The following is a 57,671-nucleotide window of genomic DNA, read 5'->3' on the forward strand; positions in this document are numbered from 1 at the left end:
CGTTGATGTATTAAGGTTCAATACCCGTTTTTCAACGTAAGGTGTTTTTATTTGTCTCATTTTCTTAGGTCAGTGCGAACAATCGCCGGTTGGCTTCTTCGCGTATATATATACTTTTTAATGACTTGTCATAAATGTGCGCTGCACAGGCACCTGCTAAATTATTTTAAAGGGAAATGAAGGATTTCAACTCTTATTAACGAAAGAAGTAAAGAAAGTAGAAATATAAGTTTGGATTGATATGCAATCACAAGGCAGGTTGAAGGAATGAAAAAATTGAAGTTGGCAAAGTTCATGAAGGACGATTTCGAGAAGTATTTCAACTTAGTATCCGATGAATCCGTCATGGCACAAATCACGGAGCGGGCAATTCCATTGGATGAAGCGGAAGGGAACTATCAAAAACTGCTAGAACGCAACGGCAAACACGAGTTGTTTGGCTCCTACAAAGTGATTGACAAGGATTATATAGGGCTTGGACATATTACCGTAAATGAAGATAATCCGGATGAAGCAGAAATCGGATACATGCTACTGCCAGCCTACTGGAACAAAGGATATGGCACCCTCATTGCAGCTGAACTAATTGAATTGGCAAAGCAGACAAATGTAAGCCGCCTCACAGCTATTATCGACCCGGAAAATATCCCATCAAGAAAAATCCTTCTCAAGTATGGATTTACATCGGAAAAGGTCTGTGAAATCGGAGGGTTGCCTGGAGAAATTTTGAGCAAATCCCTGTAAGCAAGATGAAAATAGGAGGCTATACAATTGGCGAATGAAGTGATATTTCGTATAGCGACAGAACAAGATTTGGAACGAATCGTGGAAATGCTAGCGGATGATAAGCTAGGCGCTACACGGGAACAATTCGTACTGCCATTACCGGATGTGTACCATGAAGCGTTTCGGGCGATTGATGCAGATCCCAACAACGAACTAGTCGTTGCCTGTCTCGGAGATGAAGTCGTCGGCGTCCAACAAATCACCTTCACCCCGCACTTGACCCGTCAAGGTGGATGGCGTGCAACGATAGAGGGGGTAAGGACCTGTTCAACTGTACGAGGAAAAGGAATCGGAACAGAGCTCATCAACTGGGCAATCCAACGAGCCGAACAGCGTGGCTGCCACCTCGTTCAGCTCACGACCGATAAAACACGGGAGGACGCCATCCGCTTTTACGAACGGTTAGGATTTCAGGCTACCCATGAAGGAATGAAGATGAAGTTGAATTGAAAAATGCCTATGACCAAGCCGAGGACAAGGGTTTGGTCATAGGCATTTTATTGATCAATTAACCATCTCACAGCCTTTGCAATAATGCCAATTAGATGAACATATAAAGTAAATATGTCTAAAGATAACCATGTCTATAAAAATAAAATAGCGGGTAGAGAATATATATAATTGGGAGGTTACTAAAATTGAAAAATCATATTATTGGCGTATACGACAATGAACAACAAGTGGTCGAAGTTGTAGAGGATTTAAAAAAGAAAGGCTATACAACTGAAGAAATTTCAGTCATTGCTAAAAACACAAAAGAGCTGCCTGAAATCGCAGAGGAAATAAAGCCCTCGACGAGAGACGGAGCCATCGCAGGAGCCGCAACGGGAGGAGCGATTGGCTTAGCGGGAGTAATCGCAGGGTTATCCACAATATTGATTCCCGGATTTGGCGCCGTGTTGGCAGCAGGCCCTATCCTGACAACAATTGGAGGGGCAGTCATAGGTGCCAACTCGGGTGCTGGTGGATTCAAGCATGCGCTTATGGAAGTGGGAGTTACAGATGAGGAAGCGGAACGCTATGCGAAAGATGCTGAGGAAGGTAAAATCCTAGTGTTTGTCCATCCGAGAGAGTGATGGCGGATTGGAGTTAAATAAATGAAAATACCAGCCATATCTTTGGCTGGTTTTCCTTATGCTGTTATTGTGAAGATATTCGCGTACTTGGTCTGAAGCTTAAAAAGATCCTATTTAATAGAATCAATAAAAAGCCCAAAATCACATAGATAAATAAATAAGCAGTTATGAATAAGGCAACATTTGAATAGCTGCCAACACCTACTGGAATTTCTCCATGAGGATTCAAAAAGAAGTAAGGATAAAAACCATCAATCAATCCACGCAGCAACGAAACAACAGAATAAAGCAAAGGGAAGACCATCCAATAAAAGATATGCTTATAGCTATACTTTTTCTTCGTTTCAAAAACGATCCAATTCGTAAAAACAAAAATTGGCAGTAAGTAATGAAGTGTAAAGTTCGTGATGATCCGAATCCCAGCATATTCACCGCCACTTGCAAGAAGGAAATGATACGTAGCAATGACGATAAACATGTAAATAACCGAGCAATTCTTCAAGAATTCCAATACGGGACTCAATGACTTTCTCGATATCATGGCGAACACGCTCAGTAAAAATGTTGCGGATACAATAAGGTTTGATTGGATTGTAAATTTTGTCATAGAGATCCAAGGAGCAGGAGAATAAACGATATGTAAGACAATGCTGACGAAACCTATGACAGAGATGATCATATGGAAAATCAACTTTGTTTTGACCGTCTTTTCTGTTTCAATCAATTCGCCCACCACCGAAGATTTTACAGTTCACCCTAATTATACTACTATTCCGTTAATAATTCAAAGATTGGAGGGGCAGTTATAGGAGCCAACTCGGGTGCTGGTGGATTCAAGCATGCGCTTATGGAAGTGGGCGTCACAGATGATGAAGCGGAACGTTATGCGTTTTTATATACCAATAAAAAGAAGTAACCACCCTTCGCTATGGCCTAGTAGATAGGGTGATTACCTCTTGTAACACTTTTATCTCGCTACTGGTCAACCGCTCTTCTTGCGGTATGTTAGTTGCGTTATGTGGCTGGATGTTCGCGCATCCGGTCTTTTCTTATTATATGTTTAGTTTACCACAAACACTTGGAAGTTATATGAATATTGAGTTAACTAAATAAAACAGTGAACTATAGAAATATGTATAATGAAACAAAGTCCAAAACCGGAAAGGATAATCACAATGACCCGGAATTCGTTAAACGCAAGAGAACGACTCCTCGAAGTGATCTGCATCTTAGAAGCATTTTCCGACGAAGATGAAATGCTGTCAATTCATGACATACATAGCCGTTTCCCCGAGGATTTGCAAGTGGGTATCGGGGCTGTGCGGGATGATGTGACTGCGCTCGAAGATTCAATCGTATTCCCGGTGACAGCAGTCCAAGAGAAAATTGGACTGCCGAAACACTATTATTATGACGGCAGGCCATTTGAAATCCACGAACTTCGCCTACTCATGGATGCGATCAGTGCCGCAAAATTCATTTCCAAACAGGAAACAGACCGGCTCCTTATGAAAATCCGCAAGCTGACTAGCAGAAGATTGGCGAAGCAATTGACGAATGAGTTGCATATAGCAGAACCGTCAGCAAAAGAGGCAGGCGAAATTGTAGCGACGGTCCAGCTCTTGCATGAAGCCATCCATGTCAAACGAGTCGTCGCTTTTCAATACGGCCGTTACGGAACAGACCTTACATTCAATTTGAGCAATGAAGGACAGGACTATCTCGTCGAACCGCTTGCCCTCGTCTGGAACAATGATCGCTATTATCTCGTTGCGCATTTCAAGCGGGAAGATGAAATAAGGCAATACCGACTCGACCGTATGCGGAATGTCCGTATGCAGGAAGAGCAGTTCGTCCCCGACCCTTATTTCAATCTTCACGAGTACACAAGCAAGATGTTCCATATGTTTGGCGGCGAAATGATTTCATTGGAAGCGAAGTTCGCCAATCCGCTCATCAACATTGTCATCGACCGTTTCGGAGTGGATGCCAATATACAAGACCAGCAGGACGGAACCTTTCTATTGAAGGCGCAAGTTGCAATGAGTGAAGGCCTCCTCCGTTGGCTCTTCCGGTGGGGCGGCGACGTCAAAGTCATCCATCCTGCAGAACTCGTATTGAGAATGAAAGAAGAAGCCAAAAAAGTATACGAACAATATGAGTAACCTTTGTGGATATCCGCAAAGGTTATTTTTTTCGGGAACTTACAATGAAAAAGTACACAAACAAGGAGGGTTTCAAATGAAAAAAATAATGATGATGTGCAGCATGTTCATGATCGTTCTACTAGCAGCCTGCGGGGATATCGATGAAAAAAATAGCCGTGAAGTGAAGTCCAATAGTGACGTGGCGGCGGATGTGGAGGATGATGCAACTGAAGTGGCAGAAGAAGAGGTCGAAGAGAAAGAAAAGCCAATAGGAACGCGCTCTAACCCATTGCCTTTTGGAGATACGATTACGGTGAAAGAGAACATCTACGATGACAGCTTCAATTCGTATGATTCACTTGTCGAGATCACCCTGCTTGAAACAATCCGCGGCGAAGAAGCATGGGCGATCATTGAAAAAGAAAATATGTTCAATGAACCAGCAGCAGAAGGCTTCGAATACGCAATGGTGAAAGTGAAAGGGTTCCTAAAAGAATCCGAAACGGAAGACGATAGCCTGTTCTTCTCCAGCATGAATTTCAACTTCGTATCGAATGATGGGGAAGTCTATGATTGGGCGAGCGCTGTCATTCCAAACGAATTATCAAAGGAACTTTACAATGGCGGCACAGCGGAAGGGTATATTATGAATCAAGTGAAAGTTGAAGATGACTTCAAGATTTCATATGATTCAAGCGAAGGATCGCCGGTGTTCTTTTTAGTACAGTAAATAAATGGAGATGAAAATAATGAAGAAAAAACTGTTGGCATTCCTGTTGTTGTCTTTACTCATCTTAGCGGCTTGTTCATCGAAGGACGAAGCTAACGAAAAAGAGAATAACAATAAGCAAGAAAATCAGAAGACCGAAGAAACAAGCGGAGCAGTAGCAGTTGATAAAGGGCTACTGAACGTAGAAGTAACAATCCCAGCTTCCTTCATGGAAGGCGAAGACATCGACACCGTCGTAGCTGAAGCAAAAGAAGACGGCATCAAAGACGTCAAGAAAAACGACGACGGATCCGTCACATACAAAATGACAAAAGCGAAGCATAAAGAAATGATGGAAGAAATGAAAGCAAACGTTACGGAGTATGTGGATGAACTGATCAATGATGAAGACTTTGCTTCCATCAAGGACATCGATCACAACAAAGACTTTTCCAAGTTCACACTAGAAGTCGACAAGGAAGCGTTTGAAAACAGCTTTGATGGATTCGCAGCACTTGGCCTTGCAATGTCCGGGATGTTTTATCAGTTGTTTGAAGGTGTGGATGAAGGGAAGTTGAATGTGTCGATTGATACGGTGGATCAGAGTACTGGGGAGGTTTTTGGTACGGTTGATTATCCGGAGGCGTTTGAGGATATGGAGTGATGATTATCGGAAAATAATTCAGGATTTCGAAGTCTCACCTGTGTTCTATTTTGTTTAGCAATAAATCGGAAATTTTATGCATGATTCATTATAGACATACCATGGAATATGCTAAAATAAAGGTAAGACACTGAACAAGGAGGGCTTTACAAATGAAATGGGAAGAAGTTCGTAAATTATACCCAAATCAATACGTAAAACTTAATATCCTTGACTTTCATGTAGAAGACGACAAAAAAATCGTGACAGATGTAGCATTAATAAATGTCATTGAAAACCCTAAAACGGCTACGAAAGAATTGCTTCGAGCAAAAGGTAATACGCTTGTTTATCATACAGGCACTGAAAAAATTATGATTGAATTAAGAAATCCGACCGGCTTAAGAGGATTGAGACTATGAAGCTGGAAGTTGTAAACCGGTTACTTGAGGTAGAGATGATTATTTCTTACAAAGGGAAGACCAAAATATTGGACAGGCTTGTTGTTGACACGGGAGTAGCTCATACATTGATCTTCAGATATTGTTGAAGATCTAGGTATTTTCTTTGAGAATGGAGACCCCTTAGTGAGCTCCTATGGTATTGGTGGTGAAGAATATTCGTTTCGGAAGCCTGTGGATCTCATAAAACTTGGTTCTCATGAAATAAAAGAGATAAAATTAGATTTTGGTGACCTGCATGAGTGGGGGATAAATGGCCTCCTAGGTCTTGATTTCTTAATGAACGGTCAATTTATTATTAATTTGAAGAACTTGGAGATTAATCAAAGCGAATAATGAATAGTGAGAAGCCAATCATGCTACTTTGATTGGCTTCCTCTTCTATTAACCGGTCAGTTATGAGAAATGTAAATCATCACATAGTTTAGTAGCAGGAGGATAGACATGATAACAGTGAGAAAATTTTTGGAAACATTTATTTGCAAAGCGGGGGAATCTATCCATCCAGTTGGCAATCAGGAATGGGAAATTCAAAAATGGACGGCGCGCACGTTTAAGACGCTGGGCAATGTACTAGCATCCACCGAATATGATATGTTTCCGGCTAAGGAACTTGTCCAACTAGGTTTGAAACCAAAATCACGCAGAACCAAATTGCCTATATCAGATGAATTACAAAGTGAAGCTTTACAGAAAGGTTGGCTCATTCAGGAAATCCGTTTCAAACCTGATGGGAGAACGCCGGCGTCTATTGATTATCGTATGGGGCCAGGGTTGTATGAGTATGAAAGACGGAAAATCGAAGAAGATTTAGAAGCCGATCGACTGCTTACACAAAAATTACTTAGTGAAATTAACGCATCACGGGATAGATTACCGCAAAATTTAATGCAAGAGATGGAGCGATTTGCCCTTGAAGAAGTCGATAGCGAAGGTTGGGGCAAAGAGCGTATCTATAAGTTCACCCATTTCTTAATTGCCTTCCTTCAATTGAAAAAGCAGCAAAATCGAATGGAATATAAAGAAATCGGAGCCACCTATTATAGAAGAATCGGAGGCTCGAAAGAATTCGATACTTATAAAGAAGCATTTATCGCACGTATTGAAAAATGGATTGAGGCGCCGATTAGTGAAGTCGGAATCGTAAGTACAGGTTCAATTGTGCCGATTTTCTTCACGGGGAACGTTACAGGAGAATTCTCCACGTATTCCATCGGTGTTGTGCATGCTACAACGGATATTGCAGTCTCCGCCGAAGAGTTTCGGACAACTGCCAACGTCATTTGGCTCGTTGAAAACAGAGCGATTCTGACGAGAATGGCAACAGAACTCACGTTTTTGTGGGAAACTTCTTCAATTGTATTAGGGATAGATGGACAAGTTCGAGGGGCACATAGGAAGATGATTCAACAATTGTGTAGAAATTCATCCATCGAGCAAATCATAATCTGGGTCGATTACGATGCTGCTGGCATTGTCATCGCAAGGGAATTAGCTAGTATCGTGGATGGAATGAAAGTCCATTTTGTAGGCACTGATGGAAAGGTGTTTGGCGATCATGAAGAATATTCTGCTTGGGTGAAGAGCAGCAATGAAGCAGAACAGGAAATGACATTAGGAGGACCAGCTGAGTGGAAATTAGTAATCAACCAATAATCTCAATTTTCCAAGCGGATCATCAACAACCCGAAATGGCTCGAGCTATGCGGGATATTATCTCGTTAGCTGGAGTGATGAAAGATCTTTCAGGTGAAGCGGTGTTCGATACGCCGTTAGAAATGCTTCGTTTCTTACGTATTATTGAATTGATTCACGAAGAAGCTTATGGCCTTTCGGGTCCAATCGATAATACGGAAACATTATATTATCGCTATCTAGACAGGTTTAATGACGTAGATCCGCCATCTAAGACACGAGTCGCCCAAATCATCAATATCCTTTCTACGAATAACTGGGTTAGTAAACAATCCAACCATATTAAAATGATGAGTGTAGGTAAGAGGATGATGCATGCATTGACGCGGTTGGCCAATGATTCGCTTGCATATTATTTAGAAGACGATATTGGCCGCTCTTTATTCCAAGCAAGACGTGATGCCGAAATTAGTGAAGCCTATGATGATAAAGGCATTTCAGGAGGAAATGTCATTGCTAGCATGATCCGCAATGTGAGAGATGCCATCGACTTGTTGAAGGAGCGGGAGTTGGAGCTTCTGGCTGAGCGCAATGCGTTACCTCAATTGCGGTTGATTCACACGTTAATGGAAGATCTGGATCAAAAGTTAGATGACCGTCTTAAGCAATTCGAAACGATTGAAGACAGCCTTGTGCTGAGTCATCTGATGCAAAGTGGTACAGCAGCTATGACGGAAGGGACAAGTCTCTCAATTGGCATGATCAATAAATATCTGCAATTCATGAATGTTCAGCAAACACCCCTCAAGACAACCATTTCGCCAGAAAGAGTGCGGATGTTCATAACGAAGATGTACAATCCCCCTCTAGAATCAGAAATCCCGAATGCCCATCAGTTATTCAGTTTTATGGATCAAGGTCAGTATGAAGGGGAGGAGCTAGATGGAATTTGGGTACCTGTCAAATATGCAAGTCCTTTAGCACCTGCTGAAATTGAACGAGGGATAGAGTTTCTTGAAAACTATGAGCCGGCAGTCTCGGAAATAGTCGAAGAACCTGTAATTGAGTTCAAGGAAGAACTAGTAGATAGGGAGTCCATTGAAAAATTGGTGGAGGACGCTAGTTGGCTGATGACGAAAGCAGCGGTTGACACTGAGAAAATCGAAACATATTTAGAGGAGAAGGGGAAAGCAGGTTTGGAAGAAGCCATCATTGAAACGGGTTCTGATTCATGGGGAGATGCAATTCGACAACTTTTGGGCATTGCAGCACTTGAGGCTAATAAAAGAGTAAAGATGGATGCCAAGCAAGACGTAATTGAATTTGAGAAGGAATGGAAGTGGATTGAAGATGACGACCGAAAATTCAACATCCAAAAACGATAATAATGAAGACCTTTCACTAAACAGTCTCCAAACGCTACGTAGTGTGTTGACCTCTCGAGAGGAACAAGCATTTATGTCCATTCTATTTTCTTCAAGTGCAACGATCCGGGCGAATAATTTTGGTCTCTCCCGTAAAGAAGTGGAAAAATTATTGGAAGTTACTCGGAATGATGCGTACTTTTTTTCTTTCCTCTCACGTGTTAATCAGGCAGTCGGAAGATATTATCGCCTTATTTACGATGAAGAAAGGGATCAAGTAGTGGTTATGCTTCGAGTTCCGGCAAGATCAGCGCGCCATACCTTGTCGGAGGAATCGTTGGCCGTGTTACTGTTCATGTTTTATCAGCAAGAAGTATTAAAACATGAATTTACGTTACTCACCCAATTATTAGAGGCATTTGGACATGAGGTGAAAAAAGGCAGTAGGCGTATCCAGTTGGCGATAGATACATTACGGAAAATCGGAGCCGTCGAACCCCACCAATTGTCCGAACAGGAAGAAGCCTATCGTTTAACGGTAATTGGCGTAAATATGTTTTCGGATTCGTTTCTGCATCGAATGGTGGAATTCAGTCATTCAAGCCAGTTATCGAAGGAAGACGTTATGAAATTCTTTAACAGATATAATTTGTATGAAGGGGAGGGGTTCCTTTGATCCCATGGCGTTTGCAATTTACGGGGATCCGGGATTACGGCTCGGAGGAAATGTTGTTAGACCAAGCAAATGAACACATTTTAATAACTGGACCAAATGGGGCAGGGAAATCCACCATTTCGTTTTGCATGGGAGCTGTTTTACGCTCCAGTAAAGTGGATATTGAAGGGTTGAAATCTCAGAATCTCCGTACGGATGAGACATGGAGAGCGGCAATTCATCTATTATTTAAAAACGAAGGGATCTCTCGAGTGGATGCTCCTCCTTTCATCGAATTTCGTTTACTTATTGAACAGGCCCCGAATGAGCTTCTAAAGCTGCGTTATGAAATTCATGACGGAGACGAAATAGACGAGCTGGAGCTCCGGCAAGCATTCCGCTCAGGAGACGCGAAGAAAAATAATTTCACAGCCTATAAAAGGGAACTGGAATTTAAATATAAAGTCCACCCCGATCTATACTATTTAATATGGTACCAGCAAGAAGTGAACCAATTTTCGGTTATGGCTCCTGAAGAGAGGTTCCGCATTTTTAGCGAAATGCATAAGATTGACCAAATACAAAAAGATTGGGAAACGAGTTTAGAAGTCGTGAAAGAAGCTCGAGATGCGTACCAGACGGCGTCTAGCCAACAGAAATTCAATGAAATGGAGTTAGACATTGCACGAAATAAGAGAGACCGCTATGAAAATAATAAAAAGCGGCTGGACGAACACGGAAAATCATATGCGTTCACGACACATCACCTTCAATTAACGACTATGAAGGAAATGGAAGAAGCAGAGAAGTACATTGAAGATCGGAAATTCGAGCAGGAAGAATTGGCAGAAGAGGTCCAACATAACACGTTAGAATTAGAACGGGTGAGGGGACAGCGTAGAGATTCAGAAGCGCGGCAGTCAGAGCAGCATAATCAGCTGAAACTATCCGAGGAACAATTATCCTTAGAAGAAGAGAAGGAAGAAAAAATACTAGAAGAAGTGTCTGCCCTTCAAAATGAATTAAGTGAACTAAAAAATGCCTATGCAAAACTGCCCTATACGGAATCTGAGACGAAAGAGAAGATGACGAATGCAAACGAAAAAGTAAAGCACTTGGAAATGGATGAGCAGGAAGTCGAAAAGGATTTGAAAGCTGTCGCAGGCAGAATTAATGTAAATCGCCAAAAGTATGCGGAGGTAAATGCTGCTGTCCAGCAATGGGATGAAAAAAGGAAGCAATCAGAAAAATGGATTGAAAGATACATATCCAGTCACCAGTTGAAACAGGACATTATTGGATTAGCTGAAGGATTGGAAATGACAAAAGATCTGAAGACTGCCAAGGAAAAAGAGTTGAGGAAACTGGAAGAGGAATTCTCCATGTTAACTCAAAATCGAGTTGAGTCGGAACGTCAAACCCAGGCAATTCATCATCTTAAGCAACATGGGATCCGGGCATACCCGCTCAGGCATTTTATAAAATTACAAGATCACCTTCCAATTGAAAGCGAGCGTCTATTCGATGCAATTAAATATACAGTTTTTTATGAAGCAGCAAGTTGCAAGCCGATTAATGATTTATATCATGTTTCCTTAGAGAAATTGGTGCCGGACCGTTCCATTATCACTCTTCCCCAATATGGCTTGGAGATGCAGGAGAATCTATCTGTTCATGAGCAAAATCAAGCGGCACGCGTCCTTTGGTGGATGGAGAGATTATTTGACCCGGATTACCCGGATCTCCAAAAGGGATTGCTGATAGATCGGATAGGAAGTAGAGGGCCTCAAGAGCAAAATACGTATATTCTAAGCAAGAGGGCACTAACAGAGAGAAGACAAACGCTGGAGCGGCGAATCAATGAGCTTCGGAATGATATTCAACAGCTGACAGAGCAGTTTGAAACGGATAATGATCAGTATCGTGTCTGGAACGCAGACGTGCAAAAAGTGATTGACGCGGAAGCTTTTTTATCCACGAAAGCAGATCAGCAATACCGACTTGATCAACTGCGTTCTTTAGCGGATGAACATGCAGAATTGGAAAGACGTAAAACAGAGCTTGAAAATCAGAAGGATGCTCTTTGGAAAGATAAATACAAAGAAGAGGAACTGATCAAAAGCCTTGAAGAGTATATGTTGGTGTATGAGCAGTTTGGAAAACAATCCGAAAAGATACAGCGCTTGCAAGAGCAAGAACAACAATTACTACAGCTGGCCCAAAATGTCCAAGCAATCCGGCGGTCAATTCAAGCGATAAATAGGAACTTGAATGAAATACAAGGCATCTTGCAAAAATACAAGCGAGAAGAAACTGATATTGAGGATAAGCTAGTAGCTACAAAGCGTGTATTGGCGCAAATTGAAAATCAGATACGTGATAAAGAAGACGAGAAAAATGCCCTATTGGGTCGTTATTTGGACTATGAAAAAGAGATGCTTGAACTAACACAGCTGATTCCTGATCTGGTACGGAAAGCGTTGCAAGAAGAGCAGACGGAAGTATCTAAATACGATTTGCAAATGCATAAGACCCAGGCGAAGGTTGAGTTTGAGAATGCTCGGAACGAAAAGGATATCGACCCGAATGCTGTGGAGAATTACCGAACGTTAGAACAAGAATTCCAACGGAAAAAAGAGGAATTGCAATCCGCAAGAAGTCTTCTAGAGGAAAACGAAGAGCGTGCTATTATAAACGAACAGAGATTGGAAACAGCAATACAAATGCAAGTGACCAAGATTAACTTGCTTTTTCAAGAGTATATGGGTGAATTCCAATTTGAAGGTCAAATTAAGTACGAAAAAGTAACCGATAAAAAAGGACGGCCTATATTCAAACTGTTCATATATGTGCGGAAGGAAGGGCATCGAGGAAAGTTTGAGGATGTAAGCTTGAAAGCGAGGGGCGGTCGGGTTGGAAAAGGTGTATCGGGTGGTGAAGAGTCGTTAAGCTCACTCCTATTTGCACTATCGTTGTTGCAAAACCTCGAAAACCAAGCCGGCTTTATCGTCCTCGACGAATTTGATAGTGCACTTGATGAAAAACGTAAATCCACTGTATTTGAACTGTATGCTAACAAACTGCAAAGAAAACTGATCATCTTGTCTCCGAAAGCCCATGAAGATGAGTATTACCACCAATTTTCAAAAGCGTTTATTGTCTCCCATGATCCGAAGGAAGTGAGCAGCAAAATTAGGGGGATTAAAATAGCTGAATAGGTCTTGTTTTTTAGAACCCAAACAAATGACGGTTTGGGTTCTTTACTACTAATATTATGGTAGTCTGGAGAGCATTGAACTGTGCTAAGTCTTTAAAATGGTAAAGTGTCATTGACTCCGGAAGGTGCGTCTTCTTCCACCAATCCGTGCGCAAAAGCCTCTTCCCAAGTAATGCCGTACGGGACGCCGCCTTCTGTAAAACCTGCGATGAAAAAGAAATGTTCATTCTGACCATACTCAGCAATATACAATTCTTTCTTAACCTGCTTTTTTCGTCCCTGTTTCTTACTCAAATCGAATCCTCCCTTTGCAATAAAACTTCAAACAACATGCCAGAAATGCTCCGGAGACTATGCCTTTATTAAGGATGTGCAGATAAGCTGAAAGTGACTAGATGCAATGAATCAAAACACCGGAAAAGTTTTGGGTACGGTTAAATACCCGGAAGCAGGCATAGAGTAAGGGCATGATTCTTGCTCTTTTCTCTTTCTTCATCATTTCGTGTAGGAGACATAAAGAGAATTCTTATTATTCAATCGATAATTAAATGCCAATATGGTAGACTAATAGTAGCAACGACATATAGCGGATGGGCGGTTGACACTCCCTGGAAAGGGGGTGTTTAAGTGGTGACATACGAAGCAATAAACATGATGTTCCAATTTGGAATATTCCTCGCAACAGCGGCAGCAACAGTTGTAGCGATGATTGCTCTATACACCAATAGAAAAAAGTAACCACCCTCCGCTAACGTCCAAGTAAGCAGGGAAGTTACTTCTATGCAAAAATATCAACTTTACTGGTCAACCGCACTTCTTGCGGTATGTCCGTTGCATCGACCAGATGTTCCAGCATCTGGTCTTTTCTTATTATATGCTCAGTTTACCACAACTAAACGGAGTTTGCATATTACTACTTATAACCATTCAATCAATTAACAAACAATTTAAAGAATCCGAAATGAAACAAGGGGAGTTACAATGAAATGGGAAGAAGTTTGTAAATTACACCCAAATCAATATGTAAAACTGAATATCCTTGACTTCTGCATAGCAGATGAAAAAATCGTGATGTATGTAACACTTATTCTTGTCATAGACAATCCTAACATGGTTGCGAAAGAGTTCCTTCGAGCAAAAGGTAATACGATTGTTTATCATACAGGCACTGAGAGTCGTGATTGAAATGAGAAACCGGAAGGCTTTTCCGGAATTAAAGAAAAGAACCTATTATATTATTATTATTCATAACGCTTGTTAATCAATAACAAGTAGATTTTCTTTGTTCTCCCTCTCCATATAATCTGTCTGTAACACGGTTAGGTTCGTGGCAGTAATCGCGACGATTACGTTATACACCTATAAAAGAAGCATAAACTAACTCCTTACCATCAGATCCAATTTATACCGTTATCAAATCTGTGCAGTGTTTGATAGTATTTATTTGCTAGATATTTTTAATGCTAAATTAAATAGGAGACTTTCACATGTCTATCAAAATAAATAAAGAAATTTCAAAAGCTGTTCAGTTATTGGCAGAAACAGAAGAAACGGGCAACCTGTATGGCTATGCTAGGCTATCAACGATCAAGCAAGATTTAACGGAACAGTTGATGGAGTTGGAAGCATTCGGAGTTCTACAAGACAATGTCTTTATCGAAAATGAATCTAGTGGAGATAAGTCTAATCGTACAGAGTTAACGAAATTACTGGAATATGTTACGAAAGGCGATACGATAGTTGTTTATAAGTTAGACCGTTTAGGGCGTTCAGTTTCTCAAGTGATTAACACAATTGAACAATTAACGAAAGCTTGCATTTTCCTAGTTGTTATTGAAAGTGGAATTGATACCCGAAAATCTAAAGACGATTATGAAGGAGTTGGAACGAAGGTTCTCTTAACTGTTTTTGATCTCTTGGCTAACCTTGAGGGTACATATATACAAGAACGTACACGTCCTGCAATCGAACAAGCTAAGGCAAACGGGGTGAAATTCGGTCGAAAAGAGGTTAATAAACAACTATACAGAAAAGCTGTTATTGAGTTTGCAGAAGCAAACGGTACTAAAACTGTAAATGAAATTATCGACGCATACGGATTCGATGCTGACGGCAAGAGTGTTCTAACCGAAGCGACATTTTATAGACGTTTAAAAGAATATCGTGCAGAACAGAACGCTTTAAACAAGAAATAAAAGACGCAACAGAAGACTTCCTAGGTCGGAACGGGATCATTGGGTTAGTGATTTATTCATCGAATACTTTTGAAGTTCTAACTAGAGCTTTGAAAGTGTTTTTTGCGTTCCAAATAAATTCCAACACTGTCTTCCACAGTATTGTCGCTGCTTGCTATCATTGGTATGATAGATATAGGCATAACTGGAAAACAGTAAGTTTATGAAAAAAGTAATGCTACATAACTATTGAATAGCGGGGAAAAGAAAATGGCTGAATTGAATTCTAGATTATTTAGCGCAGCGGACAATCTGCGCAGCAAAATGGATGCATCCGAGTATAAAAACTATTTACTGGGCTTAATTTTCTATAAATACTTATCTGATCGGCTTTTAGTGAAAGTAGTTGAAATCGCGGATGAGCCACTGGAAGAATACGATACTGCTGAAAAGCAGACAAAACTATATACAGAACTTTTGGCAGATGAAGATGTTAAAGCTGACTTAATTGAAACACTGGTTGATACGTTGGGATATGACATCGAGCCACCTTACTTATTCAATGTCCTTACCGACCAAGCAAAACAAAACACGTTTCAGCTAAACGATTTGAATAAAGCGTTTATCGACTTGTCTACAAAATATGACCAATTCACGGGCTTGTTTGATGACGTCGATTTAACTTCCAAAAAACTAGGGGCAGATGCCCAACAACGTAACATTACCATTACAGAAGTCATTAAGAAGCTGAACCCAATTAATCTATTGGGACATGGCGGCGATGTCATCGGGGATGCGTATGAGTTCCTTATCAGCCAATTTGCTTCTGAAGCAGGGAAGAAGGCCGGAGAGTTCTACACCCCTCATGAAGTTTCGGTCATGATGGCAAGAATTGCTGCAATGGGGCAGGAAGATAAGAAATTGTTTAGCGTCTATGACCCGACAATGGGATCTGGATCGCTCATGCTGAATATCCGGAACTACATCAATCATCCTGAAAGCGTCAAGTATCACGGACAGGAACTGAACACGACGACATTCAATCTGGCAAAGATGAACCTTATTCTGCACGGAGTCGATAAAGAGGACATGCGTCTTAGCAATGGGGATACGTTGAATAAAGACTGGCCAACTGACGAGCCGTACACGTTTGACGCGGTACTCATGAATCCACCATATTCAGCAAAATGGTCATCAGACGACACATTCCTGGATGACTCCCGTTTCAACCGATACGGAAGATTGGCACCGAAATCAAAAGCAGACTTTGCGTTTTTATTACATGGACTGTACCACATGAAAGATTCCGGCACAATGGCGATTGTTTTGCCGCACGGCGTCCTATTCCGTGGAGCAGCAGAAGGAGTTATCCGAAAGAAATTATTGGAAGACGGAAGCATCGACGCGGTCATAGGTATGCCGGCAAACCTGTTCTTTGGTACATCCATTCCGACGACGGTTATTATTCTAAAGAAAAATCGTACAACTCGGGATGTATTATTCATTGATGCAAGTCAGGAATTCGCAAAGGGTAAGAATCAGAATAAGTTGTCCAACGAGAACATTGATAAAATAGTCGAAACCTATAAGAAACGTGAATATGTTGAGAAGTATGCCCATCTCGCCAGCTTCGAAGAAATTAAAGAGAATGAATTTAACCTGAACATCCCGCGTTATGTCGATACATTTGAAGAAGAAGAGCCGGTTGATATGGCTATAGTCGGTAAAGCTTTGATAGACATTAGGAGAGAAAAAGGAGAACTTGAATCCAGCTTGTTTGAAATGATTTCTTTATTGGAATGCGGAAAAGAAAATGAGGAATGGATTAAAGGTGCATTAGAGGTGTTTAATCATGGGAAATAACAATGAACCGGAAGTTAGATTTCCAGGATTTACTGATACATGGGGTCAGGCTAAATTGGGGAATTCCGTAAAGTTTATAAATGGTCGCGCATATAAACAACAAGAATTACTTGATAAAGGAAAGTACAGGGTATTACGTGTTGGGAATTTCAATACTAATGACAGATGGTATTATTCTGATCTTGAGCTGGAAGACAATAAATATGCCAATCCGGGAGACTTGCTTTATCTGTGGGCAACTAGTTTTGGCCCGGAAATTTGGAATGAAGAGCGTGTGATATATCATTACCATATATGGAAATTAGAAATTGAAGATTCCAATATAGATAAACAGTACCTGTATACTTGGTTAGAAAATGATAAAGAAAGAATAAAGCAAACAACGAATGGAACTACTATGGTTCATATTACCAAAGCCTCTATGGAGGAAAGAAGGTTCCATTTTCCTGTTATTAAAGAACAACAAAGTATCGGCAAGCTGTTCAAACAAATTGATAAAAACATCTCTCTTCACAAACAAGAACTAACCGCCCTCAAACAAACAAAACAAGGGTTCTTGCAAAAGATGTTTCCAAAAGAAGGAAAGTACGTGCCAGAAGTTCGGTTTCCGGGGTTTAGTGGGGAATGGGTATCTACTAAGGCGAAAAAAATCTTCAAAGCAATTTCAGAAAAAAACCATCCTGAACTTCCCGTGATTTCAGCTTCGCAAGAAAAGGGAATGGTATACAGGAAGGACTTAGGGATTAATATAAGTTATGATGCGAAATCGACTATAACATATAAAAGAGTCACACCTGGGCAATTCGTTATTCATCTGCGTTCCTTTCAAGGCGGTTTTGCTTTTTCAAATATTGAAGGAATTACTTCTCCTGCGTATACTGTGTTGGATTTTATTGATATAGAAAAACATTATCCTGTCTTTTGGAAGTATGTTTTATCTAGCAATAGTTTTATCAAGAAATTAGAAGGAGTGACATATGGTATTCGAGATGGCAGAAGTATAAGTTATCACGATTTTTCAACCCTGAAACTCCTAGTCCCTAGTTATGAAGAACAAGTTAAAATTGGTAGTTTTTTATTGAAAATCGATAAAACAATCGCCCTCCAAGAAAAAGAACTAGAAGCCCTACAACAAACCAAAAAAGCATTCCTGCAAAAGATGTTTGTTTGAATGTCTGGAAAGGAGGATGCCCCATGACAAAGATTCAGCATAGAGATGAATTGGAAGTGGAACGTCGACTGATCGAGGTTCTTGGCGAAGGTCACAATCAGTGGAACTATCGGCCGGATTTGAAGTCGGAAGAGGACTTGTGGATTAACTTGCGTAAGAAGATCACGCAGAACAACTTGTCTGAGATCGGCGAAACACCGCTGACTGACCAAGAATTCGAGACAATCAAGACTGAATTGCTGCTAAAAACGAAAACTCCTTTTGACGCGGCCAAGTGGCTTAAAGGGGAGAATGGTATTGCGCGCATTACTATTGAGCGGGAAGATGTTTCGCTTGGTTCGATGTCGCTCGTTCTCTACTCAAACCAGGACATTGGCGGCGGCATATCGACGTATGAAGTTGTACACCAAATTGCGAAGCAGAAAGTCAGTGATGATGGACGAAATCGCCGGTTTGACGTCACCCTGCTGATTAACGGACTGCCCATTGTTCAGATTGAATTGAAACAAGTGAGTGCAAAAGATGGCGTATTCCAAGCGTTCCATCAGATAAAGAAATATGCAGAAGAAGGGATGTTCCGGAATAACATCTTTTCCACGCTTCAGCTGTTTGTCATTTCGAATGAGCAGACAACGCGTTATTTTGCGAATGCGATGCCGAAGGACTTGCATAAGAAGTTTGTCTTTAGTTGGCGCACGACCGACAACCGAAAAGTGGACAACCTCTATGAATTCGTTAAACAAGTAATGAATATACCGGATGCCCATCGGCTCATTGCGAATTATACGATTGTCAGTGAGGATCAAGACAATAAAGTGCTGATGGTTTTGCATCCGTATCAAATACACGCAATCGAAGCATTATTTACGTCAGCGATGAAGCATGAATCGGGATACGTTTGGCATGCAACGGGCTCAGGTAAAACGTTGACGAGTTTCGTGTCGACCAAGCTGCTTGCACGGAAACCGGGGGTAGACCGCACTGTCATGCTCATCGACCGCAAAGATCTGGACAATCAGACAACAAGTGAATTTACGAAGTTTGCTTCCGAGTTCAATACAGGAATATCATCCGGCACTGCCAGGTCAAATAGTTTAATAGTCGGTACAGGGAGCTCACGTGAATTGAGTGAAACGCTCCTGTCGAGTGCCAATTCCAATACCGTGATCATTACGACACGTCAGAAGTTGGAGGCTGCTCTTCGATATGCGGAAAGACAGGAAGAACAGCGGGGGACGCAGCGCTTCAAGAATCTCATAAGCCAACATATTGTTTTCGTCGTGGATGAATGCCATCGGGCACTGAGTGCAGAAGGAATGGAAGCTATCAAAAAGTTCTTTCCTAATTCCACTTGGTTCGGTTTCACAGGCACGCCGATATTTGAACAAAACAAAAAGCAGGCGAAAGGCCGGCTTGCTCGTACAACACATGATCAGTACGGAGAAGTGCTACACACATATACCATTAAGAACGCCTTGGAAGATGGCTCGGTTTTAGGCTTTCAAGTGGAGCATGAAGATACAATCGAACCAACATCACTTGATAACTATATCTTTGAGCAACTGCGCCAAAAAGAGAAATACGCAAGCGTTACTGACAATGAATTGAATGATCTGATCGACAAAATGGAGCGGATTGAAAAGGAAACATATATCGAATCGTCAAGCTATGAAAGTGAAGATCATATCCAAAAAGTGCTACACAAGATTTTTCGTCCGGATAATGCCTATACGAAATTCGACTTTCAAAATGGACGCCCGCAAAAGTCAGCAATCTTGACGACAAGCTCCATCGATATGGCGAAGCGTTATTACCATGCCATTAAAAAGATGACGGCAGATCCCGATTGGCTGACAAAAGAATTCGCCGGGCATCCGATTCGGACGGGACGTACAATGGACGATCCGGATTTTCCGCGTATCGCCATCACCTACTCGCTTCAGGAGAACGAAGAGGATTCAAAGCAGTCACAGGATGAAATGAAGGAAATCATAAAGGACTACAACGTCTACTATGGCACGGCCTGGTCGATTGAAGACATCGAACGCTATAATGGCGATATCAACAACCGCCTGGCACGGAAGCGGGCTGAGTTCAAAGCGTTCGGCAAACAAGTCGACTTGGTCATCGTTGTAGACCGGCTGTTGACAGGCTTTGACGCACCGACAGTGCAGACGTTATTTGTCGATCGTAATCTCAGTTACGCAAACTTGATCCAGGCCTTCTCAAGGACGAACCGGACTTTTCCTGGCAAGACAAAAGGTTTGATTGTCACATTCCGAAAGCCAGCGATAATGGAAAAAAACGTGGAAGATGCAACCAAATTATATTCACAGGCCCAAGAAGAAACTACACTCGTCTATCCGTCCTACGACAAGTCGAAAAAACGGTTTAAAGCAGCTCATAAAACATTGACTACTGTCGTTCCCAACCTAGAAAAAATCGATGAAAATTCACCTTTGGAGCAGCGCGTTGAGTTTGTGAAAGCCTTCCAGGAATTGAATAACGCCTACGAAGCCCTTGTAACCTATGATGACTACAATGATGACATGGGAACATCCAAAGCGTTGCAGGAACAGGTCAAAACGTTGGAAAACTACCTAGGCGTTTATAACACGGTAAAGGGTTCCTTGATGGAAGAAGAGGGAGAAGGCGGAGAAGCTGAACCGGATTTCTCTGAGATTGAGTTTTATGGAGACAATACGACAAAGCTCTACGACATCGACTCCACTTACATCGACCGTCTACTAGAAACATATACAGCGCACAACCAGGATACTCGTGGAGAGATTGAAAAAGCGCTTACCAAATTGAACAAACCAGCAGCGGCAAAGGATGTTTATGAAACGATCCTTAACGATATCGACGAAGGAAAAATCGATGTGGATGAAGATATCCTAGCTGTCAAACGGCGCTATTTTACACATGCCTATGAAAGTGCAATTGAGAACTTGTCCAACACATGGTTTGTCAATGAAGACCAGCTTCACCTTTCCGCCATCCAATACGTACCTGGATCTGACACGATCCCAAACATCGGAGCAATCCTCGACAGCAAGCAGTTTGATAAGTATAAAGAGGTAAATCCGGATGCGAAGCCGTTGAAATATGGTCCGCAGATGAAGCGGGAGTGGCTGCAGGTGTTGAATGAGGAGATTGTGCCTTATGGGGATGAGTTGCGGTAGGTACTAGCTATGCCTTGTTTTGCATGAACAATAGAGAAGAATAATTACCCCTTAAACACCCTCCAGTGAAATTTACTCGAGGGTTATTTGGGTTAAGGTAATGTTTTATAATACACGAATTCTGTTCAAAAACTGGTTAACCTTATTAGTAAACCATTATAAATTATCAAGTCATAACTTTCACACTACCCTTGTACATTTCCAACACTTTCCATGGTATAATATAACCAAATAGGGTCTCATGAAAAACGACAAAGAAGGGGAGTTTTGTTATGAGAATTGATAGAGCAATTTTTAGAGATGGGAGTAATGAAGAAGTTGTAATATTAGAAACGATAACTAGCCACGCTGATTACCTAACTATCAAAGAGAATTTGTACTGCGCTATCCCGAAATGTAATTGTAGATTAGTATACGTACCTGAGGGAGTTAAGATAGCATATTTTAAAAAGTGGAAAGGCTATGATCATGTTGAGGATTGTCCATACTACAGGGAGACGATTATGGGTGCGAAATCCTTCCGTATAGTTGGTAAAAATATATCGAGATTACGAGAAGAACATGTGAAAAACGTATTGAACGATACGTTTGATAGGTTTAATGAAACCGAAGAGGAACGTGCGAAAAGATTAGAAAGACAAACTACCAATGCAAGAAAACGAAAAAACAAAGTGATAGAGCGGCAAGACTCTATGGATTTCGAGGACGTATACGTAACTCTTCCGACAACCTCTTTAAATGTAGAAGAAGTTAAAAAAGGTAAAAGAAATCCGACTGTAAAGAAAAGAATGTCATTAGCAGACTTTGTTTTTTCGGATATCGGACTGACAATTAGTACTGTAGGCAATTTAAGAGACGTTCATATAGAAGAAAAGTATTCGCTTGTCGCAATAGTTGATAAGCATGAGCATGTTTACTTCCCGCTTTATCTAGAAGAATTTTTTTATCAGAACTCGTCTCTCAATACTAGCTCGATGATCGAGGGGTTAAAAAAACTTTATGAGGAAAGTGAAGATGAAATTATCGTTACGGTAATTGGGGAAGTAGTTTTTAGGGATGGCCAATTCGGTATGCTTGTAATGGATGAGAAAAAATTGAACTTTAACAGAATGCGCTTACCATCTCTAATATTGTCTAGAACTGCTTTGTTTTGACTTGATTTGAACAATCGTAGCATTACTGCCGTAAAAGGAAATTTCCCGTGGTTCTACAATAGAAATAATTTCAAGTGCAAGGGTATTAATGAATTTTGGATTGTTGCAGAACCTGGCCCTAACATTACTCCTACTAAGCTGGTGAAAACACTGGCGTGATTCAGGTGGAAATAGCGTTTTACGGCGCACTTTCTTCATTATACAACAGAGCAAGTGCTAGGGATGACATCCTAAAAGTGATTGCGCATGAGCTGACGAAAGCGATTAAAGAGAAATTGACTGGAATTTACGGGAATTGGCAAGGGCGAAAATGCGGATTACTGTGCGCAGACTGGTGAAGGTATCCGCCTGATTTGCAGAAGATGGCGGTAGTAACTGTGGCGAAGCAGGCGGAGTTGATGGCTGGGAATATGTAGGTGAAGGGTAATTTCTTATCAAGGATGAAGGGGTGCTTACATGAGTAAAAAAGTAACTGTTAGAAATAATGAATATGGAAAGCTTGATGAGTTAAATGAGGAGACTTATTGGAAAGAACTTGGTTTAAATATTGAGCTAATAAAAGAAACGAAATTTAATAATCTTAACAGTTACTTTGATGCTGATATAAGAAAGCAGAAAAAAAGTGTTTTATTGGAAATATCATCATTTTTATTGTATGAAGAAGAACAAACTGAAAGTGCAGACGAATTGCTTGGTACGGAAGTTTCCGATCATAAAAAGAAATTGTACTTACTGATTAAAGAATTCACCTTCCGAAAGAAAATGACGATACAAGAATATGTTCAACAAGCGAATTTTCAATTGGATTATCTATCTGAAGTCGCTCTTGTTTGGTCGCTTTATGAACAATCCCCAAGTCACTTGTTCGAGATTTTGACTTATCATAATTGGAGAAGCCGAGCATCAAATACACTCTTTACTTACTCCAATAAGCAGGACAAGGAAAAGATATTGAAGATAGCCACCGACAGTAGTAATAGAGATGATTTATGCAATCGCCTTTACAAAAAATCGGGACAAGCAAATGAATACAAAATATACTCTTATGCCAAATTCAGCGATTTGGTTATTTTTCAGTTATATAAAATGATAAACGATAAAACTGTTCCCGATTTTGAGGAGCCGATTAGGAATCGGGAAGTAAAGTCAATCATGTTCGCGGTAAACACAGTGGATAGCACATTGGAAATCAGAGATTATACTTTGAGGGAAAGGGATGCATTATTGGATTTTCTTGCCTCAATGTTTGGCGCGCACTTAAATGAAGTTGCAACGGATCCCTACATAGATTATGATGCAGCTGTTCTAAAAAAATCTATTCTGGGTATTGAACAAGTGAGACCTTCTACTGATGGTATAGTGATTTCAGCTATTACGTTTAGTAAAAGTACTTTACCTAAATCTCCATTAATTCATTTTGAATTGAATGACAGTGATGTTATGGAAGCGGTCTTCCAGGCACATCAAAGCGGGGTTATTGACTTAAGCGATTTAAAGGATATAAAATCACTGAAACTTCAATCAGCAAAAACATCAAGGACCATTCGTGCTATTGCCTTAGAATCCGGGGACGTCCTTTTTTCATTGGATGATAGTGGTCTTGATTCGGAAACTAAAAAACATCTAAGGGAAAGATTTGAAAAAAGATTTTCCATCCCGCTCGATCAACCTATTTCCAATCTACACTTTAATGGAGATATAGAAGAGAAAGTGGATTATTTAATGGGCTTAACCAAAGAAGAACCCTTAGATGATTTGACAAAAGGAACATTTGAGGATTTGTTGAAGAAAAAGGTCATGGTGAGGAAAGAGCATATCGAAAAGTTTTGCACCGTCTGCTGGGAAATATATGAGAGTGAAGAAGAATGCCCAGAATGTGAGGTTGGCCTAAAAAGTAGAAAAAATATTACTTTAGAAATGGACAAGGATAAGGCTGTAAAAGTATTCGAAAGAAAGATCAGAGGATTCTTAGGTTCTCCTTGGTCTAATACAAAAGACGGACGACAAACAATCGACAAAGAAGTATATCAATTTCTTATAGTAGAAGATGAAGATACCGGGGATGAAATTAGATTTTTGGTCACTGATCAACAATTGCCTCTTAAGGTTATAAACAAAATCAATAGAATGGTCATGCCGACTGCTATAGTATATATAGGTTCAAATAAAGTAAATGTTGAGAAATACAATGACAGTTTTATCATCACAAAAAATTATGGCTTTTTTTATACTATGGATAAGACTGAAGAATTCCAGACTTATATGAAAGAGATCTCTTCAGAGTTTCTACGAAGACAGAAACAATCAAGTGCCAAGTCCGCTTTTGAGGCTTATAAATCTCTGGGTATAATTGAAAATAACGACAAGTACACCGCTAATGACTTAGAACACGATGTCTATGCAATTATTAATGATCTCACACATAATTCTACGCAATGGGGATCGAAATTTAGTGGAAAGATACTTCCTGAAGGTGTATTCACTCTTAGTTATAAAACAAAAAGTAAAGAGAAGAAGTGCGCTTACACATACGATTGCAAATTATCTAGATTAGCAACAGGTTATGATTTAAATATCGCTGAACAACGCAAAGCAGAGGACTATATAACCAGGGCCTACGGATCGGACTTCTTAGAGAATTATTTAAGAAGTGATTTGGAAATCACTGCACACTTAATTATATCCAATAATGTCGATGTAAAAAAAATTGAAGCTATGAACAGCTATTTGAAGACAAAACGTATAAATGCTCGTGCTAAACTTATAAAAACAGAAGTGCTGATTAAAATTTATGAATTGTATCTTCTGAATTTCCAAAGTATATCTTCAAGGCCAAACTATTTTAAAAAATCATTGATTAGTTTGTTTGATACAAACGCTGACGAACTCCTTTTGTCCGAAGTTACAACTGAATTCAAGAAGCTTTTAAAAGATGGACTGATTGAACAAGCCACATTGGATATGGAAGCCTTCACAGATGAGATGCTTCAGTCGATGGAGATGGAACGTATCTCAGGCTGATTCAAATTAGTACCATGCACCCGAACACTTCTGAATAGAATGAGTAAGCGAAGATTGGACGAAGAAACGAAGTCGTTTTTCACTTCAGCTATGCCAGCTACAATGAAAAAGCATATGCCCATATCCGGTCATATGCTTTTCATCTTCTATTGGGGGACTCCGCTACTTCCCTAAATTCGAACTTATTCTGTGTCAATTCCTTCCGGATTGAACTTCGTTATAGTAAAACCTGTAAATCCATATATGAGTGCAAAAACTGGAGTTAGGAATGCCAAGAAACAGAAGGGAATGAAAGCCGCTGGACTCACTCCAAGAGTTGCAGCCGCAAAGATAGAATTTATACTCCAAGGAAATAGCGGCGCACTTTGCGTTGCGGTATCTTCAATCGTTCGCGAGAGGTTTTCAGGTCTTACGCCAAACTTTTTATAAAGGGGCCCCATTAAAGTACCAGTGATTGCGGCGGCAAAGCTGATAACACCGCTCGTTCCGACAGTGATATAACTGACGATTACTGTGGATGCAATTAAACCGCCGACAGATTTAATGCGGCTTGCGAAAGCATCAAGTATTGTATTTAGTGCGCCTGAGCCCTGAAGAAGCCCCCCTAAGCCAAGTGCAAGCAGGAATAGTGCAACGATTCCTAACATGCTGGAGACGCCGCCCCGTTGCAGCAAAGAATCCATCACTGCAATACCCGACTCAAAACGATATCCGGTATAGAGTGTGTTTAAAGCGGTGGAGATTGTATTGCCTTGATAAACAATCGCAATAAATGCTCCAGCGAGTGCTGCAACAAAAATTGACGGTACGGCAGGCTTTTTTAGGACAAGCAGAACGATTAAAACAAGAATAGGAATTAAAGGAACAAAACCTATGTTAAATCCTTCATTCAAGTAACCTAAGATTGTGTCGATATCGGACCCGCTTGCGGAACCGTCGCGGGTGAAGTCAATCACCCCAAAAATTACCGCCGTCAGAATATAGGCAGGTACCGTTGTCCAAAGCATGTGTTTGATATGTGTAAACAAATTGCTTCCGGACATTGCAGCCACGATATTTGTAGAGTCTGACAGGGGGGACATTTTATCGCCGAAATATGCACCGCTGATGATTGCACCCGCCGTCATTCCCGGTGGCACGCCTAGTACCTGGCCCATCCCTATTAAAGCAAGCCCTGCAGTGCCCATTGTGCCAAAGGAAGTTCCTGTACCCAATGAGACGATCGAACAAAAGAGAAGGGAAGTGAGCAAGAAAAATTCTGGAGAGACCAACTTTAAACCGTAAAAAATCATTGTCGGGACTGTACCCGCTAAAATCCATGCGCCAATGAGAGCCCCGACAGCCATGATGATCAGAATAGGATTCATGACTTTCCCCATCATTGAGAACATGAATTCTTCAACTTGCTTATAGTTGTACCCTAAGTGCATAACGAACGGGATGATCGAAAGCATAGTAATAAACATCATGATCTGGATAGATGCTTTAAAGACGATCATCCCGATACTGATCATTAAAACTGCAAGAAGAACAAGCATGATTGAATAGCCAAGTGACGGTTTCACTGTCTTCTTCACGTTTTTCACTCCTTTGCGGTTTGGTAGTCTCGTAACACGGCCAGTTGCACTTTTAAAATATATCTCTAAAATCCCTCAGTACCTGAGCATTCGTGCCAACTGGAAGGCCACAGCCCGGTGCGAGAATAAACGGGTGATCCTTTAATGCTTGGATTGTCTTCCGAGCTTCATGGATAACCCTGTTAGAGTCTTGGTCCTTAAATAGTTCTTCGTCCACACCTCCCATTAAACATTTCTTATTCCAGCTAATCGATTCTAGCAATGAAGGATTTCCTTGCGCATTATCCGCCCAATGTATTGAATGGACTGGGTAATCCTTAAAGCGTTCGGGATTAGATTGGGGACCGCACGTATGCATGAGCAGTGAGGTATCTTTCGCAGCCTCTAAAAGCATCAGATCGTATTTGGTTCCGAACTCTTTAAATTCCTCTGGTGAAAGGAAACCGTCACGGGCTAAACCTAATACCGCATAGAAGAATCCGTCTGCACCGGCTTTGATAGCATGTTGAATATAGTTCACTAATGTATCAGTAATCGCTTGCAAGGCGCGGTGTAAATCTTCGGGATGTTCTTCAATCAGATTGGACAGCGGACTTAATTTTCGATCGGCTGAACGACTTGATGCTACAGTTCGATGCCCACACAAATACTCGACAATCGCCATGGGGGTAAAAATCGTCTGCAATACCGGGGTATCCTCACCCGCATTCTCTTTGATCAATCGCGTTGCCTCTAATTGTTCGCCGAATGCTCCTTTGGTAGGGTCCAACTCTTGAATTTTATTTAACTCATCTGCTCCATGAACTAGATGATGTGAAATTGCTGGCACATCGCCAACATAATTATTGAAATCAGATACGTTGCCCCACGCTTCGCCGAATATCGTGGCACGCGGATTAATCTTAATAAAATCCCAATCATAATCTTTTTGAAAATCGATTGTGGCTTGCGCCAAATCAATGGCTGTTTCTTCTCTTCCAACAAAGTGCCCCCACGCTGAAATAGGCGGTCGATCCGCAATTTCTCCTGACAGGACGGCTGAAAACCGCTCCTTTTTACTCCATGTTGACATGTGTAATACCTCCCTTGTAATATGGCTATTCGCTTCATACCGAAGTATAGAAACTGTGTAGTTACCCGCCATCTGAACGAAGAATGAGTCATAAGGCGGGTTCTAATTAAGTGATTGTTAGATAGCGTTTTAATTTAATTTGGCAAGGAACGGCAGTGTCGCATTCGGAAATGTTTTAGAGTATATGCATTAGGATGGGCGGACTTGCCTATTATTCAAGATGGACGAATGATGGAGAAGCACGGAGAGAATGAATTCCCTGATGAATGGGATCAGTTTTGTATAATGATCTCAGGGATTTCCGGTAAGATGCCTAAAGGCAAGAGATTCCATTTTATATTTAAACTACGGATAATGTTTTTGTAGTATAATTTAAATTGTAGCGTGTTGTTCCGTGGGTTAAATGAACGGTATTTGTGTGTGTATTCCTTTCCTGTTTTCGTTGTTGTAAATTGTCCACCCACGGACCGACTCGCTATTTTATCTGTGGATGAAATGAGAGGATTTAATATGAAAAAAAGTAAGAATATAAATGAGATTGTAAATGAAACAATGGAAGAATTTGGACAGGTGAAAGTGCAAACCAAGATCTCTGAGCGCTTGGAAGAATTAGGTATGAGCTTAGTGGAACTTTCAAAGTTAACGGGAATCCGTTATGCTTCTCTAAACGAATTGAAAAACGGAAAGAAAGTAACATTAAACCTTCAGCATCTAATAGCTATTATGATTGCTCTACGAATCAAATCATTCGATCAATTATTAAGCTTAGACTTTATGGAAAATGATATGGAAGAATTGTTTGATAAGGAAGTAATACAGTATGCTGAACAAGGCTTACCGGAAGAAAAGCGCGAACAAATTAGAATGAATGCGATTCGACTTGAGGGCGAGAAAGAACTTCGGGAATTTCAATGAATACATAAAAAATGCTAGGTTCTTATTATAGAGCCTAGCATTTATTAATGTGGATTTCGTTAGTTTAGTTACAACGTTGAGAGGAGCCAGACACCAAATATATTCGATTTGCACGAGTGCCTGGTATCTTTATTAAATCTTATCTTTTAGTGAAGTTCAGTTTATTTCACTTTTAAAGAAACAAGCGCATTGTGTATTGCCTCGAGTTTCGTTTCAAGCCGGTGCAAGAGGTAAAAAGATACAAAGATCGGAAATCCGATTTGTTGTATGAAATTTAGCCATTGTTCCATTTTGAATTCGCCTCCTTATTATAATGCGTAGGGCGGCGTTTTTGCCTCGACAGGCACTGGAGGGCTTGAAAAAAAGGCGCTCTTTGCCTTTTCTTACAAGACCGAAGTGACCCGAGAGGCTGCCGACCGAAGCTGGAATGGGTAAAGAAAAGGCTCCCCAGCCAAGCCGGAGAGCCTTTTCTTATTATGCTTTTACAAGATCTTCTACAGTGCGTTCGACAATGCGGGCGCCTTTTACAGTTGCAAGAAAAGAGCCATCGACTTCAAATACTTGAGCGTCAATAATTTCCTGCATGGCTGCCTCCACTTCGGTCGGTGTTAATCCAGCTCGTGGCTCGTCCACTGTGAGTGAAGTCTGCTTCCCAGCTGCCGTAACGAAGTTCAGTTGTAACGTTTTCGCCATTCTTCATCTCTCCTTTTTAGTTCATTTGTAAATCGCCTTAGTTCATAATGTCTACTGTGTCAACCCGTTCTGCTCCGATGAATGGATATTCGGAGAGCTGTGCCAATTGTGAAAGGGCTTTGTGTAGATCATCTGCCGTTGCACCTTCTGAGATGTTACGATAGGACTTCGATTTTTTGATCATTTTCCCATCCTCCGTCATCCCGCCGTCGAAATACACCTTTCCAACCGCGTTTCTGAATTCGAATGTCGCCATTTGCTTCCCCTCCTTTCACACACTATATAGATTTGAAATGATGAAAAGGATACTTTCTTCGTTTGTCTCATAATGAAAAATACATCAACCCATCGACAAAAAAGTCGAACATGGTTGGTGTTTTTTCATTTCTAAAAAAAAGTTTTTCTTTAAGTATCCTTTTCACGAACTTGAATCTATATAGAGGATGAAGGGACTGGTCATACATTATGAAACGGGGGAATGAACATGAACGGTTGGTTGAAATTACATCGCGCAATCTTGGATCATCCGATATGGCTGGATGCGACGCCTGAGCAGAAGGTAATTATGATAACGATGCTGTTAATGGCGAATTATGAGGAGAAGGAGTGGGAATGGGGAGGAGAGACGTATACGTTGCAGCCTGGACAGTTTGTAACGTCGCTTCCGTCATTAATTCACCGGTGCGGGAGAGGGATGACTGAGGCAAAACTTCGGAGGACGTTAAAAAAACTTGAAACGCTTGGGTTTTTGACAGACAAATCGACGAACAAAAATCGGATCATAACCATTGTCAATTGGGCGTTCTACCAAGGAAACGATGTACATATAGCAGGCAAAAGCACGGGCAGACATCAGACAAAGCACAGACCAAACACAGCTAGTAAGAAAGAAAGAAACAAGAATATAAGAAAAGATCTTTTTGTGAATGAATTCAAATTAGAGCTGACGAAGGGGGAAGCGATATGATTGCGGAAAAAGCGGTACTCGGTTCGATGTTGAAGGAGAATTATTTAATAACAGATTCAGGTTTGGCGGTTTCCCAATTTGCGGGACCGGTACATAAAATGATTTTCCAATCGATGAAGGAGCTGCGAGCGTCAGGAAAGGCTGTAGATCTCGTAACGTTGCTCACAACATTCAGTCCGCAGGATTTGGGCGGCGCGAATTATGTGAAAGACCTTTTGAAGTATGCGCATGTTGAGAAGTTTGATGACCATGTAGGAGCGATGCTCGACGTTTGGCGGGAGCGTGAGAAACAGAATGTACTGCACGTGGCGGCATTGGAGAATTGGCCGATCGATCGAATTATGAGTGAGCTCGATGCACTTCTCGATAATCGGGTGAGCGATCACTCCGCCATATCTGATTTGCTGATGGACGTATACGAAGACCCTTTCATCGAAAAGGAAATTGTGGACGGAGCGCAAGCGGGTATTAGCAAGCTCGATGAAATGACGAACGGTTTCCAGGACGGTGAACTCTCCATCATCGCAGCGCGTCCGAGCATGGGGAAATCCGACGTCATGCTGCATATCGCGAAGTACGCCGGGTGGCAAGGACGTTTGCCGATCATCTTTTCACTTGAAATGGCAGATACGAGTTTGCGGGATCGGTTGATTGCGTCAACAGGCCGTTTTTCGAGAATGCGGATGCGCGACCCCTATCGACTGCTCAGTGAGCCACAAAAAGGGAATTGGGTGAGAACGATTGGAAGGCTGGCAGAGACGAATATCCAGTTTTTTGATCGGAGCAGGCAGACGGTTGCGGAAATGCGGATGAAAGTGCGCAAGATGATTCATGAATATCCGGGTATGAAGCCGTTCATTTTGATTGACTATCTGACGTTAATTCATTCGGAAGATAAAAGCATTACGAAGCATTTGCAAGTTTCTGAGATTACGAAGGAATTGAAGGGGATGGCGCGAGAGTTCAATTGTCCGGTCGTAACGCTTGCACAGTTAAGCCGGGCTGTTGAACAGCGGCATGATAAGCGCCCGCTCATGTCGGATCTGCGGGAATCGGGCTCGATTGAGGAGGATGCGGATGTCATCATCTTTTTATACCGCGATGCGTACTACACGAAGGATGATAACGACAACATCATGGAGCTCATCGTTTCAAAAAACAGGAACGGTCCAGTCGGGACGGCTTACGCTGCTTATAACAAATATACGGGGAGGTTGTTGGGATTGGGACAAACAGTGAGGGAGCTACTTCATGATGCGATTTTTTACGAAGAGCCATTAACTGCACATGCTGTTTACTACGCGTTGCAAAAAGGAATCGTGAAACTGGATGATCTCGAAAGTACGTTACGTTATGAAGAGTTGGATTTTGAGATGGTGTATAAAATGCGGGATGAAAATTGGCTGCAAATGTGTACAATCAAGCTTTTCGTTGTGCCGATGAGCGGGAAACGGTTTGCGATTTATCTAGCACATAATGAGGGAGACGCGAGAGCGAAGCACCATAAAATCTACGGGCAGCTTGCGCAGGAAATCAGAGATGTGAGTAACAAGATGGATGCGGCCTTTTACTATGAAGACACGGGTGAGTTTCGGTGTTTTCGTGAGCTGAAGCGGGAGGCGGTGTGTTTTCCGTATTATGCAGGGGAAGTGTGTGGATGAGGGGTTTGAATGGAGCTAACCACTTGAACAAGTGTATATGACAACCTTCCTATCCATAGCGTATATATTAGTCGTCAATCCACTTATCCTAAGCCTAGGGTGGTCGGCCATTTCCCGATGAAGGGAGGTGGTCGCATGACAGTATATCAAGCACTAATGCTCGTATTCACTTTCGGAGCATTGATTGTAGCAATATTGTCGTTCCACAACAAAAAATAATCCATCCTTGAGTGGGAGCTCAATACGGATGGATTACTTTGCCTAAAGAGCTGATCCCCTTGTAGGGAACCTGCTATTACAAACCGTCTAATGTTAGCAGCATTAGGTGGTCTTTTTAGTTTATTCAATGTGATCAATTACTTGTATCTTATTTTTAGTATAGGACAGCTTATTGGGAGATACAACCAATTTGCATCATAACTTCAAGTGACAGGTTCTCATTGAATTTCGAATTGTTTTAGAACCTGCTACCTTTCACTGTAGGGGACGCTACTCGTTTTCCTCTGAAAAACATGTACGTCATCGCGCTTAAAATTGCAAAAGGTACCTGTGCAAGATTGAATTCAGACAATACACTACAAATGCGTAAAGATGAAATAGAAATGTTGATAGATTGGAATTTCTAAAATATTCATTTACTAATATCCAAAGTGTTTGAATTAACATGAATGTTTCTTGCACAGGTACCGATTTTAACTTCCGATGCGTGGAAGCGGAAATCTATTTTAAAAGCGACATGAAAACGTCCAGTGTCTGCTACGCAAACAATGGACGTTTTGAGAAAATATTTAATCAAGGCCTGCGATGCAAGCCATCATTAACGAATAACTTATTGTGGATTGGTGCGCATAAATAACTCACGGTCCAGTGCATTTACCTTATGGGTAATGTATTTAAGTTCTTTCGTCAAATTATCTTTGACTTGAATGTTCTTGGATAACTCTTCGAAATGTTGGCCTACCCCTGTCAATTTGGATTCTACCGCATCCAACCGTGTATCGACAGCGTCAAATCTTGTGTTCATCTCTGTTTTCAAACCGGCCATTTCTGACTTCATGCTCGTCATTTCAGATTCGATTGAAGACAGCTTGTCCATGACTTTTACCATCATTTCGGTCAATTGATTCTCCATCGGGATCACTCCAGTTCTCTACATTTTATTAAGTATACTATTGATTCCGTAGCGGTTCAATATCATATAAAATTCTCATTTAGTTTCGAAATCATTTCAGAACCTGGTACCCTTCACTTGTTTATTGACGTTCCCATCTAAATTTGTTACAATTCCTCTATTGTTTTTTAAAAAGAATAGAATACCTTGTATAAATTCAAGAATACGGCTTGAAAGTTTCTACCAGCTACCATAAATAGCTCGTCTACAAGGAATGTGAAAGTAATGCAATTTTATATTCCTTTTTTGTAGAAAAAACTTTGTCCTAACTTAGGCCAAAGTTTTTTTATATTATAGGGCATAATAGTATGAACTGGTTGAAAAATGATTCTTGAAACCATGACTATTCATTCTTTACTTTAGCAAATAGGAGATTACAACATGAGAAACTTTTTTAAATTCGCTGAACGGAATACTTCCTATAAGCAGGAAACACTCGCAGGCGTGACAACCTTCCTTTCCATCGCGTATATATTAGTCGTCAATCCACTTATCCTCAGCCAAGCTGGGATGGATAGTGGGGCTGTATTTACGGCAACCGCTCTTACGGCGATTATCGGCACACTGCTTATTGGGTTGCTTGCAAACTTCCCGATCGGGATTGCACCAAGTATGGGTTTGAATTCATTTTTCACTTTTTCTGTCTGTATCGGGATGGGCATACAATGGGAAGTCGCATTAACCGGTGTTTTTATTGCAGGAGTCATTTTCATGTTATTAAGTTTAATGAAAATCCGCGAGAAGATTATTACGATCATCCCATTGGATTTAAAATATGCGATCGCTGCTGGAATCGGATTCTTCATTACATTTATTGGGATGAAAAATGGAGGACTTATTATTTCCAATCCTGATACATTTGTTTCGATTGGAAACTTAACATCACCTTCGACCCTGCTCGCCATTTTTGGCTTGGTCATTACGATTGTCATGTTAGTACGAGGAATACGTGGAGGAATTTTTTATGGAATGATCATCACCACAATTATTGGGATGATGGTCGGATTAATAAATGGTCCTTCACAAATCATTGGAAGTATACCGAGCTTGAAACCAACCTTTGGTGTCGTGTTTTCCCATTTAGATCAGATATTCACCCCTGAATTATTGGCAGTGATCTTCACTTTTTTACTAGTTGCCTTTTTTGATACGGCGGGTGCTTTAATTGCACTGGCCAGTCAAGCGGGAATGATGAAAGGGAATACTGTGCCGAATATAGGAAGAGCATTGCTTGCTGATTCTACCGCTAGTGCAGTGGGAGCTATATTGGGTACATCCACACCTGCGACGAGTGTTGAATCTTCTGCTGGCATTGCAGTCGGTGGTAGAACAGGCTTTACGTCTGTCGTTATTGCTGCTTGCTTTGCGATTGCGTTGTTCTTTTCACCGATATTATCTGTTATTACTTTGGAAGTAACAGCCCCTGCGTTAATTATTGTAGGCGCATTAATGGCAATGGAAATAAGAAAAATAGACTGGAGCAGGCTGGAAATTGTGATTCCATCCTTCTTAACCATAATCATGATGCCCCTCACTTCGAGTGTGGCAATGGGTCTTGCATTTGGTTTTATTCTTTATCCACTTTGTTTCCTAGCACAAAAGCGGTATAAAGAAATTCATCCAATCATGTATGTGCTTGGTTTGTTATTTATCCTATACTTTGCGTTTATCGTGTAGCTTTAGGTAAGGAAATTATTATTAAAATACAAAATGCCATAAACCCTTTATTCTTAAAGGTTTATGGCATTTTTAAATACGATTTCGATAGTTCTTACACTTCAGGCCTAACACCTGTTAATATCGTTTCAACCCCTAACAATTTTAAGGTAGAGCTTAAATTAAAGATATGGTGTGCCACCATTGTATCGACAATCTGGCACCGCCTCAAATCGCACGGCGCAGCAAAAGCAAGAGCTGGCTCCGAATAGCGTGTTTCAGGTATTCGGGGCCAGCATGTGTCCTACTTGGAAAACAGGATATGTGCGGTACGCTCTTTCATAAGATTCAACAAACGGCTCCACTCTTTGCCTTTTGCCGACTTCTCTTTTTTTCCATAAGGGTTTTCGCTCGGATAGATTGCGTAAAAATAGTGCTTGTTGCTCTCCCCGAGCTTGTTGAGGAAAGGGTGGTCCTTGTAGTAACTTGAATTTGCCTGTTTGTCTGTCAGGCGGATCACTGTGCCGACCAGGATCTCCTTTTTACTGCTTGGATCTTTGTAATAGAAGTTCGTGCAAGGTGGATTGCCTTCTTCGTTCCGGCAAGTCGTGTCAGTAATCACCAATTTGTCCATGTCCTTTTTCAGGAATTGAATGGTGAAGCCGTATTTGCTTTCGAATGACTTGATATTCTTCAGTTTTTTTTCCAAAGCTGCTTCGTTCACCGATTCCGGCGTGTTCCAGATGCCGAATGATCCATCCTCAGCGGGGCCAACCCCGGCAATGAACCATTTGCCATCCTGTTCAACCAGTCCGACCCTCGCCTTGTCTGTTCCCGCATAGCCGGTTGAGGTAGCCAAATCGAACTCGACCACATATTCCTTCGTTCTATCCTTGGTTTCCTTTTTGCCAATCACTTTGTACGATTCCACCCATGGACTTGAAACGCCCGTCACCCAGTGGAAACTCTCAAATGTCCCTTTCACTCCAGCCCTTGCATTGTCGGTAAACAATGCATATTGAAGGGCGCCATTCCGTTCCGTCACCGCTTTTGCCCATAGCTCGATTGTTTTATCCGGGGAAGTGGGGACTATGGCTTTTTCCAGCATGGCCAGCCTTTCTTCGGTCAGGGTATTCTTAGCGTACAGCTCCTTATATTCATCGGGGACATGTTTTTCGGAAGGCTTCGCGTAAACAGCAGTTGCCGAAATACTAAAAGCCAATACAAACGCAGTGATTATCGATCTTTTAAGCATGTGAAAGTTCTCCTTAGCAATTTTATTTGACGGCAAAGAAATGCTTTGCCATCCATCCTAAACTAACGGTGGACACCTCTGTACGATTACTCCTATCCGGGAGAATTAATGCAAGGTCAGTACGAAGGACGGCTCGGGGACAGTGTACTCGGCTTCCCATGCGCGGGCACTGTCCAGCAGACATTCACTCCACACGTAGTTGTATGCGTTAGCCATTGTAAAGGTGCCTGTGTAAGACATATTCATATTAATTCAACTAATCTAAATAAAAAACCGTTAGAAAAGAAGATTCCCCGCGAAGATAGCGGCCATCTTTCATAATTATGAAATTGTATTGAATAAATAGATTCCAACCTTGCGCAGGCACCCATCACTAAGGTAAGGTGAGAAATATAGCATAGGAGGGGTTAAGATGAAGTATCGTACATTGAATAACGGCATTGACATTCCAATCGTAGGAAGTGGTACAAATACGTATGGCAAAGAAGGAAACCAATACGTAGGTGCCTTAAGAGGAGACACGCAAGAAATCGACTGGGCCATTGAAAACGGCTACCGTCATTTTGACTCTGCTCAATTGTATGCAAATGAGGAAGTTCTTGGAGATGGGTTAAAGAAGTCATCACTGCCACGTGAAGATTTCTTTATCACGACGAAGCTCAATACATTTGAAGGTTTCGGTGGTGCAGACTGGGCCCATGCCGAGATTGAAAAAAGCTTAGAGAAATTACAAACGGACTATATTGATTTGTTCCTGATCCATAAACCATGGGATGATCATGCTGGGATGTTGGAGGCATGGAGTATTTTAGAAGACTACTATAACCGCGGTGTGTTCAAGTCGATTGGTGTTTCGAACTTTGAAAAAGAACATCTTGATTTACTTCTTGAACAGGGCAGTATTACACCGGCTGTTAATCAAATTAAATCTCAAGTCGGAAATTGGAATGAAGAATTAATTGCTTATAATGAAAGTAAAGGTATTGCAACTGTCGCATGGTCTCCATTACGCGGTATCGATGAAAATGCCAAGCAGGTGTTAGATGAAATCGGCAGCCAATACGGCAAAACATACGCGCAAGTTGTTTTGCGCTATCAAATTGAACGTGATGTCATCGTCATTCCGAAGTCTCATAATAAAGACCGCCAAGCACAATGCTTAGATATCTTTGATTTTGAACTGACTGCAAGCGAACGTGACCGGATTGCTGCTTTATAATGGAGTTTCGGGTACTTGGTTCTCATTGAGCCCGGTACCCTTCATTCATTTTCATTTACATTACTAAAATAGCGAAAAGGAGACTCCGATGACCCTATCTGACCAATTAAAAACAACAATTCAACACTACCTCGATAAACATTACATAGAAGAACTTTCCCCAATCTATCAACTAGAAGAAGACCCCCATGAGCTGTTTGAAGCGGAAATAATCCTCAATGAAAGCCGCCGCAGTTTGAAGGACCTTTTGGAAAATGTGGATGAAACGTTCACGGAAATGCTCCTGCGCAAGATTGATGAAAAAGGGATGACGGACAGCGAAACGTATAAGAGAGCGCGTATCGATCGGAAGCTTTTTTCGAAGATCGGGAATGATCGTGAGTACCGTCCGAGTAAACCGACGGTGATTGCTTTTGCGCTTGCGCTGCAATTGAGTTTGGATGAGACGCACGATTTGTTGCTGCGGGCAGGGTTCGCTTTGTCGCCTAGCAGCAAATCGGATTTGATCATCGAGTTTTTTATTGAACAAGGGAACTATGATCTGTTTGAAATTAATGAAGCGTTGTTTGCATTCGGGCAGAATGTGTTAGGTGTATAAATTTGTCGCTTCGCAAGCGACCTGGCCGTCATTTTGAAATGGTATTCTCAACTTACAATAAGGTTGAGGAGGAAACAACATGAAAACAAGCACGACGGAACTGGTTTTTATTCTGGATCGTAGCGGGTCAATGAGCGGGCTGGAAAGTGACACGATCGGCGGCTTTAACGGGATGCTGGCAAAACAGAAGAACGAGGCGGGAGAGGCGCGCGTCACGACTGTCCTATTTGATGATGCCTATGAAGTGCTGCATGATGGTGTGGATCTGCAAGCCATTCAACCGATGACGAGCAAGGAGTATTACGTAAGGGGTACGACTGCTCTACTGGACGCAATCGGGAAGACGATTCTCCGCATCAGCCATGCGCAAGAGAAGCATGCAGGGAATGTGTTGTTTATCATTACGACGGACGGGTTGGAAAATGCGAGCTGTGAATTCACCTATGAAAAGGTCCGGGAACTCATTGACGTACGTAAAAGCAAAGAAGGCTGGGAATTCATCTTCCTTGGCGCCAATATCGATGCCATCTCAACCGCCAGCCAATTCGGGATTTCAAAAGACCGCGCTGCCAATTTTCACGCGGACGGAGACGGAACAGAACTGAACTACAATGTAATCAGTGAAACGATCAGTTCGTTTAGGGCCAATAGCGAAATCAAGGAAGATTGGAAAGAGAAAATTGAAATGGATTTCAACTCGCGCTGTTCAAAGCGCTAGGTTCTTCTTGAATAGACGTGAAGCCATCAGATTACGTATTCAATATGCCTGAGAGGATAGGGAAACTATGCTCTTGGGCGTTTTTAATTGGTCTTTAAAGCACTGCTTTATATATGGGTGGGGAATTATAGAGGGGTTCGGATAACCTAATAATCTTTCTTTCTCACATGGAACATATTGTAATTGTTGTGGTACTATTCAATTAGTGAAGGTTTCAGTTATAGCGTTTCCGATTGTCGTTATGTTCGTGATCTTATCGATCATACTGCAATGGAAAATGCCGGTTATCAAAGGGAAGTATGGAGAGTGGGTTGTAAAGGCCAAGCTCCGGAAATTAGGGGATGCTGACACGGTCTACCATGATGTGTATATTCCGAATGGAGAGCGGGAAGAAAACAAAAATGCACAATCCGATTCGGCAAAATTACAGCCATGTGCAAGCTTTGCTTACGTACATAGGACAAGCGGAAATGCAGGATGTCCATTCTATCATCGCCTTTTCACTGAGCTCAACCTTTAAATTCAAAAATCGGTATACGGAGAAGGTGAATGCTAAGCGCCATAGTGTTTAAGGCAGGGCGGTGTATGCATCATGCAAGATATGTTGCTTTTAAAAAATACTAGGCTGGAGCTGAATGATCAATGTCTCAGGAGTTTTACGTTGGAATTATTTCCTTTTTACTAGTTACACTTGTTACTCCTATAGTCATTTTCCTATTTAAGCGTTTAAATTTCACGCAACCTATAAGGAAGGAACTACCATCAGATCAACAGCGAAAGAAAGGAACTCCCTTAGCGATAGGAATCGTCTTTTATATAGGTGTGCTGGTCGCATTGTATTTTAAGACCAGCAGTTTAATGCTTCTATTATGTACTGTCTTTCTATTATTTGGTTTTGTTGGTTTTTTAGATGACTTTTGGAAAGCCGCGAGAAAAGACCCTGAAGGTATTTCAGGTAAATCTAAACTGTTTTTTCAATTTCTATTTACGTTTGTTATCTTATATTTATTGATTACTTATTTTGATTTTAACTCCGCGATCATCATTACAAAAGATATATCTTTCTCTTTACCCATGGCATTGTACTTATTAATAATAACACTGTTTATTGTAGGATCAGCTAATGCCGTTAATTTTACGGATGGGATGGATGGACTTTTGGCGAATGTATCTATTCCAACCTTGACTTTCTTTTTCCTAACCAGTAGCTATATTGAAGTTAAAATAATTTCCATAGCCCTTATAGGATGTCTTCTTGGATTTTTACTATTTAATCTTTATCCAGCAAAGGGATTCATGGGTGATACGGGATCTTTAGCATTAGGAGGATTATTGGCTTTCTTATCAGTAATTGAACATGTGGAAATTCTCGTACCTTTCCTCTTTATTATTTATTTCGCGGAAATATTTTCGGTTATTATTCAAGTTCGTTACTATAAACTCACTAGAAAAAGACTATTTATAATGGCGCCAATCCATTATCATTTTCGTAAAAAATACAGATGGTCCGAAAATAAGATAGTCATAATTTTTGGCTTTATTTCCTGGTTAGGTTGTGTTCTTTCTTATTTGTATTGGTATAAATTTATGTAATTTGCTTTTCAAAGTGAAAAGTTCCTACGATAAAAGTGTAACCATAAAAAATAATCCAACCTTGAGTGCCCGCTCATAGTGGATGGATTATTTTAATACCCGGCTGATTCCCCCTTTGAAGGGAACCCGCTATTACTTATTACAGACCGCCTAATGTTGGTAGAATTAGGTGGTCCTTTTTAGTATAAGCGTGTTATTTTTATTATAATACCGTTTTTTCAACAAAAGCACTCTCCAAAACCATTTGACTCAGGAGGAACCCACATGCCCAACCACCAACAACAAATCCTATCCCTCATCGAGGATTCACAGGATTTCACGTACCTACATAACCACTTTAACCGCTTCAATCCGTTCAAAGTACTCCAAGTCGATAATTATGAAATCCGTCATTCCAATGTGTTGGGGTGGCTGATGGATCCGCGGCAGAATCATGATTTGGATTCTTACTTCATCAAGAAGTTGATTGCGAAAGTCTTTGTCAATCCTGCGAATTATGATGATGAGGACAAGATTGCGAATTATGATGTCCTTCAGTTGAGCCGCCAGTCGTATCATGATCTCATCGTGTATAAAGAGTTGACGACGCCAAACAGGAAACGAATCGATCTGTTGGCAATCTCTGACTTGCATCAAGTGGCGTTCCTGATAGAAAACAAGTTTTGGTCGAATGAATCGGAGGGGCAGCTTGAAGAATATATCGAGTTTGTCCGGATGGCTTATGATGGCTATAAAATCATTCCGGTGTTTTTGACGTTGCAGGATGAGGAGCCAACGCATGAGGACTATTTGATGCTTGGTTATTCGGATGTGTTGGACATCCTTAACAATATGACGGATGCGAATAAAGAGTATATGCATCCAGACGTGCATTCTTTCATTTCCTATTACATCGATATTTTAGAGGATCAGTTGGTTCAAAATAATGAGCTGAATGAGAAAGGGATGGCTCTATATAAAAACCATAAGGAAGCTGTTGACCTCCTTGCTGGTGCTGGAAAGGGAAGGATGGTAGAGAGCAGTTTTGCGAATGAATTGAGCCAGATTTACAGTCAATATAAGGAGACGATTGACTTTGTCGTAAAGGTCGGCAGCAGCTTCTTACGGGAGGCATTTATTCGATTTGCCCGAAAGTTGGACTGGCCGGAGCATTTGTATACGCCCCATTTCCGTGTGCCGCACTTCATTGAGCAGACGTGGGACGAGCTGTTTGACGAGAACGACTTGCGTAAGAAATGGTGGATGAATAAGGGACTGATTGCTTGGTTTGAACAGGTGGAAGACCGTTTGAAACTGACCGTGCAGGTGGGTCCGTTACATCATGAAAATCGAGTGCGGCTTTTACAGGCGTTAAAGGTGAGAGGCGTCAACGTAAAAGAGTACGCTTTTGAAGAAGGAAGACAGTATACAAATATTTATATGGATGCAGATCGTCCGATTTCGTGGGAAGATATCGATGCGTTAGTTGAATCCATGCTGCGGCTGTACGAGAAGGAATCCTTTCAGTCTTTCTTACGAATAAGCAATGAGGCGGTTATAGTGGCAACTGACGATAGCCTTCCGATCATTGACGTTACTGAAGTAGCGATTTCCTCTCCTTTAGAAAAAGCTTTTACTCAGTTTGTGAATGAACAGCGGATTGCATCTGATTATTATAATGTCAATCATACCGTGCCTAGTTTTATGGAACCTGAGTGGACGCAGTTGCCTTCGGAGTACCAAGTGACAGAAAAGTACTGGCTCGGCTATCCATTTATTGCTTGGTTTGAAAGACAGAATTTGAAGGTCCGGTTGATCGTTGAGGTAGGTCCGCTCCCACAGAGGGAAAGAACTCATTTATTGAAGAGCTTGGAGGAACAAGGCATTCCTGTCCGGGCGCTTGCTTATGAGGAAGGAAGACGTTTTACTCGTATTTATTCCAAGGCAGTGCCTGTTGAGAATTTGGAGGATGCTGCAGAGCTAAAAACGGCGATGGATGCGTTGGTTGCTCATAAAGGTTATGCAGCTTTTAGAGATGGGGTTGCAAAGGCGATTGCGGGTTTGAATATGAATAAGCTGTAGAATGTAGCTGAGTTTAAAAGGAGGGATTCAGATGTACAATACTGTATCCAGCTTTTTAATTCCGTAACATTGGGGTATGTATTGATTGAAATTATGAAGTAGGGAGAGCAAACAATGGCTTATATTTTATTAATTGTTGGATTTGCATTGTTAATAAAAGGAGCAGACCTCTTTGTTGACGGGTCTTCTAATATTGCAAAACTGCTTCGGGTTCCGTCTATTTTAATTGGGTTAACGATTGTGGCTTTTGGAACAAGTTCACCGGAAGCGACTGTCAGTATTATTGCAGCACTGGAAGGAAGTGCAGATGTTTCACTGGGTAACGTAGTCGGAAGCAATATTTTTAACATTACCCTTGTTGTAGGTGTAGCTGCTTTTTTATATCCGTTGAGAGTTGAAAGTGAAACCATTCGAAAAGAAATCCCATTTACCTTACTCGCAAGTGCGGCATTGCTAATTCTCATGAGTGATATTTCTTTGCAAGGGTCCACTAGCAACTTGCTTACACGAAGTGATGGATTTATCTTTTTATTGTTTTTATCCATCTTTATGTACTATATAATTGAACTCGGCCTGAAAAGCCGAAAAGATACAGCTGGTGATCCAGTTCCTGAGAACATCAAATGGGGTAAAAATATAGTAATTACCGTGTTAGGATTGGCTGCAATAATCTTTGGAGGAAATTTGGTAGTAAAAAACGGAACAGAAATTGCTTACTCCCTTGGGATGAGTGAAACATTGGTGGGGTTAACGATCATTGCAATTGGCACATCCTTACCCGAACTTGTCACATCCATCTCTGCGGCACTGAAAAAAGAAAGTGAAATTGCGCTAGGGAATATTGTCGGGAGTAACATTTTTAACATTCTTTTTGTACTAGGTGCATCGGCTACGATTTCTCCATTAGCGGTCAATGATAAGATTTTCATGGATGTCATTCTGATGATTGCGCTGACTATCGTATTATTGATTTTCTCAAGAACGAACTTCAAGATTGGAAAGCGAGAAGGAGCAGTGCTTGGCATCGCCTACATCATTTACATGGCGTATATTATCATACGGAATTAATAACAGGGACCACAATTCGTATAAGACTCTTTTTCCTGCTAGAAATGAGGTCTGCCCACAACAGGAGCAGACCTCTCTCTCATACAAGCTTCTTAAAAGGATGAAAGAACAACCGAACGAAAAGCACAATAAAAATACACATCGAAATGAAAAACAAAATTCGTATCGGTAACCATTCCGCCCATAGGCCGGCAATGAATAGACCTAACGGAAGGGTTAACTTCATTAACATGGATGAGGTTCCCGCGACTCTTCCAAGTAAATGATTCGGTGTGAATTCCTGGCGAATTGTAAAGTAGACGATATTGGAAAGTGTCGTTGAGAACGTCCGGATCGCAAGGGAGATGCCGATTGTCCACCACGTCTGTGCGAACAACAGCAAGCACATGGAGAGAATGTCAAAGACGAGCGAGTATGTATAAATGACGCCACGGCCGAAACGTTTGCGGATCCTGCTGATGACGCTTGCGCCGATCAGTCCGCCGATTGCAGAGATTGTAAACATGAAACCGACTTGCTTGGAATCGGCACCGAGCTGATCTGTGGCAAAGAAGATGAGGACGCCTATGACGAGACTGGATGCGAAATTACTGAAAAGCACCGTGATGGTTGGTGTTAATAGAATTTTATTGTTAAATAGCTCGACGATCCCCTCCTTCATATCCTTCCAGATTGAATGCGACGAGTCCTCCCGTTTCGCAGTTGGAGGGACATTCAAAAATTGCATGAATACGTACATGATCAATAGACAAACAAGGTAAATCGTTAACGTCGACGTATAGGAAAATACGGCGATCAGTACACCTGCAATCCCCGGGCCAATCATCCGTATCAGCGTATCAATGAATGACAGCTTGGCATTTGCTGATGTCAGCTGGTCCTTGGAAACGATTTGGGGAAGTACTGAGTGATTGGCATTACCGAACGTATACCCCGCAGAGGACAAGACAAAGCCGAGGATGTATAAATGCCACAGTTCAATATGATTTGTCAGCAGCAACGTGACGATTCCACACATTGAAACCACTTGAATGAAGCTTGTCCACACCATCATTGTCTTCCGATTTAGCCGGTCGACTAGCGCCCCTGCAAGCATTCCTAAAAAGATATTCGGAAAAAATTCAATCGCCCGCATCATGCTCATCGCCAATGCGGATCTGCTTAGATCGTAAATTAGCAATGGAATCGCAATGCTATACATTTGCATTCCAAAACTCGCTATCGTGGAGCTCCCCCATAACAGCATGAAATTCCTATTTTTAAACAGTGAAAGCTCTGAAGCAACTGCCTTCATTTTCATCCCTCCGATTGTTCTGCCGCATAGAAGAAGTGTAGAATAAGAAAAGGTGCATTAAAAGTGTCCGTAAATTATTTTACAGTTCACCTTTTATCGAACTGGATGAAGGAGGATGGCTTGTGAAGTATGTGGATCATTTGCTTGAATTGACGAAGCATTTTGCAGAAGGCATTGAAGAGGAAACATCAGTCTCCTCTCTTGCTGCTATTTTGAATTGTTCGGAACGACATGTGAAAACGGTTGTGAACGTATTGCATAGCGAAGGGGCCATCAAGTGGATTACGCAAAAGGGGAGAGGGAAGAAGCCGAAAATCACAATCCGGTTTACAAGAGACGAAATTTTATTGAACCAGACAAAAGAGATGGTTCGGGCTGGGCGATATCAGGATGCGTTTTCGCTTGTGGAATCAATGGGGGAGCAAGGGAAAAAGAAGTTTCAACAATGGTTTACCAAAGATTTAGGGCTCGCACACCAAACGGAAAATAATCAGGACTTGGATATTTTACGCTATCCGTTTTATGAAACAAGATTGGTCATGGATCCCATGAGGATTATTTCCCGTCACGATGGCCATATGGTACAGCAATTATTTGATCGACTTGTCGAATACGATGCCGAAACTAACGAGTTAACGCCGGGCATTGCTCATCATTGGGAGACGAAAGACGGGAAACAATGGACGTTTTATCTTCATAAAGGAATCACTTTCCATCATGGGAGGGAGTGTACTTCCTCAGACGTCAAGTCAACGTTCGATAGGTTAATGGAGGAAACATGGCTTTTTGCGAATATCGAAAGGGTGGACGCTTATAGTCGGACCGTTGTTCATTTCATTTTAAAAGAAGTGGATTTTTTATTCCCACGCATGTTGGCGGGGGTAAAGGCTTCTATCGTACCGATTGAGATAGTCAACGACAATCCCGAGAAATTTAAAGAATTCCCTGTCGGCAGCGGTCCGTATCGATTGACGCAGAATGATGAAAATATCATTAGGTTAGAAGTAAATCAATCGTATTTTTCAGCTAGGCCTTGGCTGGATGAAATACATATTATTAAAACGCCTTCTCATTATGAAGAGGAAGCAATTCATCCATTTGTATTAAAAGCTCCTGATGCTACTTGGAAACAAGTAAAGCGAATGGAGGATGGAGCGAGTTACGTTATGTTTAACTGTTTGAAAGAGGGACCATTTCAGCAAGAAGCCCTTCGGCAGGCGATTTGCACGAGACTTCAACCGGAGAAAATTCGAAACGAAGGGCTGGATAATGAAGTTGCGGCGGTGAGCTTTCTATCTAGCCATTCCCAAAACGCTAGTTTGAATAAAATCAGTGGGAAAATTCGTTATGAAGGCCCCCCGCTACAAATTGCCGCACAGCAAATTCGACCGGGTGCTAATCATGAGAAGGCGGCAAACCATTTGCAAACCGAACTGCTTAAAATGGGGATTGAGTCGACAGTCGATGTAGTTGATATTCATCAAATCGTCAGTGATGAAAGCATGGCAACCTATGACCTGTTTGTAGGAGGAATTGCATTAGGGAAAGACCGTTTATTATCCCTGCTTACTGCCTTGCAGTCCAATGAGCTCGTAATCTATTCGTGTTTGAACGAGCAGATGAAGAGTACTGTAGATGAGAAAGTCAGGGCAATCAGAAGTGCTCAAGCAGAATCTGCGCGGTGGGATACTTACTTTGAACTCGAATCGGTTTTGAAGTCGAATTATGCAATTTTCTTTTGCAATCACCGTTTCCACACGGTCTATGAGCCGAAAGAAAACCCTTATGTCAACATTGAACTTAATAGCCACGGAAGAGTGGACTATCGGAAAGTTTGGAGGAAATAATGATCGGACTCAATGACGGTCTTTTCGATTATGATTCTCTAGCGATAATTCGATTTTATATCGACGATGTAAATGAGTTCCGACAGAAAAGTGCCTGGTACAAACGCAATTCGAAATTGCATCAGTAGCAGGCACCTTGCATTAGGCCCTATATTTTAAAGCTAATCCTTTTAAGAAGTTCCTGGCGTATCGATCCATGCACGGTTTATAATTCTTGTGCCCTTCTTTCCTCAATACAGCGCTTAATTCTCCTTTGGATATAATGACTCCTGCATCTTCTAAAATATCAAGCATATCCTCACTTGTTAACGCGAGTGCTATTTTTACTTTCTTTAGTAGGATATTATTAACATTTTCATTCGTCATGATCGATCCTGCTTGACCTTGAGGTTGTCCTGGTTTTGGATCTTGTTTTCCTCTTTTATAGATAATGAGGCCATTTAGAAATGAATCCAACATTTGATTCGTACACTTCATTTGTAATTCATTTTCAGCTTCATCCTCCTTTGTAAGCAACAGCAATATATCTTCTTTTGTCACTTCAATGCCGCCAAGTTTAAAAATGTCTACCATCTCAGTATTCTTAAAATCTAAAGCGTATCGTAATCGGATCAGTATATCATTATTATTCATTTGTGTAGACCTCCTGAATTGAGTGCTGCAAGTACAAATCAACTTCGGTTTTGTGTGTTGCTATTGTTATTTGATCGAGTTAAGCCTAATAATAGCACACAACAATAAAATTTATTTAAATGGCAAATCACGACTTCCTATTTCCCTTCCTTCACAGACACCAACTCCGTAAAAATCTTGCCATTTTTATCCGCGATTTTTAGGACTCCAATCCCTTTTGCGAAATAAACTCTCGAGCCGCTTGGATAACGGAGAATGACGACGTTCTTAAATGTGCCGGCTTTCACGGTTACTGTTTTCGTCGTGCTTTCAACCAACACCTTTTGCTCCTCAAACATCAGAGACGAATCGATTGTAGCAGCCCCTTGTTTCAATGGCAGGGGAACGTTGATGAAGATGAAGTCGGAACTTGATACACCCATCAGCAGTCTTTTTTTGTCTTCAATATAAGTAAAGTTCGATAAGTCCGGATAAAGGGGACTCTTTTTATTATATAAGAAGGTGTATTCATCATCTTTTTTGACAGTAAACGTCTCTCTCTTCTCTTCTAAGAACGATGGTTCGTACGTAAGAATCAGCCCTTCTGTAGGTGTCAAGCCACCGGCAACCGTCGTTGAAGCGGCTTTCGGGTTTTGCTTGGATAACGCAGATGTATACACATATCCCTTATTTTTGCCGGCTTGTACATAGGACCATCCGTTTGAAGAAGACAAAACCGTTACTTTCGAGTGGTTTTGAATCGTTCCGATCTTTTTAGCATTTTGTTTCGGTTCTACACGAAGGATAATGTCATTTTTTGCATGTACATACATTTCGGTTTTCGCTGCTACGCTTGTATGCAGAGGAACGGCGTATGAACAACCAAGTATGAACACCAGTAGTGCTGACAATATTTTTTTCATTTGGACCACTCCTTTCGATAGTTACTATTTACGAGGTTATGAAGCGAGTGTTGAAAATAGTACTTATTGAGCCCATAGCGATTGAATGGAATTGCTGCCCGAAACTGGTGTTGTAAAATATTGCAAAAAGAATATTCAAAAAAGTGTAAAATGTGTTATGATACATTACATATAGCTAATAATTCGCTTCAGTAAACATCAGGGGTAGTGGGGGGAAAGAAAAAATGTCGGAAAACAGGAAACTACATGATTTATTAATGAGTAAGGCAGAACAAATGACGGAAGAGTGGTATGAAAAACTAGATAAAAGTGATCCATCTGGCGTATATTCTTCTACCGATCCTATAGAGATTGAGAAATTGAAAGGGCAGAATTTTGCGTTCCACGAAAATGCTTTTCGAATTTTGATTGAAGAAGAATCTGAAGTGATGAAGCGGATGGAAAGTTGGATTTTGGAGACGACGAGCGACCCTGAACTTGTAAACACACCGATTGAATTTATCATAAGAGAGTTTATGAGAACGCGGAATGTGTATTTTGGTTTCATTAAAGAGTTTATCAATGCGAATAAAGAGTCGATGACCATTGAATCCGCTTTACATTATTATGAACTGATCATTAAAATAACGGATCAGGCGATTGTTTGGTATACACATGAGAGGAACAGATATTTAAAAGAAAAACTGCGATTTCAAAATGACGTTATAAATGAATTAAGTTCTCCTGTCATTGTGATAAGTGATCACACAGCCTTGCTTCCGATTATTGGAGAGTTAGATGCTGACCGAGCGCTATTACTTATGGAGAACACATTGGAGCAATGTGTGGCTAAAGGGATAAGCAATCTGTATATAGATTTGTCTGGTATGGTTATGATGGATAATATAGTTGCACGACAGCTATCTGGGCTCATCCAGTCTTTGGAGTTGATAGGTGTCGAAACAACATTGTCCGGTATCAGACCGGAAACTGCCTTGATGGCGATACAGTTAGGGATTTCTTTCGAAAATGTACGAATCACTTCAAAACTATCACAAGCGATACAACAATGATACTAAGTGTCCAACACCGCCCAAGGTAAAGGGTTGGTGTTTTTTCATGGAAAAAATCGTACCCGTTTGCGGGAAATGAGATTTACTTAGAAAGTGAGAACTACAAGACCTGCAAATCCTATACTATTTTGAAACTTCTTGACAATCCTGTCCGTATACCGAGTAATGCGATCTTGTCGTTTTCATAAAAATGAATGGGGAGATGAGAATGGTCAAAAGGATAATCATAGGGGGATTCGCTGCGATTGTGATTTTACTTGCGGGATGTGAGGAGGAAGAGAAGGCGGTTGCTGATTTGGTGGAGACGGAAATTGTGGAAGAGGTCGAAGCCCAACAAGAAGATGAAACGGTCGTCGATGAGTACTGGTCGCAGCCGATTGATTCGGAGATATGTCAGACAGTAGGGGAATGCCGTGATGTAGGGGATGAATATGGAAGCGAGCATTTTACTAGTTTTTCAGGAGCACTCAAACATTCAGACCAAATGTCGTATTTGAGGGTGAATACGGTAGAAGATGAATCTGATCTTGCATTTGCTGCGAATGATAAGGAAGTTGATAAATCGGTTATCGCCCGCTATGAAATAAATGAAGATGAAATCGTTTTGACAGAAGGCGAGGACGCGAGTATCTTCAAAGGCATCGCTGAACTTGTACATGCTTTGTTCGATCGGAGTAAAGTGAATCTGAAAGTTATTGATTTCCAAGAGAATGTGTACCCTCATGTCAATGTTTATGAGGGGAAATTGGGGATGCCTTCTAATATGGTCCCGCATTGGCTTCAGTCTGCCACGGTGGCAATACTGATTCATGAATATGGCCATTTGCTCACATGGAATGAAAGGGATTTTGTCATTTCGGATACGTGTCCAGCAGATCAATATCATTTGAAGTTTTATAAAGAGTGTTACAACGCTGACAGTTATATGACTCTCTACTATCAAGCCTTTTTGAAGGACTATGAGGAGTATTGGCTACAAGCTGGTTACAAAACTGTGGAAGAACGAATTGCTTTTTATGAGCAACATAAGGATTCCTTTGTGACAACGTATGCTACGGTACATCCTTTGGAAGATATTGCGGAGTCTTTTGCTTATTTTATGTTAACGCCCTACAATGACAGCCCTCAAACGGTGCCAGAAGAAAAGATTAACTTCTTTTATCAGTTTCCGGAACTGGTCGAGCACCGGGCGTTTGTCCTGAAGGAGTTGAAAGATCGAAAAGACAAGATGTGGTCTTTTTATTGAAATGAATTCCAGTCGTTTCAGGAAATATGAATACCACCCTTGGCAATTGTTGAACTCAAGGGTGGTTCACTACTTATTTAATGAATTGCTTCAGAATCCGGTAATGGCCTTTTCCAGGCACATAGCCTAAGCTTCGATTGATGGATTGCATCGGCGCATTATTTTCTTCGGAATCCGTCGTCATCGTATGTGCCCCTTCTTTTATCGCACAATCAATCGATAATAGTTTCAACGCTTTTGCAATTCCGCGTCCCCGATATGCTTTATGAACCCCCGTATAGTTTGTATACAGCACTCCCTCTTCTTCTGTGGTGAACAATTGAGTGACTCCCACGAAACGCTCTCCGTCCAATGCGATAAAAACCCAGTCGTTGCGCGAGGTGTCTTCCGGCAAAAACTCTTTTCGCCATTGTTCAATCGGCGGAAGGCTTCCGTATTGTCCCGGATTATCTTTCGCTGTTTCCACGCACAACTCATACAATTTTTGCTCCAAATCTTCTCCTTGCAGCTCCGCTAAAGTTTTGAATTGAATGCCCGACCTTTTTACCTGTTCTACTAAATTTTCATGATTCGCCAGGTCAGTAGAGCGAAGGTCAAGATGTAAATCAAACACATGCGCATCCAGTGTAAATCCCCGTTTTTGAACAAAGGGAAGGGAGGCATCAATCCAATCATGGACAGTGGATAAAAGGATGGATGCTTGCTGTTCCTTTGCCCAGTTTTCAATATGGGCGAGAAGCAAACCGCCTACCCCTTGTCCACGATAATCGGGATGAACACAGAACGTACTTCCGACCTGACCGGGGTCTGTCCACGGCGCACGAAACGCTGCACCATACCCGATGATTACCCCTTCTCCGTTTTCCGCCACAACTCTTGTTCTACCGAAACCGACCAAGAGGCCATTTTCATTACACTTCAGATTGGAAGCGGTTGGAATATGCCGGTCTTCCTCCTCGAGGGATTGAGCTGTTGTGGAATTGGGTTCCAAGATGTTGAAGAGATTGGCAACTTGCGTATAATCTTCTGGGACTTTCATGTCACGAAGTTTGGCAACGCTAATAATTTCATTTGATTCCATTAAGGACATATTCAACCTTCTCCCCTTTGTAAATCACTACTTATCACTAATTTTACAATAATCAATCAAATTATACTATATCTATAAACTAGTCATCATTCAATAGTCTATTAGAGTACCAAAATCGCGTGCCTGTGCAAGGAGCAAATCAGTTAATTCACTACAATTGCATAAATAAAAAGAAGAAGCTGTAATGAACAGCTTCTTCTTTGTTGCACTGAATTTTTATGCGAATTGGTTGAATTGTCGTGAATGTTTCTTGCACAGGCACCGCAAATTATTTAGGTGCCAGCATGTTAATAGTTGTGATGATGATTGGTGCGCTGAAGATGACGTCCATTAGAAACGCGCCGACGATCGGGACTACTAGAAACGCTGTGCGCGAAGGGCCGAACTTATTGACAGTGGCTCCCATATTGGCCATCGCGTTTGGTGTGGCACCGAGGCCATGCCCAAGGAAGCCTGAAATCATGACCGCTGCATCATAATCCTTGCCGAGCGCGCGGAACATGATGAATACGGAGAAGCCGACAATGAAGACCACTTGGACGAGGATAATGCCGACGAGCGGAAGCGCAAGGCCCGCAAGTTCCCATAGTTTAATGCTCATGAGCGCCATGGATAGGAAGATGGCGAGTGACACATCTCCGATCAAGTTGATTTCCTTCATGTTAACGGTTCCAGGAAGGAAACGGTCCACGATATTTCGGATGAGCACCGCGACGAACATCGCGCCTATGTAAGCGGGCAATACGAAGCCTGTTGCTTCTGTGAACATGTCGCCAAGGATTGTCCCGCCTGCCATCGATAACGTGATCATCGTTACTTGAACCATGAAAGAATGCTGGGCGATCGGCTTTTCATCTTTTTCTACATACTCTGTCACATTGCCTTCTTTCGGCTTTAGGTTATACTTGCCAATCAAACGCCGTGCGACAGGACCGCCTGACAGGCTGCCGCAGATGAGTCCGAGTGTTGCTGCAGCCATCCCGATCGTCACAGCGGATGTGGTGCCGAGATCCTCGATCGTCTGCCCGTATGCAGCCGCCCCTCCGTGTCCACCGCTCATTGACACGGCGCCGCTCATGACGCCGAGCAGCGGATCGATATTAAAGACTTTCGCAAGAGAGACGCCGATAACATTCTGCATGAAAACGGTTACGCCGCACAGTAACAAATAGATGATCAATAGCTTTCCGCCAAGCTTGATCAGCTTAAAACTTGCGCCGAGACCAACTGTTGTGAAAAAGGCGATCATGAATATGGATTGCAAGGAAGTATCCAATGAAATTTCCACAATGCCTGTAGATTTCAAAATGAGCGCGACAATCGCGAATAACAGACCGCCAACGACTGGCGCAGGAATGAGAAATCGGTCAAGGATGCCGATCCGGTTGACAAGCATCGTGCCGAGCAGGTACAGTGCTGCTGCTAGAAATAATGTTGTTATCTGGTTGAGTTCCATCATGCAATTTCACCTTTCCTTTACGTTGAGAGGATGATTTAATAATGCTATTTCCCTCTCCCTTAAACAGGCCGGAGTCACTGGTTCGAGGACGAATCCTGAGGGTCTTATCTGAGTAAGATACCCTTTGTGGAATGAAACACACTTGGCCCATTATAAAAATGTAACAAATCTATAGGCAACTTGGAACCGTATAGTGATATAAAATTGTCTTGGCAATTGTCTTGAAATTCATACATAACACTACGACCATCTCTTCATGATTACTGGAAATGATGAAAAGTAAGTTATAATAAGTACTAGAAAAGGCTTGCAGAAGATAGGGGGATGATTTCATGAATGAAGAAAAATGGAAAGAAAAGTTGAGGACCAATAAAGAGTTATTTATTGGCGAAGCGACAGCTTTCCGTTCGGCTGTTTTAATTCCACTTGTCGAAGTGGAAGGGGAATGGTGTGTATTGTTCGAAATCCGTTCGTCTATAATGAGGAGCCAACCTGGGGATATTTGCTTTCCTGGCGGTCGAATTGACCCAACTGACGAATCGCCTCTTTTCGCGGCTTTACGGGAAACGCATGAAGAGCTTGGGGTGAACCCCGATACTGTGAAAGTTTTGGGATCGCTAAGTCCTTACATTGCATCTCCGTCATTTGTAGTCTATCCGTTTGTGGGAATCGTAAATTATAAGGAAATTATTCGATCTTACAATACATCTGAGGTGGAAGAAGTGTTCACCGTGCCGCTTCACTATCTGCTCGATCACGAGCCGTATATGCATTCGGTTATTGTACACCCCTCGCCCGATTCGAATTTTCCTTTCGAGAAAATCAGGAATGGCGCGAACTACAAATGGAGGGGCCGAGCGATAGAAGAATGGTTTTTTGAGTATGGCTCTTATACGATTTGGGGACTGACGGCGAGGATCTTAAAGCACTTTATTGAAATTATCCGTAAATAAATTAGATGAAATATATTGCTCTTCATCAAATAAATAAATTCGCTCCGCATTGTTGTTTTCGCTTTGATTTCATCGGCAAATAGATATAAAATAAACTACTGTACTTCAATGATTTGCAGAAGACGTTTGAACTGGTATAAAGAATAGTTATTGTAGTGGAGGCTAATTATGGATTATAGAATCAGTAACAAGCAAGTATTTGAACAAGCACAACTGCGCTCGGTTTCGGATGTACCGTTAACTGAGGAGGAACTTCAAAACGGCATGCAGCTTGCGATATCCAAGAAGGATAATACCCTTGCGTTATATTTGGTCGAGGTAGAAGGGCATAAGAAATTCGAAGTTCGTTGGGATGATTCGCACGAATTTTTCACCGGCTGGTATTCCGCTTGGGAAAATTTCACTTGGTGCCTAAATATCGCAGGCAACTGACTTTAAGAGAAACTGGGCTGAAAGCTAATCAGCCATATAATGCAATTGAAAGGCTCCGCTGGTTGTTATTGACTGGCGGAGTTTTTGTGTGTCATCGAAAGGATTTCGAATGTAGTAGCTTAACCGTTTCCTATATGGGTATTTGTAGACAAGCTACGCAAAACAGAATCCGTCTTTCCATCCTGTTGACGATGGAGGGTGAGAAGTATTTTATTGAAATTATCCGTTAAAATTTCAGATGAGGTGGTATGATAGGAGTAAGAAAAGTGTGAAAGTCATTGCCATGTAGCAAAACAGGGGATTAGGAGGGACAAAGGATGGGTTTTCTGAAACTCAAATTGTATATTGAGTTGATGTCCATTGCTTTCGGTGTAGTAGGTATGCTGTATATCGTACCTATGCAAATTATTGTCGAAGGACAACCGAGAATCTTAACGGTCACTATTCTTATGTTCCTATGGTTCATCATTATGAGTCATAACATTACTTTTTATGAGCTATTGGACAAATGGTTTAAGAAGAAATAGACACATTAAAAAATCCGAGTTTTGTAATTAATTTGTCGAAATTTGTGGACCTTTTTCGTTAGGAAGGAAGGAAATGCTCCATATCTGTCGAAGTAGTCGATATGAATAGGAATGGAGTGAGAAGTATGTCATTGGTGTACAAACAAATAATCGTCGCAATAGATGGATCTAAAGAGTCGGAAAAGGCTTTCAAAAAGGCGGTAGCTATTGCTCATCGTAACGGGGCCGCATTGAATTTGGTCAACATCGTCGATACACGATCGTATTCTTCAGTTGAGGCTTATGACCGTTCGATCGCTGAAAGAACCTATAAATCTGCTGAGGAAATGCTGCACAACTACAAAGCGGAAGCTGTTCAAGCAGGTGTGCAAGCAGTCAATGTGATTGTCGATTATGGCTCGCCGAAAAAAATGATTGCAACGGACCTGCCGAACAAACTGAATGCAGATCTAATTATTTGTGGAGCGACAGGATTAAATGCAGTTGAACGCTTCGTCATGGGCAGCGTCTCTGAAAATATTGTCCGCTCCGCAAAATGTGACGTACTTGTCATCCGTGAATAGAAGTTCAAAAAAGCACGCGGCACCCGGGCAATTTCAAATTTCGGGTGTCTGGTGCTTTTATAAGCGATCTTTCAAGCATTCGTATGGCTTTGAAAGAATTAGCAGTCGTACTATTTGCTATTTAATCTAATACCTGTTATTATAAAGAAGAATTATTTTTGTTCTAATTCAGATTGAAAATATATTTTGTCTGAATATATTTTGCTTTTCGTCTAAGGTTTTGAGCAAGGATAGTATCACATGTGTGGAAGACCGCACTAGGAGGCAATTAATATGGAACAAGGTACAGTTAAGTGGTTCAATGCAGAAAAAGGTTTTGGTTTTATCGAGCGTGAAGGTGGAGAAGACGTATTCGTACATTTCTCTGCAATCCAAGGCGACGGTTTCAAAACTTTAGACGAAGGTCAAAGTGTAACTTTTGAAGTTGAACAAGGACAACGTGGCCTACAAGCTACTAACGTTCAAAAAGCTTAATTTTAGCTGGAAAAAGACCCTACTTGTTAGGGTCTTTTTTGTGTACATAAATTATGGAATGGAGTGGATATTGGTGCGAGAACAGTTGTCGTTTTTTCTAACGATGGGATAATTGGTAGCTCACACTTTATTCGTACTTCCCCTTTAAGGGAACAAACCTCACTTCTTCCAACACTGTCGAATGAATTTCTCCGTGCTCCTCTTTTTCCAAAAGCAACAGTTCCTGATGAAGTGTTGTTCCAACTGGAATGATCATTTTTCCACCGATCGCTAATTGATCCATAAGCTCGCGTGGCACTTGGGCAGCGGCGGCAGTTACCATGATTCGGTTATAGGGAGCGTGTTCTTCCCAACCGGCGCTGCCGTCATCCAGTTTGAAATGGATGTTCGTGAAATCGGCTTTAGCCAATCTTTCTTTCGCCCGTTCGTGCAAAGGAGCAATTCGTTCAATCGTATAAACGGAGTTCGAGAAGGCTGCTAGTAGTGCGGTCTGAAAGCCGGATCCTGTTCCGATTTCCAGCACTTTAGAATCTGGCTGCAAATCGAGGGCCAATGTCATTTCGAGCACGAGGGAAGGCTGGGAGATGGTTTGTTCATGCCCGATTGGAATGGCCTCGTCCATGTATGCAAATTCCTTCAGTTCATCCATGAAAAAGGCACGATCTAGTTTTTGAAAATAGGTAACGATGTCTTCGTTTTGGTTGGCCATAGCATAGTGCCCCTTTGTAGAATAGTAGCTTACACTTGTCTTTTACTATTTCCTCTAAAGAGTATTGGCAAACAAGATTTGGAGTTCGTTCGAAACGGACATGTGAAGAACAAATAGTAATGATGTTTGACAAATGATCAACCAATTCCGCAATTGCATACCATCACTTTTCCAAATTAATAAATCTCCCAATAGAAAATTTGGTGCTATTATAATCAATCCACTTTTTCATTTCTCTTTCGACGGCCCTGTTTTGCCATTCAAACCAAATCCCTAAACATTCACTGCAATGACTTTCTACTCCGCTATTGTTATGTGAATCTTTGTAAGTAAAAAAGGTGATTTTGCGGCAGATATAGCAAAATACTTTCTTGTCTTCATAATACTTATTTGCCAAGGGAATCAACTCCACCATTTTTTACTCATTATTTCCAACTCCGATTCATTTAATTCAATCTAATTGCTTAGATCCACCAAGTTTCCCCGATAAGTAGTTTCCTTAATTGAGAAGCGTCCAATTGCAATCTGTTCCACTCGGCATCCAATCTTGAGATGGCTTCAGGGCCGGTGTCATCAGCCAAATGATAGGTCCCGTAATGCATCGGGATGAATGTTTGACCTTTCAACTCCAAAAAGGCCTTTACCGCATCTTCCGGGTTGATATGGCTGACTTTCATGAACCACTCCGGCTCATAGGCTCCGATAGGCATCAGCACAGTTTGAATATTGAACTTCTCTGCGATCTCTTTGAATCCGCGAAAATATCCCGTATCTCCAACAAAATAAATGGAATGCTTCTGATTTTCTATAATCCAGCCGCCCCAATGGGATGTATTCGTGTCAGTGAGTGTCCGTTTCACCCAATGCTGCGCTGGGACAAATGAGAAAGTCATGTTGGCCTGTTCGAACGAATCATACCAATTGGCCTCAATCACTTTTTCATACCCCCGCTTTTTGAAAGCCTGTCCCAACCCGATTGGAACGTAGAAGGTCGGATTTCCTTTT

Annotated in this window: 56 protein-coding genes, 1 pseudogene and 1 riboswitch (1 of these 58 running past the window's edge); of the genes and pseudogenes, 41 read left to right on the forward strand and 16 right to left on the reverse strand. The window is 41.4% G+C overall.

Translation table 11 applies throughout. The annotated features are described in order from the left end of the window. Positions 1-267 precede the first annotated feature (267 nt). From ACTHPA_RS12725 to ACTHPA_RS12735, 3 genes are all read left to right on the forward strand, one after another. Positions 268-744: a GNAT family N-acetyltransferase gene (locus ACTHPA_RS12725; protein WP_440500709.1), complete on the forward strand. Its 477-nt coding sequence runs from the start codon at positions 268-270 to the stop codon at positions 742-744. 27 nt (positions 745-771) lie between these two features. Further along, entirely contained in the window at positions 772-1,236 is a 465-nt protein-coding gene (locus ACTHPA_RS12730) for an N-acetyltransferase family protein (RefSeq protein ID WP_440500711.1), read from the forward strand. 188 nt (positions 1,237-1,424) lie between these two features. After that, the gene (locus ACTHPA_RS12735; protein ID WP_440500712.1) at positions 1,425-1,862 is read left to right on the forward strand and encodes a general stress protein; all 438 of its coding nucleotides are present in this window, start codon (positions 1,425-1,427) and stop codon (positions 1,860-1,862) included. Between the two features lie 64 nt (positions 1,863-1,926). Here the strand turns inward: ACTHPA_RS12735 and ACTHPA_RS12740 are convergent, their stop codons facing one another. Continuing rightward, on the reverse strand, positions 1,927-2,586 hold the full coding sequence (locus ACTHPA_RS12740; RefSeq protein ID WP_440500713.1) for a Pr6Pr family membrane protein: 660 nt from the start codon (positions 2,584-2,586) through the stop codon (positions 1,927-1,929). Positions 2,587-3,037: 451 nt separating this feature from the next. Between ACTHPA_RS12740 and ACTHPA_RS12745 the strand changes: the two genes are divergently transcribed. The 9 genes from ACTHPA_RS12745 (at position 3,038) to ACTHPA_RS12785 (ending at position 12,694) form a co-directional block, all read left to right on the forward strand. Continuing rightward, the gene (locus ACTHPA_RS12745; protein ID WP_440500714.1) at positions 3,038-4,027 is read left to right on the forward strand and encodes a helix-turn-helix transcriptional regulator; all 990 of its coding nucleotides are present in this window, start codon (positions 3,038-3,040) and stop codon (positions 4,025-4,027) included. A 76-nt stretch (positions 4,028-4,103) separates the two neighbouring features. Next, positions 4,104-4,739, forward strand: coding sequence for a hypothetical protein (locus ACTHPA_RS12750; RefSeq protein WP_440500715.1), 636 nt, complete (start codon positions 4,104-4,106; stop codon positions 4,737-4,739). Positions 4,740-4,758: 19 nt separating this feature from the next. Next, on the forward strand, positions 4,759-5,382 hold the full coding sequence (locus tag ACTHPA_RS12755) for a hypothetical protein (RefSeq protein ID WP_440500717.1): 624 nt from the start codon (positions 4,759-4,761) through the stop codon (positions 5,380-5,382). Between the two features lie 152 nt (positions 5,383-5,534). Next, positions 5,535-5,783 carry a hypothetical protein gene (locus ACTHPA_RS12760; protein WP_440500718.1) on the forward strand — a complete coding sequence of 83 codons (249 nt, stop codon included), beginning with the start codon at positions 5,535-5,537 and terminating at the stop codon, positions 5,781-5,783. Positions 5,784-5,948: 165 nt separating this feature from the next. Further along, a complete protein-coding gene (locus tag ACTHPA_RS12765; RefSeq protein ID WP_440500719.1) occupies positions 5,949-6,158 on the forward strand; it encodes a hypothetical protein in 210 nt (69 codons plus the stop codon). A gap of 108 nt (positions 6,159-6,266) precedes the next feature. Continuing rightward, positions 6,267-7,478 (forward strand): hypothetical protein, encoded by a 1,212-nt coding sequence (locus ACTHPA_RS12770; RefSeq protein WP_440500721.1) that lies wholly within the window; start codon positions 6,267-6,269, stop codon positions 7,476-7,478. After that, complete coding sequence (locus ACTHPA_RS12775) at positions 7,454-8,842, forward strand: hypothetical protein (protein WP_440500722.1); 1,389 nt, start codon at positions 7,454-7,456, stop codon at positions 8,840-8,842. Before ACTHPA_RS12770 ends, ACTHPA_RS12775 begins: the two co-directional genes overlap by 25 nt. Then, on the forward strand, positions 8,808-9,497 hold the full coding sequence (locus ACTHPA_RS12780; protein ID WP_440500723.1) for a hypothetical protein: 690 nt from the start codon (positions 8,808-8,810) through the stop codon (positions 9,495-9,497). The genes ACTHPA_RS12775 and ACTHPA_RS12780 overlap by 35 nt, the downstream gene beginning before the upstream one ends. Continuing rightward, positions 9,494-12,694 carry a hypothetical protein gene (locus ACTHPA_RS12785; protein WP_440500724.1) on the forward strand — a complete coding sequence of 1,067 codons (3,201 nt, stop codon included), beginning with the start codon at positions 9,494-9,496 and terminating at the stop codon, positions 12,692-12,694. Before ACTHPA_RS12780 ends, ACTHPA_RS12785 begins: the two co-directional genes overlap by 4 nt. 92 nt (positions 12,695-12,786) lie before the next feature. Here ACTHPA_RS12785 and ACTHPA_RS12790 read toward each other — a convergent pair whose 3' ends face one another. Continuing rightward, a complete protein-coding gene (locus ACTHPA_RS12790; RefSeq protein WP_440500725.1) occupies positions 12,787-12,987 on the reverse strand; it encodes a hypothetical protein in 201 nt (66 codons plus the stop codon). A gap of 333 nt (positions 12,988-13,320) precedes the next feature. On the opposite strand from ACTHPA_RS12790, the gene ACTHPA_RS12795 reads away from it, so the two are divergent. The 9 genes and pseudogenes from ACTHPA_RS12795 (at position 13,321) to ACTHPA_RS12835 (ending at position 25,261) form a co-directional block, all read left to right on the forward strand. Continuing rightward, the gene (locus tag ACTHPA_RS12795) at positions 13,321-13,431 is read left to right on the forward strand and encodes a putative holin-like toxin (protein ID WP_336822731.1); all 111 of its coding nucleotides are present in this window, start codon (positions 13,321-13,323) and stop codon (positions 13,429-13,431) included. Positions 13,432-13,674: 243 nt separating this feature from the next. Continuing rightward, positions 13,675-13,878, forward strand: a complete 204-nt coding sequence (locus ACTHPA_RS12800) for a hypothetical protein (protein ID WP_440500726.1) — start codon at positions 13,675-13,677, stop codon at positions 13,876-13,878. 302 nt (positions 13,879-14,180) lie between these two features. After that, positions 14,181-14,888, forward strand: a complete 708-nt coding sequence (locus ACTHPA_RS12805) for a recombinase family protein (RefSeq protein ID WP_440500727.1) — start codon at positions 14,181-14,183, stop codon at positions 14,886-14,888. 249 nt (positions 14,889-15,137) lie between these two features. After that, positions 15,138-16,730 (forward strand): type I restriction-modification system subunit M, encoded by a 1,593-nt coding sequence (locus ACTHPA_RS12810; protein ID WP_440500728.1) that lies wholly within the window; start codon positions 15,138-15,140, stop codon positions 16,728-16,730. Beyond that, positions 16,720-17,901, forward strand: a complete 1,182-nt coding sequence (locus tag ACTHPA_RS12815; protein ID WP_440500729.1) for a restriction endonuclease subunit S — start codon at positions 16,720-16,722, stop codon at positions 17,899-17,901. Before ACTHPA_RS12810 ends, ACTHPA_RS12815 begins: the two co-directional genes overlap by 11 nt. A gap of 23 nt (positions 17,902-17,924) precedes the next feature. After that, entirely contained in the window at positions 17,925-21,086 is a 3,162-nt protein-coding gene (locus tag ACTHPA_RS12820; protein WP_440500730.1) for a type I restriction endonuclease subunit R, read from the forward strand. Positions 21,087-21,358: 272 nt separating this feature from the next. Beyond that, positions 21,359-22,240 carry a hypothetical protein gene (locus tag ACTHPA_RS12825; protein ID WP_440500731.1) on the forward strand — a complete coding sequence of 294 codons (882 nt, stop codon included), beginning with the start codon at positions 21,359-21,361 and terminating at the stop codon, positions 22,238-22,240. A gap of 140 nt (positions 22,241-22,380) precedes the next feature. Further along, a pseudogene (locus ACTHPA_RS12830) lies at positions 22,381-22,656 on the forward strand (type I restriction enzyme endonuclease domain-containing protein); the annotation flags it as partial. A 40-nt stretch (positions 22,657-22,696) separates the two neighbouring features. Then, positions 22,697-25,261, forward strand: coding sequence for a hypothetical protein (locus tag ACTHPA_RS12835; RefSeq protein WP_440500732.1), 2,565 nt, complete (start codon positions 22,697-22,699; stop codon positions 25,259-25,261). 182 nt (positions 25,262-25,443) lie between these two features. Here the strand turns inward: ACTHPA_RS12835 and nhaC are convergent, their stop codons facing one another. Both nhaC and ACTHPA_RS12845 read right to left on the reverse strand, forming a co-directional pair. Then, positions 25,444-26,838, reverse strand: a complete 1,395-nt coding sequence (gene nhaC / locus ACTHPA_RS12840) for a Na+/H+ antiporter NhaC (protein ID WP_440500733.1) — start codon at positions 26,836-26,838, stop codon at positions 25,444-25,446. A gap of 52 nt (positions 26,839-26,890) precedes the next feature. Continuing rightward, positions 26,891-27,910, reverse strand: coding sequence for a uroporphyrinogen decarboxylase family protein (locus ACTHPA_RS12845; RefSeq protein ID WP_440500734.1), 1,020 nt, complete (start codon positions 27,908-27,910; stop codon positions 26,891-26,893). Between the two features lie 510 nt (positions 27,911-28,420). On the opposite strand from ACTHPA_RS12845, the gene ACTHPA_RS12850 reads away from it, so the two are divergent. Further along, the gene (locus tag ACTHPA_RS12850; RefSeq protein WP_440500735.1) at positions 28,421-28,825 is read left to right on the forward strand and encodes a helix-turn-helix domain-containing protein; all 405 of its coding nucleotides are present in this window, start codon (positions 28,421-28,423) and stop codon (positions 28,823-28,825) included. 161 nt (positions 28,826-28,986) lie between these two features. On the opposite strand, the gene ACTHPA_RS12855 is transcribed toward ACTHPA_RS12850, so the two are convergent. From ACTHPA_RS12855 to ACTHPA_RS12865, 3 genes are all read right to left on the reverse strand, one after another. Next, positions 28,987-29,115 (reverse strand): YvrJ family protein, encoded by a 129-nt coding sequence (locus ACTHPA_RS12855; RefSeq protein ID WP_317946147.1) that lies wholly within the window; start codon positions 29,113-29,115, stop codon positions 28,987-28,989. Positions 29,116-29,299: 184 nt separating this feature from the next. Beyond that, on the reverse strand, positions 29,300-29,518 hold the full coding sequence (locus tag ACTHPA_RS12860) for a DUF2922 domain-containing protein (RefSeq protein WP_440500737.1): 219 nt from the start codon (positions 29,516-29,518) through the stop codon (positions 29,300-29,302). Positions 29,519-29,555: 37 nt separating this feature from the next. Continuing rightward, positions 29,556-29,774, reverse strand: coding sequence for a DUF1659 domain-containing protein (locus ACTHPA_RS12865; RefSeq protein WP_440500739.1), 219 nt, complete (start codon positions 29,772-29,774; stop codon positions 29,556-29,558). A 228-nt stretch (positions 29,775-30,002) separates the two neighbouring features. On the opposite strand from ACTHPA_RS12865, the gene ACTHPA_RS12870 reads away from it, so the two are divergent. The 3 genes from ACTHPA_RS12870 (at position 30,003) to ACTHPA_RS12880 (ending at position 32,365) form a co-directional block, all read left to right on the forward strand. Continuing rightward, positions 30,003-30,485: a hypothetical protein gene (locus tag ACTHPA_RS12870; protein ID WP_440500740.1), complete on the forward strand. Its 483-nt coding sequence runs from the start codon at positions 30,003-30,005 to the stop codon at positions 30,483-30,485. Continuing rightward, a complete protein-coding gene (locus tag ACTHPA_RS12875) occupies positions 30,482-32,146 on the forward strand; it encodes a replicative DNA helicase (RefSeq protein WP_440500742.1) in 1,665 nt (554 codons plus the stop codon). Before ACTHPA_RS12870 ends, ACTHPA_RS12875 begins: the two co-directional genes overlap by 4 nt. Before the next feature lie 135 nt (positions 32,147-32,281). Continuing rightward, the gene (locus ACTHPA_RS12880) at positions 32,282-32,365 is read left to right on the forward strand and encodes a putative holin-like toxin (RefSeq protein ID WP_440500987.1); all 84 of its coding nucleotides are present in this window, start codon (positions 32,282-32,284) and stop codon (positions 32,363-32,365) included. 610 nt (positions 32,366-32,975) lie between these two features. Here ACTHPA_RS12880 and ACTHPA_RS12885 read toward each other — a convergent pair. Further along, the gene (locus ACTHPA_RS12885; protein WP_440500743.1) at positions 32,976-33,278 is read right to left on the reverse strand and encodes a hypothetical protein; all 303 of its coding nucleotides are present in this window, start codon (positions 33,276-33,278) and stop codon (positions 32,976-32,978) included. A 166-nt stretch (positions 33,279-33,444) separates the two neighbouring features. Continuing rightward, positions 33,445-33,545, forward strand: a riboswitch (purine riboswitch). A gap of 153 nt (positions 33,546-33,698) precedes the next feature. Here ACTHPA_RS12885 and ACTHPA_RS12890 point away from each other — a divergent pair. Further along, positions 33,699-34,994: an NCS2 family permease gene (locus ACTHPA_RS12890; protein WP_440500745.1), complete on the forward strand. Its 1,296-nt coding sequence runs from the start codon at positions 33,699-33,701 to the stop codon at positions 34,992-34,994. Between the two features lie 283 nt (positions 34,995-35,277). Here the strand turns inward: ACTHPA_RS12890 and ACTHPA_RS12895 are convergent, their stop codons facing one another. Beyond that, positions 35,278-36,228 (reverse strand): hypothetical protein, encoded by a 951-nt coding sequence (locus tag ACTHPA_RS12895; RefSeq protein ID WP_440500747.1) that lies wholly within the window; start codon positions 36,226-36,228, stop codon positions 35,278-35,280. A 412-nt stretch (positions 36,229-36,640) separates the two neighbouring features. Here ACTHPA_RS12895 and ACTHPA_RS12900 point away from each other — a divergent pair, with 412 nt between their 5' ends. The 7 genes from ACTHPA_RS12900 (at position 36,641) to ACTHPA_RS12930 (ending at position 43,485) form a co-directional block, all read left to right on the forward strand. After that, entirely contained in the window at positions 36,641-37,447 is an 807-nt protein-coding gene (locus ACTHPA_RS12900; protein WP_440500748.1) for an aldo/keto reductase family protein, read from the forward strand. An 88-nt stretch (positions 37,448-37,535) separates the two neighbouring features. Next, the gene (locus ACTHPA_RS12905; RefSeq protein WP_440500749.1) at positions 37,536-38,045 is read left to right on the forward strand and encodes a hypothetical protein; all 510 of its coding nucleotides are present in this window, start codon (positions 37,536-37,538) and stop codon (positions 38,043-38,045) included. Positions 38,046-38,124: 79 nt separating this feature from the next. Next, entirely contained in the window at positions 38,125-38,763 is a 639-nt protein-coding gene (locus tag ACTHPA_RS12910; RefSeq protein WP_440500751.1) for a vWA domain-containing protein, read from the forward strand. Between the two features lie 205 nt (positions 38,764-38,968). Then, complete coding sequence (locus ACTHPA_RS12915) at positions 38,969-39,283, forward strand: hypothetical protein (protein ID WP_440500752.1); 315 nt, start codon at positions 38,969-38,971, stop codon at positions 39,281-39,283. A gap of 122 nt (positions 39,284-39,405) precedes the next feature. After that, positions 39,406-40,356, forward strand: coding sequence for a phospho-N-acetylmuramoyl-pentapeptide-transferase (gene mraY / locus ACTHPA_RS12920; RefSeq protein WP_440500753.1), 951 nt, complete (start codon positions 39,406-39,408; stop codon positions 40,354-40,356). A 264-nt stretch (positions 40,357-40,620) separates the two neighbouring features. Then, on the forward strand, positions 40,621-42,417 hold the full coding sequence (locus ACTHPA_RS12925) for a PD-(D/E)XK nuclease family protein (protein WP_440500754.1): 1,797 nt from the start codon (positions 40,621-40,623) through the stop codon (positions 42,415-42,417). Between the two features lie 114 nt (positions 42,418-42,531). Further along, the gene (locus ACTHPA_RS12930) at positions 42,532-43,485 is read left to right on the forward strand and encodes a calcium/sodium antiporter (protein ID WP_440500756.1); all 954 of its coding nucleotides are present in this window, start codon (positions 42,532-42,534) and stop codon (positions 43,483-43,485) included. A gap of 79 nt (positions 43,486-43,564) precedes the next feature. Here the strand turns inward: ACTHPA_RS12930 and ACTHPA_RS12935 are convergent, their stop codons facing one another. Continuing rightward, a complete protein-coding gene (locus ACTHPA_RS12935) occupies positions 43,565-44,779 on the reverse strand; it encodes an MFS transporter (RefSeq protein WP_440500758.1) in 1,215 nt (404 codons plus the stop codon). A gap of 122 nt (positions 44,780-44,901) precedes the next feature. Between ACTHPA_RS12935 and ACTHPA_RS12940 the strand changes: the two genes are divergently transcribed. Further along, positions 44,902-46,626, forward strand: coding sequence for an ABC transporter substrate-binding protein (locus ACTHPA_RS12940; protein WP_440500759.1), 1,725 nt, complete (start codon positions 44,902-44,904; stop codon positions 46,624-46,626). A 141-nt stretch (positions 46,627-46,767) separates the two neighbouring features. On the opposite strand, the gene ACTHPA_RS12945 is transcribed toward ACTHPA_RS12940, so the two are convergent. Next, a complete protein-coding gene (locus ACTHPA_RS12945) occupies positions 46,768-47,259 on the reverse strand; it encodes a DUF1456 family protein (protein ID WP_440500760.1) in 492 nt (163 codons plus the stop codon). Positions 47,260-47,396: 137 nt separating this feature from the next. Continuing rightward, positions 47,397-48,161, reverse strand: coding sequence for an SH3 domain-containing protein (locus ACTHPA_RS12950; protein WP_440500762.1), 765 nt, complete (start codon positions 48,159-48,161; stop codon positions 47,397-47,399). A 224-nt stretch (positions 48,162-48,385) separates the two neighbouring features. Between ACTHPA_RS12950 and ACTHPA_RS12955 the strand changes: the two genes are divergently transcribed. After that, positions 48,386-49,213 carry an STAS domain-containing protein gene (locus tag ACTHPA_RS12955; protein WP_440500764.1) on the forward strand — a complete coding sequence of 276 codons (828 nt, stop codon included), beginning with the start codon at positions 48,386-48,388 and terminating at the stop codon, positions 49,211-49,213. 208 nt (positions 49,214-49,421) lie between these two features. After that, a complete protein-coding gene (locus ACTHPA_RS12960; RefSeq protein WP_440500765.1) occupies positions 49,422-50,459 on the forward strand; it encodes a hypothetical protein in 1,038 nt (345 codons plus the stop codon). Between the two features lie 73 nt (positions 50,460-50,532). Here ACTHPA_RS12960 and ACTHPA_RS12965 read toward each other — a convergent pair whose 3' ends face one another. Together ACTHPA_RS12965 and gltS are read right to left on the reverse strand one after the other, a co-directional pair. Next, a complete protein-coding gene (locus ACTHPA_RS12965; protein ID WP_440500767.1) occupies positions 50,533-51,549 on the reverse strand; it encodes an N-acetyltransferase family protein in 1,017 nt (338 codons plus the stop codon). A gap of 268 nt (positions 51,550-51,817) precedes the next feature. Beyond that, the gene (gene gltS, locus ACTHPA_RS12970; RefSeq protein ID WP_440500768.1) at positions 51,818-53,008 is read right to left on the reverse strand and encodes a sodium/glutamate symporter; all 1,191 of its coding nucleotides are present in this window, start codon (positions 53,006-53,008) and stop codon (positions 51,818-51,820) included. A 332-nt stretch (positions 53,009-53,340) separates the two neighbouring features. Here gltS and ACTHPA_RS12975 point away from each other — a divergent pair, with 332 nt between their 5' ends. From ACTHPA_RS12975 to ACTHPA_RS12995, 5 genes are all read left to right on the forward strand, one after another. Beyond that, positions 53,341-53,961, forward strand: coding sequence for an NUDIX hydrolase (locus ACTHPA_RS12975; protein WP_440500769.1), 621 nt, complete (start codon positions 53,341-53,343; stop codon positions 53,959-53,961). A gap of 168 nt (positions 53,962-54,129) precedes the next feature. Beyond that, the gene (locus tag ACTHPA_RS12980; protein ID WP_440500770.1) at positions 54,130-54,393 is read left to right on the forward strand and encodes a hypothetical protein; all 264 of its coding nucleotides are present in this window, start codon (positions 54,130-54,132) and stop codon (positions 54,391-54,393) included. Positions 54,394-54,710: 317 nt separating this feature from the next. Then, positions 54,711-54,920 (forward strand): hypothetical protein, encoded by a 210-nt coding sequence (locus tag ACTHPA_RS12985; protein ID WP_440500771.1) that lies wholly within the window; start codon positions 54,711-54,713, stop codon positions 54,918-54,920. Between the two features lie 125 nt (positions 54,921-55,045). Further along, positions 55,046-55,483, forward strand: a complete 438-nt coding sequence (locus tag ACTHPA_RS12990; protein ID WP_440500772.1) for a universal stress protein — start codon at positions 55,046-55,048, stop codon at positions 55,481-55,483. 273 nt (positions 55,484-55,756) lie between these two features. Beyond that, positions 55,757-55,957, forward strand: coding sequence for a cold-shock protein (locus ACTHPA_RS12995; RefSeq protein WP_440500774.1), 201 nt, complete (start codon positions 55,757-55,759; stop codon positions 55,955-55,957). 127 nt (positions 55,958-56,084) lie between these two features. Here ACTHPA_RS12995 and ACTHPA_RS13000 read toward each other — a convergent pair whose 3' ends face one another. Together ACTHPA_RS13000 and ACTHPA_RS13005 are read right to left on the reverse strand one after the other, a co-directional pair. Then, complete coding sequence (locus tag ACTHPA_RS13000; protein WP_440500775.1) at positions 56,085-56,666, reverse strand: protein-L-isoaspartate(D-aspartate) O-methyltransferase; 582 nt, start codon at positions 56,664-56,666, stop codon at positions 56,085-56,087. Positions 56,667-57,130: 464 nt separating this feature from the next. Then, positions 57,131-57,671, reverse strand: the 3' portion of a protein-coding gene (locus ACTHPA_RS13005) for an MBL fold metallo-hydrolase (protein WP_440500776.1). 380 nt of this gene lie beyond the right edge of the window; 541 of the gene's 921 nt are visible here — the last part of the coding sequence; the start codon falls outside the window, past its right edge — the gene reads right to left on this strand; the stop codon is at positions 57,131-57,133.

It is taken from the genome of Sporosarcina sp. SAFN-015 (assembly GCF_051966875.1).
GTDB lineage: Bacteria > Bacillota > Bacilli > Bacillales_A > Planococcaceae > Sporosarcina.

Bases quoted from the DNA above. Each gene is read 5' to 3' on its own strand.
- ACTHPA_RS12725 (WP_440500709.1), top strand. From the start codon at position 268: ATGAAAAAATTGAAGTTGGCAAAGTTCATGAAGGACGATTTCGAGAAG.
- ACTHPA_RS12745 (WP_440500714.1), top strand. From the start codon at position 3,038: ATGACCCGGAATTCGTTAAACGCAAGAGAACGACTCCTCGAAGTGATC.
- ACTHPA_RS12750 (WP_440500715.1), top strand. From the start codon at position 4,104: ATGAAAAAAATAATGATGATGTGCAGCATGTTCATGATCGTTCTACTA.
- ACTHPA_RS12755 (WP_440500717.1), top strand. From the start codon at position 4,759: ATGAAGAAAAAACTGTTGGCATTCCTGTTGTTGTCTTTACTCATCTTA.
- ACTHPA_RS12760 (WP_440500718.1), top strand. From the start codon at position 5,535: ATGAAATGGGAAGAAGTTCGTAAATTATACCCAAATCAATACGTAAAA.
- ACTHPA_RS12770 (WP_440500721.1), top strand. From the start codon at position 6,267: ATGATAACAGTGAGAAAATTTTTGGAAACATTTATTTGCAAAGCGGGG.
- ACTHPA_RS12780 (WP_440500723.1), top strand. From the start codon at position 8,808: ATGACGACCGAAAATTCAACATCCAAAAACGATAATAATGAAGACCTT.
- ACTHPA_RS12800 (WP_440500726.1), top strand. From the start codon at position 13,675: ATGAAATGGGAAGAAGTTTGTAAATTACACCCAAATCAATATGTAAAA.
- ACTHPA_RS12805 (WP_440500727.1), top strand. From the start codon at position 14,181: ATGTCTATCAAAATAAATAAAGAAATTTCAAAAGCTGTTCAGTTATTG.
- ACTHPA_RS12810 (WP_440500728.1), top strand. From the start codon at position 15,138: ATGGCTGAATTGAATTCTAGATTATTTAGCGCAGCGGACAATCTGCGC.
- ACTHPA_RS12815 (WP_440500729.1), top strand. From the start codon at position 16,720: ATGGGAAATAACAATGAACCGGAAGTTAGATTTCCAGGATTTACTGAT.
- ACTHPA_RS12820 (WP_440500730.1), top strand. From the start codon at position 17,925: ATGACAAAGATTCAGCATAGAGATGAATTGGAAGTGGAACGTCGACTG.
- ACTHPA_RS12825 (WP_440500731.1), top strand. From the start codon at position 21,359: ATGAGAATTGATAGAGCAATTTTTAGAGATGGGAGTAATGAAGAAGTT.
- ACTHPA_RS12835 (WP_440500732.1), top strand. From the start codon at position 22,697: ATGAGTAAAAAAGTAACTGTTAGAAATAATGAATATGGAAAGCTTGAT.
- ACTHPA_RS12845 (WP_440500734.1), bottom strand. From the start codon at position 27,910: ATGTCAACATGGAGTAAAAAGGAGCGGTTTTCAGCCGTCCTGTCAGGA.
- ACTHPA_RS12850 (WP_440500735.1), top strand. From the start codon at position 28,421: ATGAAAAAAAGTAAGAATATAAATGAGATTGTAAATGAAACAATGGAA.
- ACTHPA_RS12855 (WP_317946147.1), bottom strand. From the start codon at position 29,115: ATGGAACAATGGCTAAATTTCATACAACAAATCGGATTTCCGATCTTT.
- ACTHPA_RS12860 (WP_440500737.1), bottom strand. From the start codon at position 29,518: ATGGCGAAAACGTTACAACTGAACTTCGTTACGGCAGCTGGGAAGCAG.
- ACTHPA_RS12865 (WP_440500739.1), bottom strand. From the start codon at position 29,774: ATGGCGACATTCGAATTCAGAAACGCGGTTGGAAAGGTGTATTTCGAC.
- ACTHPA_RS12870 (WP_440500740.1), top strand. From the start codon at position 30,003: ATGAACGGTTGGTTGAAATTACATCGCGCAATCTTGGATCATCCGATA.
- ACTHPA_RS12875 (WP_440500742.1), top strand. From the start codon at position 30,482: ATGATTGCGGAAAAAGCGGTACTCGGTTCGATGTTGAAGGAGAATTAT.
- ACTHPA_RS12880 (WP_440500987.1), top strand. From the start codon at position 32,282: ATGACAGTATATCAAGCACTAATGCTCGTATTCACTTTCGGAGCATTG.
- ACTHPA_RS12885 (WP_440500743.1), bottom strand. From the start codon at position 33,278: ATGGAGAATCAATTGACCGAAATGATGGTAAAAGTCATGGACAAGCTG.
- ACTHPA_RS12890 (WP_440500745.1), top strand. From the start codon at position 33,699: ATGAGAAACTTTTTTAAATTCGCTGAACGGAATACTTCCTATAAGCAG.
- ACTHPA_RS12895 (WP_440500747.1), bottom strand. From the start codon at position 36,228: ATGCTTAAAAGATCGATAATCACTGCGTTTGTATTGGCTTTTAGTATT.
- ACTHPA_RS12900 (WP_440500748.1), top strand. From the start codon at position 36,641: ATGAAGTATCGTACATTGAATAACGGCATTGACATTCCAATCGTAGGA.
- ACTHPA_RS12905 (WP_440500749.1), top strand. From the start codon at position 37,536: ATGACCCTATCTGACCAATTAAAAACAACAATTCAACACTACCTCGAT.
- ACTHPA_RS12910 (WP_440500751.1), top strand. From the start codon at position 38,125: ATGAAAACAAGCACGACGGAACTGGTTTTTATTCTGGATCGTAGCGGG.
- mraY (WP_440500753.1), top strand. From the start codon at position 39,406: ATGTCTCAGGAGTTTTACGTTGGAATTATTTCCTTTTTACTAGTTACA.
- ACTHPA_RS12925 (WP_440500754.1), top strand. From the start codon at position 40,621: ATGCCCAACCACCAACAACAAATCCTATCCCTCATCGAGGATTCACAG.
- ACTHPA_RS12930 (WP_440500756.1), top strand. From the start codon at position 42,532: ATGGCTTATATTTTATTAATTGTTGGATTTGCATTGTTAATAAAAGGA.
- ACTHPA_RS12935 (WP_440500758.1), bottom strand. From the start codon at position 44,779: ATGAAGGCAGTTGCTTCAGAGCTTTCACTGTTTAAAAATAGGAATTTC.
- ACTHPA_RS12945 (WP_440500760.1), bottom strand. From the start codon at position 47,259: ATGAATAATAATGATATACTGATCCGATTACGATACGCTTTAGATTTT.
- ACTHPA_RS12950 (WP_440500762.1), bottom strand. From the start codon at position 48,161: ATGAAAAAAATATTGTCAGCACTACTGGTGTTCATACTTGGTTGTTCA.
- ACTHPA_RS12955 (WP_440500764.1), top strand. From the start codon at position 48,386: ATGTCGGAAAACAGGAAACTACATGATTTATTAATGAGTAAGGCAGAA.
- ACTHPA_RS12960 (WP_440500765.1), top strand. From the start codon at position 49,422: ATGGTCAAAAGGATAATCATAGGGGGATTCGCTGCGATTGTGATTTTA.
- ACTHPA_RS12965 (WP_440500767.1), bottom strand. From the start codon at position 51,549: ATGTCCTTAATGGAATCAAATGAAATTATTAGCGTTGCCAAACTTCGT.
- gltS (WP_440500768.1), bottom strand. From the start codon at position 53,008: ATGATGGAACTCAACCAGATAACAACATTATTTCTAGCAGCAGCACTG.
- ACTHPA_RS12975 (WP_440500769.1), top strand. From the start codon at position 53,341: ATGAATGAAGAAAAATGGAAAGAAAAGTTGAGGACCAATAAAGAGTTA.
- ACTHPA_RS12980 (WP_440500770.1), top strand. From the start codon at position 54,130: ATGGATTATAGAATCAGTAACAAGCAAGTATTTGAACAAGCACAACTG.
- ACTHPA_RS12985 (WP_440500771.1), top strand. From the start codon at position 54,711: ATGGGTTTTCTGAAACTCAAATTGTATATTGAGTTGATGTCCATTGCT.
- ACTHPA_RS12990 (WP_440500772.1), top strand. From the start codon at position 55,046: ATGTCATTGGTGTACAAACAAATAATCGTCGCAATAGATGGATCTAAA.
- ACTHPA_RS12995 (WP_440500774.1), top strand. From the start codon at position 55,757: ATGGAACAAGGTACAGTTAAGTGGTTCAATGCAGAAAAAGGTTTTGGT.
- ACTHPA_RS13000 (WP_440500775.1), bottom strand. From the start codon at position 56,666: ATGGCCAACCAAAACGAAGACATCGTTACCTATTTTCAAAAACTAGAT.